This window comes from Winogradskyella sp. UBA3174, assembly GCF_002364335.1.
In the GTDB taxonomy this organism is placed as follows: Bacteria; Bacteroidota; Bacteroidia; order Flavobacteriales; family Flavobacteriaceae; genus Winogradskyella.
On record NZ_DEXW01000075.1, the window covers coordinates 1 to 57,671 of the forward strand.

General features: G+C 32.6%; 58 protein-coding genes and 1 pseudogene (1 of these 59 running past the window's edge). 26 read left to right on the forward strand and 33 right to left on the reverse strand.

What is annotated here, in order from left to right; all coding sequences use genetic code 11:
• Positions 1 to 237: hypothetical protein (locus B2U95_RS14090; protein WP_296317254.1), on the reverse strand; the 237-nt coding region annotated here is incomplete at its 3' end.
• Between the two features lie 129 nt (positions 238 to 366).
• Between B2U95_RS14090 and B2U95_RS14095 the strand changes: the two genes are divergently transcribed.
• Positions 367 to 540 carry a hypothetical protein gene (locus B2U95_RS14095; protein ID WP_296317256.1) on the forward strand — a complete coding sequence of 58 codons (174 nt, stop codon included), beginning with the start codon at positions 367 to 369 and terminating at the stop codon, positions 538 to 540.
• A gap of 350 nt (positions 541 to 890) precedes the next feature.
• Here the strand turns inward: B2U95_RS14095 and B2U95_RS14100 are convergent, their stop codons facing one another.
• The 4 genes from B2U95_RS14100 to B2U95_RS14115 all read right to left on the reverse strand — a co-directional run bounded on the left by B2U95_RS14100 (position 891) and on the right by B2U95_RS14115 (position 4,462).
• Positions 891 to 1,547 carry a hypothetical protein gene (locus B2U95_RS14100; protein ID WP_296317257.1) on the reverse strand — a complete coding sequence of 219 codons (657 nt, stop codon included), beginning with the start codon at positions 1,545 to 1,547 and terminating at the stop codon, positions 891 to 893.
• The gene (locus tag B2U95_RS14105) at positions 1,531 to 2,022 is read right to left on the reverse strand and encodes an RNA polymerase sigma factor (protein ID WP_296317259.1); all 492 of its coding nucleotides are present in this window, start codon (positions 2,020 to 2,022) and stop codon (positions 1,531 to 1,533) included. Before B2U95_RS14105 ends, B2U95_RS14100 begins: the two co-directional genes overlap by 17 nt.
• A gap of 239 nt (positions 2,023 to 2,261) precedes the next feature.
• Positions 2,262 to 3,179 carry a helix-turn-helix domain-containing protein gene (locus B2U95_RS14110; RefSeq protein ID WP_296317261.1) on the reverse strand — a complete coding sequence of 306 codons (918 nt, stop codon included), beginning with the start codon at positions 3,177 to 3,179 and terminating at the stop codon, positions 2,262 to 2,264.
• 161 nt (positions 3,180 to 3,340) lie between these two features.
• The gene (locus tag B2U95_RS14115; RefSeq protein ID WP_296317262.1) at positions 3,341 to 4,462 is read right to left on the reverse strand and encodes a type 1 glutamine amidotransferase domain-containing protein; all 1,122 of its coding nucleotides are present in this window, start codon (positions 4,460 to 4,462) and stop codon (positions 3,341 to 3,343) included.
• A 201-nt stretch (positions 4,463 to 4,663) separates the two neighbouring features.
• Here B2U95_RS14115 and B2U95_RS14120 point away from each other — a divergent pair, with 201 nt between their 5' ends.
• The 6 genes and pseudogenes from B2U95_RS14120 to B2U95_RS14145 all read left to right on the forward strand — a co-directional run bounded on the left by B2U95_RS14120 (position 4,664) and on the right by B2U95_RS14145 (position 11,582).
• A complete protein-coding gene (locus B2U95_RS14120) occupies positions 4,664 to 4,948 on the forward strand; it encodes a DDE-type integrase/transposase/recombinase (protein ID WP_296317263.1) in 285 nt (94 codons plus the stop codon).
• Positions 4,949 to 5,535: 587 nt separating this feature from the next.
• Positions 5,536 to 5,721: pseudogene (locus B2U95_RS14125) on the forward strand (TrmH family RNA methyltransferase); the annotation flags it as partial.
• A gap of 22 nt (positions 5,722 to 5,743) precedes the next feature.
• Entirely contained in the window at positions 5,744 to 6,625 is an 882-nt protein-coding gene (gene era, locus B2U95_RS14130; protein WP_296317265.1) for a GTPase Era, read from the forward strand.
• Positions 6,626 to 6,895: 270 nt separating this feature from the next.
• Positions 6,896 to 8,200: a ribosome biogenesis GTPase Der gene (gene der / locus B2U95_RS14135; protein WP_296317268.1), complete on the forward strand. Its 1,305-nt coding sequence runs from the start codon at positions 6,896 to 6,898 to the stop codon at positions 8,198 to 8,200.
• 351 nt (positions 8,201 to 8,551) lie between these two features.
• A complete protein-coding gene (locus B2U95_RS14140; protein WP_296317270.1) occupies positions 8,552 to 11,161 on the forward strand; it encodes a T9SS type B sorting domain-containing protein in 2,610 nt (869 codons plus the stop codon).
• Positions 11,162 to 11,324: 163 nt separating this feature from the next.
• Positions 11,325 to 11,582, forward strand: coding sequence for a hypothetical protein (locus tag B2U95_RS14145; protein ID WP_296317272.1), 258 nt, complete (start codon positions 11,325 to 11,327; stop codon positions 11,580 to 11,582).
• 306 nt (positions 11,583 to 11,888) lie between these two features.
• Here the strand turns inward: B2U95_RS14145 and B2U95_RS14150 are convergent, their stop codons facing one another.
• The 5 genes from B2U95_RS14150 to B2U95_RS14170 are packed head-to-tail and all read right to left on the reverse strand — an operon-like array spanning position 11,889 to position 15,080.
• Positions 11,889 to 12,719: a TPM domain-containing protein gene (locus B2U95_RS14150; protein ID WP_296317274.1), complete on the reverse strand. Its 831-nt coding sequence runs from the start codon at positions 12,717 to 12,719 to the stop codon at positions 11,889 to 11,891.
• Positions 12,719 to 13,156, reverse strand: coding sequence for a TPM domain-containing protein (locus tag B2U95_RS14155; RefSeq protein WP_296317276.1), 438 nt, complete (start codon positions 13,154 to 13,156; stop codon positions 12,719 to 12,721). The genes B2U95_RS14150 and B2U95_RS14155 overlap by 1 nt, the downstream gene beginning before the upstream one ends.
• Positions 13,157 to 13,165: 9 nt before the next feature.
• Positions 13,166 to 13,765, reverse strand: coding sequence for a LemA family protein (locus B2U95_RS14160; RefSeq protein WP_296317277.1), 600 nt, complete (start codon positions 13,763 to 13,765; stop codon positions 13,166 to 13,168).
• Between the two features lie 12 nt (positions 13,766 to 13,777).
• Positions 13,778 to 14,107, reverse strand: coding sequence for a MerR family transcriptional regulator (locus tag B2U95_RS14165; RefSeq protein ID WP_296317279.1), 330 nt, complete (start codon positions 14,105 to 14,107; stop codon positions 13,778 to 13,780).
• A gap of 1 nt (position 14,108) precedes the next feature.
• Complete coding sequence (locus tag B2U95_RS14170; protein WP_296317281.1) at positions 14,109 to 15,080, reverse strand: M23 family metallopeptidase; 972 nt, start codon at positions 15,078 to 15,080, stop codon at positions 14,109 to 14,111.
• Positions 15,081 to 15,206: 126 nt separating this feature from the next.
• On the opposite strand from B2U95_RS14170, the gene alaS reads away from it, so the two are divergent.
• Together alaS and B2U95_RS14180 are read left to right on the forward strand one after the other, a co-directional pair.
• Positions 15,207 to 17,822 (forward strand): alanine--tRNA ligase, encoded by a 2,616-nt coding sequence (gene alaS, locus B2U95_RS14175; RefSeq protein WP_296317282.1) that lies wholly within the window; start codon positions 15,207 to 15,209, stop codon positions 17,820 to 17,822.
• A gap of 5 nt (positions 17,823 to 17,827) precedes the next feature.
• A complete protein-coding gene (locus tag B2U95_RS14180; RefSeq protein WP_296317283.1) occupies positions 17,828 to 18,778 on the forward strand; it encodes a GSCFA domain-containing protein in 951 nt (316 codons plus the stop codon).
• 271 nt (positions 18,779 to 19,049) lie between these two features.
• Here B2U95_RS14180 and coaD read toward each other — a convergent pair whose 3' ends face one another.
• Positions 19,050 to 19,511, reverse strand: coding sequence for a pantetheine-phosphate adenylyltransferase (gene coaD, locus B2U95_RS14185; protein ID WP_296317285.1), 462 nt, complete (start codon positions 19,509 to 19,511; stop codon positions 19,050 to 19,052).
• A 98-nt stretch (positions 19,512 to 19,609) separates the two neighbouring features.
• The gene (locus tag B2U95_RS14190; protein ID WP_296317287.1) at positions 19,610 to 20,587 is read right to left on the reverse strand and encodes a D-alanine--D-alanine ligase; all 978 of its coding nucleotides are present in this window, start codon (positions 20,585 to 20,587) and stop codon (positions 19,610 to 19,612) included.
• Positions 20,588 to 20,759: 172 nt separating this feature from the next.
• Here B2U95_RS14190 and B2U95_RS14195 point away from each other — a divergent pair, with 172 nt between their 5' ends.
• From B2U95_RS14195 to B2U95_RS14210, 4 genes are all read left to right on the forward strand, one after another.
• Entirely contained in the window at positions 20,760 to 21,308 is a 549-nt protein-coding gene (locus B2U95_RS14195; RefSeq protein WP_296317289.1) for a PASTA domain-containing protein, read from the forward strand.
• A gap of 10 nt (positions 21,309 to 21,318) precedes the next feature.
• Positions 21,319 to 22,356 (forward strand): RluA family pseudouridine synthase, encoded by a 1,038-nt coding sequence (locus B2U95_RS14200; RefSeq protein ID WP_296317291.1) that lies wholly within the window; start codon positions 21,319 to 21,321, stop codon positions 22,354 to 22,356.
• Positions 22,357 to 22,435: 79 nt separating this feature from the next.
• Positions 22,436 to 23,194, forward strand: coding sequence for a peroxide stress protein YaaA (gene yaaA / locus B2U95_RS14205; protein WP_296317293.1), 759 nt, complete (start codon positions 22,436 to 22,438; stop codon positions 23,192 to 23,194).
• A 32-nt stretch (positions 23,195 to 23,226) separates the two neighbouring features.
• Positions 23,227 to 23,949, forward strand: a complete 723-nt coding sequence (locus B2U95_RS14210; RefSeq protein WP_296317295.1) for a hypothetical protein — start codon at positions 23,227 to 23,229, stop codon at positions 23,947 to 23,949.
• A gap of 183 nt (positions 23,950 to 24,132) precedes the next feature.
• Here the strand turns inward: B2U95_RS14210 and B2U95_RS14215 are convergent, their stop codons facing one another.
• The 3 genes from B2U95_RS14215 to B2U95_RS14225 all read right to left on the reverse strand — a co-directional run bounded on the left by B2U95_RS14215 (position 24,133) and on the right by B2U95_RS14225 (position 27,508).
• Positions 24,133 to 24,567 (reverse strand): hypothetical protein, encoded by a 435-nt coding sequence (locus tag B2U95_RS14215; protein WP_296317296.1) that lies wholly within the window; start codon positions 24,565 to 24,567, stop codon positions 24,133 to 24,135.
• 127 nt (positions 24,568 to 24,694) lie between these two features.
• Positions 24,695 to 26,146 (reverse strand): FAD-dependent oxidoreductase, encoded by a 1,452-nt coding sequence (locus B2U95_RS14220; RefSeq protein ID WP_296317297.1) that lies wholly within the window; start codon positions 26,144 to 26,146, stop codon positions 24,695 to 24,697.
• 789 nt (positions 26,147 to 26,935) lie between these two features.
• On the reverse strand, positions 26,936 to 27,508 hold the full coding sequence (locus B2U95_RS14225; RefSeq protein ID WP_296317299.1) for a GldL-related protein: 573 nt from the start codon (positions 27,506 to 27,508) through the stop codon (positions 26,936 to 26,938).
• A gap of 157 nt (positions 27,509 to 27,665) precedes the next feature.
• Here B2U95_RS14225 and B2U95_RS14230 point away from each other — a divergent pair, with 157 nt between their 5' ends.
• The 4 genes from B2U95_RS14230 to B2U95_RS14245 all read left to right on the forward strand — a co-directional run bounded on the left by B2U95_RS14230 (position 27,666) and on the right by B2U95_RS14245 (position 30,305).
• A complete protein-coding gene (locus B2U95_RS14230) occupies positions 27,666 to 28,472 on the forward strand; it encodes a tryptophan-rich sensory protein (protein WP_296317300.1) in 807 nt (268 codons plus the stop codon).
• Between the two features lie 101 nt (positions 28,473 to 28,573).
• Positions 28,574 to 29,857, forward strand: coding sequence for a DEAD/DEAH box helicase (locus tag B2U95_RS14235; RefSeq protein ID WP_296317301.1), 1,284 nt, complete (start codon positions 28,574 to 28,576; stop codon positions 29,855 to 29,857).
• A gap of 3 nt (positions 29,858 to 29,860) precedes the next feature.
• Positions 29,861 to 30,076: a DUF6500 family protein gene (locus B2U95_RS14240; RefSeq protein ID WP_296317302.1), complete on the forward strand. Its 216-nt coding sequence runs from the start codon at positions 29,861 to 29,863 to the stop codon at positions 30,074 to 30,076.
• Position 30,077: 1 nt separating this feature from the next.
• Entirely contained in the window at positions 30,078 to 30,305 is a 228-nt protein-coding gene (locus B2U95_RS14245) for a VF530 family protein (RefSeq protein WP_296317304.1), read from the forward strand.
• Between the two features lie 50 nt (positions 30,306 to 30,355).
• On the opposite strand, the gene B2U95_RS14250 is transcribed toward B2U95_RS14245, so the two are convergent.
• The 15 genes from B2U95_RS14250 to B2U95_RS14315 form a co-directional block, all read right to left on the reverse strand.
• A complete protein-coding gene (locus tag B2U95_RS14250) occupies positions 30,356 to 31,660 on the reverse strand; it encodes a serine hydrolase domain-containing protein (protein ID WP_296317306.1) in 1,305 nt (434 codons plus the stop codon).
• A gap of 143 nt (positions 31,661 to 31,803) precedes the next feature.
• The gene (locus tag B2U95_RS16230) at positions 31,804 to 32,022 is read right to left on the reverse strand and encodes a GNAT family protein (RefSeq protein WP_339614583.1); all 219 of its coding nucleotides are present in this window, start codon (positions 32,020 to 32,022) and stop codon (positions 31,804 to 31,806) included.
• Entirely contained in the window at positions 32,004 to 32,333 is a 330-nt protein-coding gene (locus B2U95_RS16235; RefSeq protein WP_339614584.1) for a GNAT family N-acetyltransferase, read from the reverse strand. The genes B2U95_RS16230 and B2U95_RS16235 overlap by 19 nt, the downstream gene beginning before the upstream one ends.
• Positions 32,334 to 32,429: 96 nt before the next feature.
• Complete coding sequence (locus tag B2U95_RS14260; RefSeq protein ID WP_296317350.1) at positions 32,430 to 32,603, reverse strand: hypothetical protein; 174 nt, start codon at positions 32,601 to 32,603, stop codon at positions 32,430 to 32,432.
• 127 nt (positions 32,604 to 32,730) lie between these two features.
• Positions 32,731 to 33,621, reverse strand: coding sequence for a YitT family protein (locus B2U95_RS14265; RefSeq protein WP_296317307.1), 891 nt, complete (start codon positions 33,619 to 33,621; stop codon positions 32,731 to 32,733).
• Between the two features lie 138 nt (positions 33,622 to 33,759).
• The gene (locus B2U95_RS14270; RefSeq protein ID WP_296317308.1) at positions 33,760 to 35,481 is read right to left on the reverse strand and encodes an amidohydrolase; all 1,722 of its coding nucleotides are present in this window, start codon (positions 35,479 to 35,481) and stop codon (positions 33,760 to 33,762) included.
• Positions 35,482 to 35,557: 76 nt separating this feature from the next.
• Positions 35,558 to 36,328 carry a tryptophan synthase subunit alpha gene (gene trpA / locus B2U95_RS14275; RefSeq protein ID WP_296317349.1) on the reverse strand — a complete coding sequence of 257 codons (771 nt, stop codon included), beginning with the start codon at positions 36,326 to 36,328 and terminating at the stop codon, positions 35,558 to 35,560.
• A complete protein-coding gene (locus B2U95_RS14280; protein ID WP_296317310.1) occupies positions 36,321 to 37,424 on the reverse strand; it encodes a family 10 glycosylhydrolase in 1,104 nt (367 codons plus the stop codon). The genes trpA and B2U95_RS14280 overlap by 8 nt, the downstream gene beginning before the upstream one ends.
• Positions 37,421 to 38,518, reverse strand: a complete 1,098-nt coding sequence (locus B2U95_RS14285; protein ID WP_296317312.1) for a carbohydrate-binding family 9-like protein — start codon at positions 38,516 to 38,518, stop codon at positions 37,421 to 37,423. The genes B2U95_RS14280 and B2U95_RS14285 overlap by 4 nt, the downstream gene beginning before the upstream one ends.
• On the reverse strand, positions 38,519 to 39,706 hold the full coding sequence (trpB, locus tag B2U95_RS14290) for a tryptophan synthase subunit beta (RefSeq protein ID WP_296317314.1): 1,188 nt from the start codon (positions 39,704 to 39,706) through the stop codon (positions 38,519 to 38,521).
• Between the two features lie 82 nt (positions 39,707 to 39,788).
• Entirely contained in the window at positions 39,789 to 40,412 is a 624-nt protein-coding gene (locus B2U95_RS14295) for a phosphoribosylanthranilate isomerase (RefSeq protein ID WP_296317317.1), read from the reverse strand.
• Positions 40,409 to 41,194: an indole-3-glycerol phosphate synthase TrpC gene (gene trpC, locus B2U95_RS14300; protein ID WP_296317319.1), complete on the reverse strand. Its 786-nt coding sequence runs from the start codon at positions 41,192 to 41,194 to the stop codon at positions 40,409 to 40,411. The genes B2U95_RS14295 and trpC overlap by 4 nt, the downstream gene beginning before the upstream one ends.
• Entirely contained in the window at positions 41,191 to 42,183 is a 993-nt protein-coding gene (trpD, locus tag B2U95_RS14305) for an anthranilate phosphoribosyltransferase (RefSeq protein ID WP_296317321.1), read from the reverse strand. Before trpD ends, trpC begins: the two co-directional genes overlap by 4 nt.
• Positions 42,184 to 42,185: 2 nt before the next feature.
• On the reverse strand, positions 42,186 to 42,752 hold the full coding sequence (locus B2U95_RS14310) for an anthranilate synthase component II (protein WP_296317323.1): 567 nt from the start codon (positions 42,750 to 42,752) through the stop codon (positions 42,186 to 42,188).
• A gap of 1 nt (position 42,753) precedes the next feature.
• Positions 42,754 to 44,154 (reverse strand): anthranilate synthase component I family protein, encoded by a 1,401-nt coding sequence (locus tag B2U95_RS14315; RefSeq protein ID WP_296317325.1) that lies wholly within the window; start codon positions 44,152 to 44,154, stop codon positions 42,754 to 42,756.
• Positions 44,155 to 44,408: 254 nt separating this feature from the next.
• Here B2U95_RS14315 and B2U95_RS14320 point away from each other — a divergent pair, with 254 nt between their 5' ends.
• The 5 genes from B2U95_RS14320 (at position 44,409) to B2U95_RS14340 (ending at position 49,025) form a co-directional block, all read left to right on the forward strand.
• Positions 44,409 to 44,960, forward strand: a complete 552-nt coding sequence (locus B2U95_RS14320) for a TlpA disulfide reductase family protein (protein WP_296317326.1) — start codon at positions 44,409 to 44,411, stop codon at positions 44,958 to 44,960.
• 24 nt (positions 44,961 to 44,984) lie between these two features.
• Positions 44,985 to 45,605 (forward strand): thioredoxin family protein, encoded by a 621-nt coding sequence (locus B2U95_RS14325; RefSeq protein ID WP_296317328.1) that lies wholly within the window; start codon positions 44,985 to 44,987, stop codon positions 45,603 to 45,605.
• A gap of 130 nt (positions 45,606 to 45,735) precedes the next feature.
• Positions 45,736 to 46,053 carry a rhodanese-like domain-containing protein gene (locus B2U95_RS14330; protein ID WP_296317329.1) on the forward strand — a complete coding sequence of 106 codons (318 nt, stop codon included), beginning with the start codon at positions 45,736 to 45,738 and terminating at the stop codon, positions 46,051 to 46,053.
• 7 nt (positions 46,054 to 46,060) lie between these two features.
• Positions 46,061 to 46,471, forward strand: coding sequence for a rhodanese-like domain-containing protein (locus B2U95_RS14335; protein ID WP_296317331.1), 411 nt, complete (start codon positions 46,061 to 46,063; stop codon positions 46,469 to 46,471).
• A gap of 142 nt (positions 46,472 to 46,613) precedes the next feature.
• A complete protein-coding gene (locus tag B2U95_RS14340; RefSeq protein WP_296317333.1) occupies positions 46,614 to 49,025 on the forward strand; it encodes a protein-disulfide reductase DsbD family protein in 2,412 nt (803 codons plus the stop codon).
• Between the two features lie 3 nt (positions 49,026 to 49,028).
• Here the strand turns inward: B2U95_RS14340 and B2U95_RS14345 are convergent, their stop codons facing one another.
• Genes B2U95_RS14345 through B2U95_RS14355 form a run of 3 tightly spaced genes read right to left on the reverse strand, consistent with a single transcriptional unit; the run spans position 49,029 to position 52,482 of the window.
• Positions 49,029 to 49,757 (reverse strand): nitroreductase family protein, encoded by a 729-nt coding sequence (locus B2U95_RS14345; RefSeq protein WP_296317334.1) that lies wholly within the window; start codon positions 49,755 to 49,757, stop codon positions 49,029 to 49,031.
• A 39-nt stretch (positions 49,758 to 49,796) separates the two neighbouring features.
• On the reverse strand, positions 49,797 to 51,140 hold the full coding sequence (locus B2U95_RS14350; RefSeq protein WP_296317337.1) for a sensor histidine kinase: 1,344 nt from the start codon (positions 51,138 to 51,140) through the stop codon (positions 49,797 to 49,799).
• Positions 51,130 to 52,482: a sigma-54-dependent transcriptional regulator gene (locus tag B2U95_RS14355; protein WP_296317338.1), complete on the reverse strand. Its 1,353-nt coding sequence runs from the start codon at positions 52,480 to 52,482 to the stop codon at positions 51,130 to 51,132. Before B2U95_RS14355 ends, B2U95_RS14350 begins: the two co-directional genes overlap by 11 nt.
• Positions 52,483 to 52,687: 205 nt before the next feature.
• Between B2U95_RS14355 and B2U95_RS14360 the strand changes: the two genes are divergently transcribed.
• The 4 genes from B2U95_RS14360 to B2U95_RS14375 all read left to right on the forward strand — a co-directional run.
• Positions 52,688 to 53,938, forward strand: coding sequence for an efflux RND transporter periplasmic adaptor subunit (locus tag B2U95_RS14360; RefSeq protein WP_296317339.1), 1,251 nt, complete (start codon positions 52,688 to 52,690; stop codon positions 53,936 to 53,938).
• Positions 53,939 to 53,970: 32 nt separating this feature from the next.
• A complete protein-coding gene (locus B2U95_RS14365) occupies positions 53,971 to 54,648 on the forward strand; it encodes an ABC transporter ATP-binding protein (RefSeq protein ID WP_296317340.1) in 678 nt (225 codons plus the stop codon).
• A 287-nt stretch (positions 54,649 to 54,935) separates the two neighbouring features.
• A complete protein-coding gene (locus tag B2U95_RS14370) occupies positions 54,936 to 57,335 on the forward strand; it encodes an ABC transporter permease (protein ID WP_296317342.1) in 2,400 nt (799 codons plus the stop codon).
• A 50-nt stretch (positions 57,336 to 57,385) separates the two neighbouring features.
• Positions 57,386 to 57,671, forward strand: the 5' portion of a protein-coding gene (locus tag B2U95_RS14375; protein WP_296317344.1) for an ABC transporter permease. 2,099 nt of this gene lie beyond the right edge of the window; 286 of the gene's 2,385 nt are visible here — the first part of the coding sequence; the start codon lies at positions 57,386 to 57,388; the stop codon falls past the right edge of the window.

A 57,671-nucleotide genomic window follows, 5' to 3' on the forward strand; every position in this document is an offset into this window, starting at 1 on the left:
AATTAACTTTCCGTCTTTTAAAGACGTTGTCTTTGGTTTAATACCGTCAACATTAAAGGTAGGGATAGCCATTGTTGAGGTGTAAGCATCTCCGTTTTTTTCAAAGAGAAAAACAAAGAGTATGTCTTTGTCATCTGGAGTTTTTGCATTCCCATGCCATACACCAGTAAGGTCTTGAGAGATTGCACTAGTAATTGCGAGTAGTATTAAAAGTATGGTAATTGTTATTGTTTTCATGTTCGTTAAATTTTGATTGATGATTTCTAAGCCAAATTTTATTTAGCTGTGTGGTATTGAAAAAAATAGAGTTAATAATTAAGTAATCGAAGGTGTTTGCTGAGGGATTAGTTAAATTGGTATTAAAGTATGTTTCCAGCAGCTTTAGCCTCAGCCTCTTTTTTACTTCCAATAATTGAACCCATTACCATTCCACTTATTAAACCAAGAGAAATACCTAACGAGCGTTCTAGATTAGATAAAATAGCAACGCCAAATAGTAAACCGAAAGATAATCCTAAACCACCATATAATTTCGTGTAATATCCTTTTGATGTTAGCGAAAAGGTATCTTTTAAGTACTTTTCTAATTCATTAAGTGCTTTCTTAATGTGTTTTTTATTGTTCTCTGGATTTGACTTTAATTGTAAACGATTAAGTTCCGTTTCTATCCATTGAATTTCATCTTTTGAAAACGTTCTATCTTTGAGTTTGGTTAGTATATTAAGGAATTTTTGTAAATCTTGATTTCAGATTTATTTGATGATTTAATAGATAAACTTTCTAAAAATGAATAAGCTTCTTGTAGTGTCATAATAATTAGTGTTTTCTTGTTTAGTGGCTGAAAACATATTTTATTACATGTCATCTTTACTTTTTTAATAAAAAGTCATCTAATCATTTAAACGCTCCATGTCAGCAAGCAATTCTTCTAGTTTTTTGAATACTCTTCCGTAAACAATATTCAAATCCCATTGGTAAATTCTACCTCCAAAAATGGCTAATAGAACAGAAATTATAAGCACAACAACAATTCCTAGTAATGGAATTCCATAGATGAGATAAACATCTGGAAAGCCTATTAGAATTTCATTTACAAGTCTTTTGCCTAAAAAAACACCTTCTGCATCTTTAAACCAAAAGCCTATTATGAAGGACATAAATATAATTGGGTATAAAAATGTTGATATTCTCTTATTAATAGATACCTGTTTTTTTATCCATAGGTTAAATGCTTTTAGATATTGATAACTAGTATCTCCTTTGTCTATTTTCTCTAAACCAGTTAATAACTTTTTGTTGATCATAACAAGGATATTCAGCGCTATAAAAAATAGGATTCCCATCCAGGGTATTCCTACAATAAATGATACAATTAGAAAGATAATCGAGAAGGCAACAATGGCTATCAAGTTTATTTTAAACATCCTTTTAAATTTATCAATAACATGAATCGACTTTTGATTATAAAGGTTATTAATTTTTGGCGCTAATAATGCATCACTTTTAAGAAATCCTTCTTTCCAAATATTCTCAATTGATTTTTCCATCTAATATTTTTTTTAGGCGTTCTTTTATTCTATTAATTCTTACACCAATATTATTGGTATTGGTTCCCATAATGTCTGCAATTTCTTTATATGATTTCTCTTCTAAATAAAGAAGAATTACTCCTCTATCTACTTCCGATAATTGCCGAATAGCTCGGTATAGTTCATTTAAGTTTTCATCAGAAAAAGCATAACTATCTTCAGTTAATTCAACATGGATTGTATCTGAAGCAAACTGCTGCCTTTTTTTTTTATTTTTCTTAAGTAAGGTTAAACAAACATTTAGTGAAATGCGATATACCCAAGTACTCCACTGCGATTCTTCCCGAAAATTATTTTTGCTTCTCCAAATCTGTAAACAGACTTCCTGATAATAATCCTCAAAATCTTCTTGCGAATTTGTATAAGCTCGGCATAGTTTTATGATTATGCCTGCATAAGGTAAAATAGATATGTTATAAAAATCGCTGCTCAATGAAGAGTTTTATAAGTTAGTGGCTAGTTTTAATAATTATTACACCCTCAGTAAAAATATTCCATTATATCAATATTTGATGCTGTAAAACAAGGTGTTATTGGCATTTTAAATATAAATAATAAGTATTGAATGTATAGGTTCTTTGAGTTTTACTTTAATATAAATTTTTTTTTCTGGTTTGGCTTTCTTAATTGTCATAGGCATTAACCATTAAAATTGTTTTCTCGCAAACTAATTTAGACACTACCAGTATTCCTGTAAGACGAAGGCGTAGTATTTTCAAATTTTTTAAAAGCACTATTAAATGAAGACAGACTACTAAAACCAATGTCAAATGCAATTGAAGAAATCGTAAAGTTAGTTGAATTCACATCCAGCAACAGCTTTTTAGCGTCTTGAATTCTATGATAGTTTATAAAATCGTTAAAATTTTGTTTGGCATATTGGTTGATGACCTCAGACGTCGTTTGCGTAGTTTTCCCTATTAATTTACTTACGCTAGAGAGCGAAAGATCAGTTTCAAGATATAATTTTTTATCGATAACTAATTTAGATATTTTATTAAAAAGTGCTGTTTTATCGTTCAATTTAAAGACGTCTCCGTCAATATCCGTGACTTTAAACTGAAACGCTTTATAGCTTAAAAAGTAAATCGCAATAGAATATACAATTGGTCCAGTAATATAAGGAACTGTATCGTCTATAATATTTAAAAAATAGGACACCCAAATTACTATAAAACCAATAATAACTGCGTTTAACCAAGCAATTATGGATATTTGAGATTTTGTTTGTACGCTGTTCTTATTTTTTTTCTTTAGGTTATATACTATTCTACCTGAACTAAAAATATAGAATGCAAGGTGTAAATAAATAAAAATTAGCACACTTCCAAAGAGAATAATAACTTGTTTATTATTTGTATCAAACCAGTTTTTGTTTATAAAAAAGCTCAGTATAAATATAAATACAAAGGGTACTAACTCTAAGTAATAACTCTTATGTAGCTTAAAATTAGGACGCGTCATTGCTAAAACATACCATCTTAATAAAGGCCCTATAACTAATAAAAAAGCCAAGCCAGCAAAAATAAACAGAGGTTCTAAATCACCACCAAAATTTAGCATCACCGATTTACCAATCCTAAAGGCCATAAAAACGAGAATTAACCCGAGTATATAATTGGCCACTACTTTTTTCTTTTTAAAAAAACATAAATAAAGCGCAAATACAATGCCGTGGAAAAGTCCGGTACTACTGACAATAATGAGAAGTATATCTAAAAAACTCAATGGACTATTTTTCTCAAATTTAGTTATAATTTTTTAGTATTGGATTCACAGGTTTTTGCAAAAGAAACCAAACGCACTAAACTAAAAAAGCGTCCTATATCTCCTTGCATTGCAGCTATTATACTATGTGACGCGATGAATTCTCTAGCCATTGGTTGGTGCTCTTGAGATGCCATTGTTGCAATTAATGTTTTAGCTTTATCTGACCCTTCATTTTCATAAACTTTCAAAACGTTTACAGCATTTTCTTCTGCTGTAATTTGTCTGTACTTTGGTGTATACCCTAATTGCGTAATCATGGTTTCTGCTAATAACCATGTAGACCAAGGGTTTTGTCCGGTGACCAAGTTATTCTCATGGCTAATTTTCTCTAAATACATGGCTCCTTCATTAAATTTAGCGCCTTTAGAAGCCAATTTATCTTGTAAAAGAAAAGGAAATATTGATTTTGCATCAGGGATTAAAAGCAATTCTTCTTTATTTGTAAATCCGCTTACTTTTTTGTTTTCAATTAGTGGGCGTCCATTATCTAAAGTTACATTTACCAATGCCGCTGGTCCATGGCAAACGGCTCCGATAACTTTACCTTCTTGGTAATAGTTACGCACTATAGATTGGATGGCTTTATTGTCAGGGAAATCGAACATAGCACCTTTACCTCCAACAAAAAATACAGCTTCATAATTTTCTGCAACCACATGATTCATAACCATCGTATGGCTTGTCTTATACTGTGCAATAGAATCATTTATAAATGCGTAATCAAATTCTCCCATGTCATCATCATCAATAACAACTGGTGGTTTACCTCCTAATGGACTTGCAATATCGACTTCAAAACCATTAGCTTTAAAAACATAATAAGCTCGTGATAACTCTGTTAATTCATAACCTGTGCTTTTATTACTTGTTCCCATAATATTAGTACTTGTAACTATGGCTAGTATTTTGCCGCGATTTGGTATAACATCCTCAGATAAATACGGAATATTATCAATTGAACTTGTTTCTAATGTTTTATACTTTTCTTTCATTTCATCTAAGGGAAGTAAATTTACAAACCATAGTCCAAAAGAAATAAGCACTACAAATAAACTCACTACTGAGATTAATGACCATTTAAGTTTAGGGTATTTTTTAAGCATAACATTTTAACTTTTAATATTTATAAAGCGAATTACAGCATAAAAGCCCATAATATCTGAAGAAATGATAATTCCGTCAGAGTAAAAATTATTCTGTGATTGAATACTTTGATAATTATTTAGAGTAAAATCGAATACAAGCGTTCTGTCGCATCTGTGTCCACTAGTTTATTGGAATTATATCTTTAAGTAAAAAAAATCATGTTCAAGGGTCATATATTTCCAAAGTCAATTATTATTCAAGCAGTATATTTTAAGTTTAGATTTGGACTATGTTATCGAGAGATAGAACAATTGATGTCTATTCTTGGTATTAATATTGGCCATGCTACTATACAACGTTCGGTTTTTAAGTTTACTCTATTGTTAGAAAAGGAGTTTAGGCAACGTAAGAAATGCGTTGGTAAACGATGGAGAATGAATGAGACTTACATAAAAGTAAAAGGACGGTGGAGATATTTATATAGAGCGGTAGATAAATATTGAAATATTGTCGACTTTTTATTCACCAAAAGAAGAAAATGAATGAGTGCTCAATCCTTTTTGATTAAAGCTGTTGAGAATAATGGCACGCCTGAGCTTATTAGTATAGACAAGAGTGGCTCTAATAAACATGTTATTAGAGTTTATAATAAGCGTTCTCTTTCAAAGATAGAGACCAGGTAATGCAAGTATTTAAATAATATAGTAAGTATCATCGATTTGTGAAAAAACGAATAACTAGAGGCTTATAATTAAGAATTAATAGGACTATTAGATAAAAGATTCTGTGATTTATATTTTATAAGTTCATATCGTTATAGAAAATGCTTGAATAAATTTAAGCGATGCTCAAACCTCCGTATTACGATTCTCTAGGAATATTAAAGCAGCCAAAAACTCTGTATTACTCAACATAATTCCATATCGATATACTACATTTAGGTACAAGTGGTACCATATTATTTTATGATAATTGAATGAAATTGTTGCAATTCTGCAACCAATAGGTTCGATATTTTTTCTGTACGCTCCACGAAGATAAGAGTAATCAGAAATAGTTACTCTCTTTTTATGTGTTGTGTTATTAAGTTTTAGAATCCTTTCGTCATCCAAGACGTTGAGTGTATTTATTAGGGTCAGAAGACAATGGTCTTACCAAAGAGGCTAATGATAAAAGTCATTTTTTAGTAAAATTTAAGTCGCAATTAATCCTTAATGTTGCTATTGCAGGTAGTATTGTGATGTATGATAGAGGAAAAAACAAACCAAGGTCGTAACTTTGTACCCTAAATATATAGTATGCATAAGGCAGGTTTTGTAAATATTATTGGTAATCCTAACGTTGGTAAATCAACATTAATGAATGCGTTTATAGGTGAAAAATTATCTATAATAACCTCTAAAGCGCAAACAACTAGACATCGTATTTTAGGAATTGTAAATGGTGAAGACTTTCAGGTAATCCTCAGTGATACTCCTGGTATTATAAAACCAGCATACGAGTTACAAGCTTCTATGATGGATTTTGTTAAGTCTGCTTTTGATGATGCAGATATCCTAATCTATATGGTAGAAATCGGTGAGAAAGAACTAAAAGATGAAGCTTTTTTTAATAAGATAACCAATTCGAAAATTCCTGTTTTGTTATTGTTGAATAAGATTGATAAATCTAACCAAGAACAATTAGAGGAGCAATCAGAATTATGGCAAAGTAAAGTGCCTAATGCTGAGTTTTTTCCTATTTCGGCAACTGAAGGGTTTAATATTCAAAATGTATTTAGTAGAATTATAGAGTTATTACCAGAATCGCCAGCTTTTTATCCTAAAGATCAGCTAACAGATAAGCCAGAACGCTTTTTTGTAAACGAAGCTATTAGAGAAAAAATCTTAATACACTACAAAAAGGAAATTCCTTATGCTGTAGAAGTAGATACCGAAGAGTTTTTTGAAGAAGAGACTATTATTAGAATGCGATCTGTAATTATGGTTGAGCGAGAAACTCAAAAAGGAATTATTATTGGACACAAAGGTTCTGCATTAAAGCGTGTTGGTATTGAAGCTAGAAAAGATTTAGAGAAATTTTTTGGTAAACAAGTTCACTTAGAATTGTATGTAAAAGTGAATAAAAATTGGAGAAGCAATCAAAAGCAATTGAGACGCTTTGGTTATAATCAGCGGTAAGCTCTAAGTGTATCTTTCATTAAATTATATAGCTTATACATATCTGGCTTCCCTTTAGTTTCACCCATTGTAGAGACAATAAAATCAGACTGTGTAGTTTTAGTTTTTTCAAAACCTTTTAATAGTTTTTCATAAGCGGGTTTCTACGTCAAATTTAAAACGTGGTCTTAAAACTATTTCTTTAGAAAGTGACATAAATATATTTTAACTCAATTCAATTTACATATTTTCTTTAAGATTTAATACTACCTTTGCAGCAATATTTAGAATATGGGAAATATAGTAGCAATTGTCGGAAGACCTAATGTAGGGAAATCGACCTTTTTTAATCGTTTAATTAAAAGACGAGAGGCAATCGTTGATGCTGTTAGTGGTGTAACAAGAGATCGTCATTACGGTAAATCTGATTGGAATGGGAAAGAGTTTTCCTTAATTGATACAGGAGGCTATGTTGTTGGTAGTGATGATATTTTTGAAGCAGAAATAGATAAACAAGTAGAGCTTGCTATTGATGAAGCAGATGCTATCATTTTTATGGTAGATGTAGAGTCTGGTATTACAGGGATGGATCAAGACGTTGCAAACTTACTTCGTAAAGTTGCAAAACCAGTTTTTCTTGTTGTAAATAAAGTAGATAATGGTAAACGAGCTGAGGATGCTGTTGAGTTTTACTCACTTGGTTTAGGTGATTATTTTACTATTGCAAGTATTAACGGAAGCGGAACAGGTGATTTATTAGATGCTGTTGTAGAAGCATTACCAGAAACAGAAGAAGTTGAAGAAGAAGAATTACCTCGTTTTGCTGTTGTCGGAAGACCAAATGCAGGTAAATCATCATTTATAAATACCTTAATAGGCGAGGACAGATATATTGTAACTGATATTGCAGGAACAACAAGAGATTCTATTGATACAAAGTATAATCGTTTTGGTTTTGAATTTAATTTAGTCGATACTGCAGGTATTCGTAGAAAAGCCAAAGTAAAAGAAGATTTAGAATTCTATTCGGTAATGCGAAGTGTTAGAGCTATAGAACACAGTGATGTGTGTTTATTGGTTGTAGATGCTACACGAGGTTTTGATGCACAAGTTCAAAATATTTTTTGGTTAGCAGAACGCAATAGAAAAGGTATTGTTATCTTAGTTAATAAATGGGACTTAGTAGAAAAAGAGACTAAAACAGCTAAAGAGTTTGAGAAGCATATTAGAGAGGAAATAGCTCCATTTACTGATGTGCCAATAGTATTTATTTCGGTATTGAATAAGCAACGTATTTTTAAAGCGATTGAAACTGCTGTTGAGGTTTATAAAAACAGAACTAAACGTATAAAAACAAGTGTGCTTAATGATACGTTTTTACCTATAGTAGAGCGTCGACCTCCACCAGCTAACAAAGGTAAGTTTGTGAAAATAAAATACATTATGCAGTTGCCAACACCACAACCACAATTTGCATTTTTCTGTAATTTACCACAATACGTAAAAGAACCTTATAAACGTTTTTTAGAAAATCAATTAAGAGAGCATTTTGATTTTAATGGTGTTCCAGTAAGTGTTTATATGCGTAAAAAATAGTATTTTTTACTATACTAAGACGATAATAACTCTTCATTTTTATGTCTTAGTATAGTAAAATAATTTTTTTCAATTTTCTGTAACCGATAAATATTTTATCGTTACAGAAAAATAACATATTCATCTCAGTCATAATAATTCTATTTAGGATGTTACATTTACCTTGTAAAGTTTATCTGAGTCAAATATTATTGCTAAATATTTAATAAAAATAAACCTTGTGAGTCATTTCAAACTTAAACGTTAAATAATCATAAGTTATTCAACTCTGGAATAATTATTGGCTGAATATGACTAACTTATATCACTAAAAATCTACCTATAAATGGATGTAAAATTTTAGTTAGGTCTATGAGGTTTTTTTATCTGTGTATCTGTTCTTTTATTCTGCCAGCTTTTTTGTTTTCTCAAAACGAAGCAAACATTTGGTATTTTGGTGCTAAGGCAGGTTTAGATTTTAATAATGGTGATCCTGTAGTACTTTTAGATGGTGATTTAGATACTGTAGAGGGATGTGCTATTATATCTACCGATTCAGGAGATTTATTGTTTTACACTGATGGTGTAACAGTTTATAACAGAAGCCATCAAGTTATGGTCAATGGAACAGGCCTCAACGGTGATTTTTCTAGTTCACAATCTGCGGTAATATTACCTAAACCAGGAACTTTAAATAGTTACTATATTTTTACCACAGATGCTGATGGTAATGAAAACGGTTTGCAATATTCTGAAGTAAATTTAGATTTAGACAATGGTTTAGGAGCTGTTACAGCCATTAAAAACATACAATTATTTACTCCAACTAGTGAGCAATTAATAGTAACAAAAAAATCTAATATTGACGAATATTGGGTGATCAGTCATAAATTTAATAGTGATGAATTTATTGTTTATGATGTTACTGCTATTGGTGTTAATCCAAACCCTATAATTTCTGCTATTGGAAATGAAGTTGCTATATCTAACAATATAGGACAAATGAAGATTTCCCTACAGCGAAATAGGTTAGCTACAGCTAGAACTTTTAGACTCGAGGTATTTGATTTTAATATTAATACAGGCACGTTGTCTAACGTACTAGAAATTCAAAATCCAACTAATTTTTATGGAGTAGAGTTTTCCCCTTCTGGTCAGTATCTTTACGCCTCTTATTTTACAAGTGGTTTTTTTCTAGATGGAGGAGTGGTACAGTATAATTTGTTTAATAATACTTTAGGAGAGATAGTTGGATCTAGAAAGGTGTTATTCGAGAATGCAAATGAGCTATTTGGCGCACTACAAATAGCTCCAGATGGTAATATATATATTGCAAAAGTTGATAGTCCGTATTTAGATGTTATAGAATCACCCAACGAACTTGGGCTATTATCAAATTATATAGTAGATGGAATAAATCTTGGTGGACGAAACTCAATCTTTGGCCTACCAACCTTTATACAGCCATTTTTTGAGGCTTCATTTTTAACAAATAACCTATGCTTAGGTAGCGATACAGAATTTACAGCAATTATAACTGGGGATTTTAATTCTGTTTTTTGGGATTTTGGAGATGGTACAACATCTAATGAAGTTAATCCAATCCACAATTATACCTCTTTAGGGAATTATACTGTGACTATGACTCTAGACACACCAATAAACACCTATACTGAATCTAAGATTGTCACTATTTACGAAAGTTTTATCGCAGATGATACCTCGATTTCGCAATGCAGTGACGGAGTTGAAGATGGAGTTGCGATATTTAGTCTACAATCCTATATTGATGATTTATATGTTACTGCCAACTTAACTAATGTAAATCTTAGACATGTTAAGTTTTATGAAGATGAGCTATTAACAATTCTTGTTGATGGTGCTTATTACGAAAATATTAGTAATCCACAGATCATTTATGCAGAGGTCTTCCACCCAGTATCAAAATGTGTGTCAATTGCAGAAATTACTTTAGAGGTTGTAAACTCAGAAGTAGAAGATGTTTTATTAGTAGCTTGCGATAATGATAATAATGAAGGATTTGCCATATTCGATTTATCAAGCATAAATCTTCAAATAGCCGAAGATTTACCTTTAAATGCATCATTGAGTTATTTTTTAACCTACAATGACGCTATTATTCAAGAGAACACGCTTTCAACTACATTTACTAATACCATACCAAATTTTCAGAATATTTATATGCGTATAGAAAGTGATGCTGTTTGTTATGGAATTAACGAAATTTCACTTTTGGTTAATGAATCTACCCAACTGTTAGATTCCGAAATCATTTATTACTGTAGTACAGATTTCCCTCAGAAAACCACTTTATATGCAGGTGTTCTAGGTTCTAGTGATAATACACTCTTGTACAATTGGTCTTCGGGAGAAACAAGCTCGCAAATTGAAGTAAATACTATAGGTGATTTTACGGTAAGTGTAACTAATGAACTTGGCTGTGTTTCTGAGCGAACAATAACTGTGCTACCCTCAGATTTACCAATTATCGATTCTGTTGCTATTTCAGATTTTTCTACCAGCAATACCATAACTGTAAATGTTATTGGTGACGGTAATTTTGAATATGCTTTAGATGATATTAATGGACCCTATCAAATTTTAAATGTTTTTGAGAATGTCTCACCTGGTGCACATAGTGTTTATGTTAAAGACCTGAATAAAGATTGTGGTATAGCTTCAGAGGAGGTTTTAATTTATGGTTTCCCTAAATTTTTCACACCAAATGCTGATTCTAAAAATGATACTTGGGAAATTAAAGGTTTTTCTACTCTAAACCCTTCAACTGCGGTCGTATCTATATATAACCGCTACGGTAAACTATTAGCGGTTCTTAATTCTAATAATCTACGTTGGGATGGTATATATAATGGTAAAGTACTTCCAACTGATGATTATTGGTTTGTTGCTAAATTATTAGATGGCAGGACTTTCAGTGGTCATTTTACATTAAAAAATTAAATAAATTTATAATTCTTTTAAGAATTTTCATACGAATTCTTGCTCACTTAAGTTAACTTTTACCAAGCACCAAGCACCAAGCACCAAGCACCAAGCACCAAGCACCAAGCACCAAGCACCAAGCACCAAGCACCAAGCATCAAGCATGAATCAATAATCAATTATGAAGAAGCTAATCTTAGTTTTTATATGCTTGTTTGCATTTAATGCCTTTGCCCAAAACAAATCTTTTGAAATTTCAGAAATACTTATAGCAGCAAATTCTAACATGCCCTTAGAATCTACAACGGTCTATTTAGAACGACCTAATGATATTACCTTTGTAACCTATACAATATCTAACATAGAGAGAAAGTTTGAATTAGAAAATACAACGCACCAAGATAACTTTGATCTGTCTACGTATTTTTTTGGTTATTAGGAGTATACTAAGATGATTACTATTAATTACCAATAGAATAGGAGAACTGAGTGAAACTGCAACAGATTATTTTTTATTCAATTCGTAGTCTTGATTAGGAAACGCAATCAGAGATAGAAAGAGACTATTTTTACAAATTCTCGGTTTTTTACAAATTCGAATTCAATAAATCTAAAGGATACACATGGATATTCTAAAAATCTCGATTTTGAAAAAGAATCCTATTCTAACTTACAATTAAATATTGAGACATCATTTTTGATTAATAACACTGATTAAAGGTTTACTAACTTACTAAAGACAGAACTACCAACCTCCAGAAGCTCCGCCACCACCAAAGCTTCCACCTCCGAAACCACCACCAAAGCCTCCTCCACCAGAACTAGAGCCTCCACCGAAGCCTCCAAAACCTCCTGAAGATGATCCACGAGAATAGCTTCCGCGACCAATATTACTGAGAATTATAGCTTCTAGTAGACTTTTGCTATTAGAGCGATTACCGCCATTACCTCCTCCTTTGCCACCACGACTTTTAGAAATAGCAATAATAAAAAGCACAACGATGATAAATAGAAAAATAAAAATTTCAATAGGGAAACCTGACGAATTACTTTGCTGAGTGCTTTTATATTCTCCACTCATTACCATAAAAATAGAATTGACTCCATTAGTTATGCCTCCGAAGTAATCGTTACGTTTAAAATAAGGAATAATATCTCTACTAATAATACGCTTGCTTAAAGCGTCTGTAAGTAAATGCTCAGTACCTTTTCCTGTGCTAATTCCAATTTTTCGGTCGTCTTTAGCTAATAAAATGAGGATACCATTGTCATTATCTGCTTGGCCAATTCCCCATTTTTCTCCCCATTGTGCACCTAAGTAGTTTATATATTCTCCCTCTGTAGAATTAATAATGGCAACTACGATTTGCGTCGATGTAGTATCTGCATAACGCTTAAGTTTCAAATTTAAAGTAGAGTTATCCTCTTTAGAGAGCAGATTAGTATAGTCATAGACAAACTTCTGATTAGAATCTTTTGGTTTGTCAGGAATTTTAAACTGCGCAAAGCACATAGTTGTGCTTACAAACGAAAAGATAAGAAGCAATCTAAAAGCTATATATTTTGTTCTGTACATTATCCTTTAGAAATAGTGTTATCTAATTCGTTCTTGTCTCCATGTTGCCAGGGGAAATGAGTGGTTAAAGCTTTACCAGCTTCTTTAATACCATTGATAAGTCCCTGTTTAAAATTACCAGACTTAAATTGTTGCTGAATTTGATCTCGTGTAGAATTCCAAAAATTAGAATCTATAACGTTATTTATACCTTGATCGCCAAAAATGACAAAGGTTTTACTATCTACAGAAACGTAAATAAGTACGCCATTTTGTTCTTTAGTATTATCCATTTTTAAAATATGAAACACATCTAAAGCACGTTCATAGACATCAATATCACAAGATTTTTCTATGTGTACTCGTATTTCACCAGAGGTATTACCTTCAGAAACCCTAATAGCTTCAACGATTTCCTCTTCATCTTTTGCGCTTAGGAAATCTTCAATATTTGGCATAATAGTATTTTATTTAAAATCGAAGTTAACATCAGGTGCATTTTCACTACCTGGATCGGCTTTGTAGCGTGGCATTTCTTCAAATCCAAAAGCACTAGCTAATAATTTATCAGGAAATTTTGTAGTGTGTTTGTCATAAATATTAACCTTTTCATTAAAACGATCTCTTGCTACATTAATACGATTTTCTGTTCCTTCTAATTGACTTTGTAATTCTAAAAAATTTTGATTGGCTTTTAATTCTGGATAACGTTCAACAGAAACTAATAGTTTAGATAATGCTCCACTTAATCCACTTTGCGCTTGTTGGAATTGAGCCATATTATCTGCTGTTAAATTACTTACATCAATTGTAGTTGAGGTTGCTTTTGCTCTAGCTTCTATGACTTCTCTTAGGGTTGTTCTTTCAAACTCAGCAGCTCCTTGAACCGTTTTTATAAGATTACCAATAAGATCATTTCTACGTTGGTAAGAACTTTCTACATTAGACCATGCGGTTTTAGCGTCAGCTTCATATTCTACAGCTGTATTGTTAAATCCCACTGCCCACTGATAGAAAGCAAAGGCAATGAGTGCAATAACGATTAAAGGAATTAGCCATTTTTTCATAATTGATGAGTTTTAAAGTTGATTTTTTATTTTAGTTAGTTTGTCTCTAATGTCTTCAAGTTTTTCGATGATTTCAAATTTTTCTAGTGCTTGTTTTTTTTCTTCTTTAAGATGTGTTTTTGCTCCATCTAAAGTAAAACCACGCTCTTTTACGAGATGGTAAATGAATTTTAGATTTTTAATATCCTCTGGTGTAAACTTACGATTGCCTTTGGCGTTTTTCTTTGGCTTAATGACATCGAACTCTTTTTCCCAAAAGCGAATTAAAGAGGCGTTTACCTTAAAGGCTTTGGCTACTTCACCAATGCCATAATATCTTTTCTCTGGTAAATCTATGTGCATATTAATCTAGAGATTGGTTTTCTAATGAGGCTTTCTTTAATAATTTATCAAATTCTAAAGCAGACAAGTTTCCATAGTAGAAATTTATAGGGTTGATTCTAGCATTATCCTTAAAAACTTCATAATGGAGATGCGGTGCTTCAGATCGTCCTGTACTACCCACAAAACCAATTAAATCACCACGTTTAACTTTTTGATTTACTCTAACATTATATTTAAATAAATGAGCATATAAAGACATGTAGCCGTAACCATGATCTATTCTAATATGGTTTCCATAACCTGTAGAACCGTTATCAGCACGTTTTACAACGCCATTTCCAGAGGCATAAACAGGTGTTCCTCTTGGTGCTGTAAAATCCATACCAAAATGAAATTTTCGGACTTTGGTAAATGGGTCTGTTCTATAACCATATCCTGAAGCCATTCGAGTTAAATTAAGGTTGCTTACAGGTTGTATAGCAGGTATAGATTCTAAGAATTTCTCTTTGTCTTCAGCAAGTTTTGCAATCTCGTCTAATGATTTAGATTGCACTACAATTGCTTTTTCTAAGATGTCTAAACGTTTATTGCTTTCAGAAATTAATTGCGAATTATCAAAACCTTCAAACTTTTCATATCTGTTTATACCACCAAATCCTGCGCGTCTTTGTTCTTCTGGTATTGGGTTAGCTTCAAAATAGAGTCTGTAAATTGCATTATCGCGTTCTTCAACATTTTCTAAAGCAGAAATGGCACCATCCATACGCTTATTAAGCAATTCGAATTGTAACTGAGCGTTTTGAAGCTCACGAGATAATTGACGTTCTTTTGGGGATTTTATATATTGGCTCGCAATAAAAAATGATAAAAAGCCAAATAGTGCTGCAGCTACAAAAAACACAGTAGCATACTTAAATGTTGTTCTCTTTTTGCGTGTTATCTTACGGTAAGATAACGTTTCTGAATCATAATAATATTTTACCTTAGCCATGTTTGAATTTATACTATTTTTGTATCAAATTAAGGACTAAACAACTTTTTATAAAATTGCATAACTTTCAAATATAAAAAAATTGTTTTGCAATTGAGGTAATTATAAGAAGCTATTATAACATATATGAAGTCTAAAGAAATCCGTAGTAAGTTTTTAAGCTTTTTTGAAGGAAAGGAACATCTTATTGTTCAATCTGCGCCAATGGTATTGAAAGATGATCCTACTTTAATGTTTGTAAACTCAGGAATGGCACCTTTTAAAGAATACTTTTTAGGTAATTCTGACCCTAAGAAGAATAGAATCGCTGATTCTCAAAAATGCCTCAGAGTTTCTGGTAAACATAATGATTTAGAGGAAGTGGGTTATGATACCTATCATCATACACTTTTCGAAATGCTAGGTAACTGGAGTTTCGGTGACTATTTTAAGAAAGAGGCGATTGCTTGGGCTTGGGAATTATTGACGGAGGTATATGGTATTGATAAAGATATCTTATACATTACAGTTTTTGAAGGTAGTGAGGATGCAGATAATTTAGACATGGATATGGATGCGTATAATCTTTGGAAAGAATTTATTTCTGAAGACCGCATACTCAAAGGTGATAAAAAAGACAACTTTTGGGAGATGGGAGAACAAGGACCATGTGGGCCTTGTAGTGAAATTCATGTAGATATCCGCTCTAAAGAAGAGAAGGCAAAAGTAGATGGAAAATCTTTAGTAAATATGGATCATCCGCAGGTCGTAGAAATCTGGAATTTGGTTTTTATGCAATACAATCGAAAAGCCAATGGGTCTTTAGAACCTTTACCAAACAAGCATATAGATACAGGAATGGGCTTTGAACGCTTGTGTATGGTGTTACAAGGAGTACAGTCTAATTACGATACAGATGTATTTATACCAATTATTAGAGAAATTGAAGCGATTACAAATAAAGATTATGGTAAAGATGAAAAAACAGATATCGCTATTCGTGTTATTTCAGACCATGTTAGAGCTGTAGCATTTTCTATAGCAGATGGTCAATTGCCTAGCAATACAGGTGCTGGTTATGTAATTCGCAGGATTTTGCGTAGAGCAATTAGATATGGATTTACGTTTTTAGATAAAAAAGAACCATTTATATATCGTTTGGTTGATGTTTTGAGCAAAAAAATGGGACGAGCATTCCCAGAACTAAAAGCGCAAAAGCAATTAATCGAAAACGTTATTAAGGAGGAAGAGGCTTCGTTTTTAAGAACATTAGATCAAGGTTTAGTCTTATTAAATCGTATTGTTGAAGAAACAAAAGGTGATACCGTATCTGGCGAAAAAGCTTTTGAACTTTATGACACTTATGGATTTCCAATAGATTTAACAGCGTTAATTCTATCTGAAAAGAATTTAAAATTAGATGAAAAAGGTTTTAATGCCCATTTAGAAAAACAAAAAAAACGGTCTAGAGCAGCTAGCGAGATGTCTACTGAAGATTGGACTATTTTAGTTGATGATGCTGTGCAAGAATTTGTAGGCTATGATTCGCTCGATGCCAATGTAAAAATCACAAGGTATAGAAAAGTAACCTCTAAGAAAGATGGCGAAATGTATCAACTTGTATTTAATCTGACACCGTTTTATGCAGAAGGAGGTGGGCAAGTTGGCGATAAAGGCTATTTACAAGATACAAATGGAGACGTTAATTATATCATAGATACTAAGAAAGAGAATAATGTTGTTATTCATTTTACTAAAAGCTTACCAGATCATTTAAATGAAACTTTTAAAGCTGTTGTAGATGAAAAGCAACGTCACAGAACAGAATGTAATCATACTGCAACGCACTTAATGCATCAAGCATTGCGCGAAGTGCTAGGTGAGCATGTCGAGCAAAAAGGATCTGCTGTACATTCAAAATATTTGCGTTTCGATTTTTCTCATTTTTCTAAACTCACAGTAGAAGAATTAAGAGATATCGAGAATTTTGTTAACGCACGTATTGAAGATAAACTAGCATTACAAGAATATAGAAGTGTGCCAATGGAAAAGGCAATTGCAGATGGTGCAATGGCTCTGTTTGGTGAGAAGTATGGAGATGCTGTAAGAACCATTCGTTTTGGTCAGTCTATTGAGTTGTGTGGTGGGACCCATGTAGCTAATACCAGCGATATTTGGCATTTTAAAATTATTTCAGAAAGTGCAGTTGCATCTGGTATTAGACGTATTGAAGCTATTACAAATGATGCAGTAAAAGATTTCTATTTTGAAAATAACAGAGCTTATTTTGAAATGAAAGACTTGCTCAATAATACTAAGCAACCGGTAAAAGCTTTACAAACACTACAAGCAGAAAACACAGATTTAAGAAAGCAAATTGAAGGCCTATTAAAAGATAAGGCGAAAAATATTAAAGTTGACCTTAAAAATGAACTTACCGAAATAAATGGTGTTCAATTTTTAGCTAAGAAATTAGACTTAGATGCAAACGGAATCAAAGATGTTTGTTTTGAAATAGGAAGCCAGTTTGATAATTTGTTTTTACTCTTTGGTGCTGATACTAACGGGAAAGCAGTCTTGTCGTGTTATATTTCTAAAGAATTGGTAGCAAGCAAAGGTTTAAATGCAGGTACAATTGTTAGAGAATTAGGAAAGCACATCCAAGGTGGAGGTGGAGGTCAGCCGTTCTTTGCTACTGCTGGAGGTAAGAATCCTGCAGGTATTGATGCTGCTTTAAATGCTGCTAAAAGCTATTTAGGATAACAGTTTTGAATTTACAAACCAAAATACAATTAAATAAGCAGCCGCATAATCAAATTGATTATAATACTGAGGTATTACTAATTGGGTCTTGTTTTTCAGAAAATATTGGAGACAAGTTTCATTATTTTAAGTTTCAATCTGCTGCAAACCCTTTCGGGATTTTATTTCATCCATTAGCAATTGAAAACCTTATAACAAGAGCTATAAATAAAGATTGTTATTCTGAAGAGGACTTGTATTTTCAAAATGAGCAATGGTGTTGTTTAGATGCACATTCAAAATTTAATACAACTTCTAAAAACAATTTAATTAAGGCTTTAAATGCTCAAATAGATGCTACTCATAGTAAACTTTACAGTGCTACACATATTATACTAACGTTAGGAACAAGTTGGGTTTATAGGCATTTATCTTCAGACACTATAGTTGCAAATTGTCATAAATTACCACAAAAACAGTTTGTAAAAGAATTACTTTCTGTATCACAAATTACCGAATCTATTGAATCTATTATTGCTCTAATAAGAGATGTGAATCCAAAAGTTAGTTTCTTATTTACGGTATCTCCTGTAAGGCACACAAAAGATGGATTTGTTGAGAATACAAGAAGTAAAGCGCATTTGTTAGCTGCAATCCATAATGTTGTGGATGTTAAAAACCAACTATATTACTTTCCTTCGTATGAAATTATGATGGATGAATTACGTGATTACCGTTTCTACAATTCAGATATGTTGCATCCTAGCCAGTTAGCAATAGATTATATCTGGAATCATTTTGATAAGGTTTGGCTATCGGAAGAGGCTCAAAAAACTTCAGAATTAGTAGCCACTATTCAAGCTAGAAAAATGCATCGCCCTTTTAATCCTTCTTCTCAAGCGCATCAAGATTTTCTCTCAAAGCTTCAGAGTGATATAGACCAGTTACAAAATAAACATCCTAATGTCTTCTTTTAGTGATTTTATAAATAATTGCAGAACAGTGTTTTAATTCAAATCAGGTAATTTTACGTAGGTCTATTCTTAATTTATTCTTAATGAATTACGTTTTAACTTTTTAATAGTCCATTAATCGAAAAAACACTCCTGATAACAAATGATAGTTATATATTGGTTAAGCTATTAATCAATTTCTGAAAGGCGTTAGTTACATCTTCTATTTTAAATGAAGATTTACTGATGCCTTTTTTATTTCTAGTTACATAAAAAAAAGTAAAGCGTTAGACTATTATTTAGCATCTACACGAACACTTTCAGGTACAAGCTTAGTGTAATTTCCATTATTTCGAATGACATCACGTACAATAGATGACGAAATGTAAGAGGTACTAGCAGCAGTTAGAAGGAATACTGTTTCAATAGGTGCTAGGTCTCTATTGGTATGTGCAATGGCTTTTTCGAACTCAAAATCAGCAGGATTTCTTAAACCTCTTAGTATGAATTCTACATTGTTTTTCTGACAAAAATCTACGGTGAGTCCTTTATAAGTCACCACCTTTACTCTAGGTTCATCTTTAAAAGAATCCTCAATAAATTTTTGGCGTTCGTCTAATGAAAACATATACTTTTTATCGGCATTAATGCCAATAGCAACAATAACTTCATCAAAAAGTGTTACGCTACGTTTTATAATATCGTAGTGGCCTAATGTTATTGGGTCAAATGATCCTGGAAATATTGCTCTTTTCATATGTGTTTTCTCCACGGACAGGAGTCTTTTTGTTGAATGCTTAGCAAATATAAGATTTATGATTTTAACTTACAGAGCGATTCAAAAATCAGACACTATTATTTATTTAACGCTTCTTTTATAGCATTGTCAAACAGCTCTTCCATACTAATGCCAGCTTTTGCAGCTTGTTGCGGTAAAATACTTTCATTTGTTAAACCAGGCACTGTATTAACTTCTAATAAGTAAGGTTCATCATTTTTAAAGATAAATTCACTTCGAGAAAAGCCTGATAGACCTAAGATATCATAGATTTTCTTTGCTTTAAGCCTAACTTTGTTTACATAGTCATCAGAAATACGAGCAGGCGTAATCTCTTGAGATTTACCTTCGTATTTTGCTTGGTAGTCAAAGAAATCATTTTCAGAAACAATTTCTGTAATTGGTAAAACGGTTGTTTCTCCTTTATATGAAATAACACCAACAGATACTTCAACTCCGTTTAGAAATTCCTCTATAATGATTTCGTTGTCTTCTTTAAAAGAATTATCGATTGCAGCTTGTAAATCTTCTTTTTTATAAACTTTAGAAATTCCAAAACTACTCCCAGCTTTATTGGCTTTTACAAAACAAGGTAGACCTACTTTACTAACTATAGTATCTTCGTTAATGGTATCACCAAGATTTAAACAATAGCTTTCAGCAGTTTTAATACCATACGGCTTTAATGTTGCTAATAAATCTCTTTTATTAAAAGTAAGTGCGGCTTGGTACATGCTGCAACTTGTTTGGGATAAGTTTAATAATTTAAAATAGGCTTGCATGTAACCATCCTCACCAGGTGAACCATGTATGGCGTTAAAAACACAATCAAATGTGATTTTAGTTTCGTTAACCAAAACTGAAAAATCATTCTTATCTATTGGGAATTCTTCATTAAAGTCATTCACAAAAACCCATTTATCCTTAAAGATATGAATGCGATAGGTATTATAAATATCTTTATTTAAGGAGTTATAAACAACGTTGCCGCTTTTTAGTGAAATTTGATATTCACTAGAATAACCTCCCATTATAATTGCAATATTTTTTTTCATTATCTAGTTTAAAAAAAGCTATAATGTAAAAGTATCATTTATTTTAATTTGAACAACTCGTTATCAATGTAAAGTGTAATTATGAACTAAATATCTACTTCTTACGTATTTTAATTATGCAGCGTTATTATAACGTTATATTTTATTAGTTTTGCCTACAATTATTTAGCTTATGAGTTTTGTTAAGTTTATTACCAGCAAAGTGTTTTTTAAACAATTGGCGCTTGCTATTGTCGCTACGATAGTTTTGTGTTTTATAATGTTAAAGTGGTTAAATGTAACAACCAATCATAATGAATTTGTCGTTGTTCCTGATTTAAAAGGCAAATCGCTAGAGACTGTTAAGATTGAATTAAGAGATAGTGATTTGGAATTTAAACTTCAAGATTCTGCAAATTTCAATCCTAATTACCCAAGATATTCTGTTATTGAACAAAGTCCAAAAGCTGGTGAAAAGGTTAAGGAAAATAGAAAAATATATCTCATAACAAATCCATCTGGTTATCGTAAAGTTTCAGTTCCTAATATACTAAAAAGTACCTTTAGACAGGCAAAACCTCAATTAGAAGCATTAGAATTTAAAATTGGTAAGATTACCTTTAAAGATGCTATTGGTGAAGGTGTAATGTCTATGTCTCACAATGGAAAACCCCTTAAACCTGGAGACTTATTACCATTAACAACTGAAATTGATTTAGTTGTTGGAAACGGTAAATTATAGTCCAAATATAATGACTAATACATCAGACAATTCAAAAGTAGAAGACGAGCGTTACGAACACTTCTCATTTAAAGTAGACAAAGGACAAAGTCCATTGCGTATAGATAAATTCTTAATGAATTGCGTTGAGAATATTACACGAAGCAAAATTCAGAATGCTGCCAAAGAAGGTGGTGTTTTGGTTAACGATGCTCCTGTGAAATCTAACTATAAAGTAAGACCTCACGATGTTATATCGGTAACCTTTGAGCATCCTGCTTACGAGCAGCTTTTGGTTGCAGAAGACATGCCTCTAGATATTGTTTACGAAGATGATGACTTATTAGTCGTAAACAAACCAGCAGGAATAGTTGTACATCCTGGACATGGTAACTATTCTGGGACTTTAATAAATGGTCTTATTTTTCATTTTAATAATCTACCAAACAACTCTAGTGACAGACCTGGTTTAGTACACCGTATAGATAAAGATACGACAGGCTTATTAGTTGTGGCTAAGACAGAACTTGCTATGACGCATCTCTCTAAACAATTTGCTGATAAAACAAGCGAACGCGAATATGTAGCTTTAGTTTGGGGAAATATAGAAGAAGATGAAGGCACTATAGAAGGACACATAGGTCGTCATCCTAAAAATAGATTACAGAATACTGTTTACCAAGGCCAAGATGAGCATTATGGTAGACCAGCAGTGACGCATTTTAAAGTCTTAGAGCGCTTAGGCTACGTTACTTTGGTAAGTTGTAAACTTGAAACAGGTCGTACACATCAAATACGCGTGCATATGAAGCATATTGGGCACACATTATTTAATGACGAGCGTTATGGTGGTGAACGTATTTTAAAAGGCACAACGTTTACTAAATACAAGCAATTTGTAGATAACTGTTTTAAAATTTTACCAAGACAAGCACTACATGCTAAAACATTAGGATTTGTACATCCAACTACCGGAGAATTTTTACGATTTACAGCAGAGGTACCTCAAGACATGATGCAATGTATAGAGAAGTGGAAAATCTATTCGAAGCATCAAGAGAATGAATAGTGCTATTGGTATTAATTGTTAAATGTCATTTTTAGTTTTAGTTCTAGTTTGTAACTTTGAATTAAAATAAAATCAAGTTATGAAACTCGTATTATCACCTGCTAAATCCTTAGATTTTGAAACGAAACTCCCAACGACTAAAACTACAGAGGGTTATTTTTTAGCTGAAGCTGAACATTTAAATAAATTATTAAAGAAGAAATCGGCTAGAGGTTTATCTACGCTTATGCATATTTCTGATAATTTAGGGCAGTTAAATTACGAGCGTAACCAAGACTGGCAATTACCTTTTACACCAGATAATGCAAGACAAGCTATTTATGCTTTTAGTGGTGACGTTTATAGAGGCTTAGATGCGTATACTATTGATATCAAAAAGTTAGACAAAGTAGAAAAAACGGTGAGAATCATATCTGGACTTTATGGTATTTTAAAACCTCTAGATTTAGTACAACCTTACCGATTAGAAATGGGTACTAAAATGCCAGTAGGTAAAAACAAGAATTTATATGAATTCTGGCAGAAGAAAGTGACACTAGCACTAAATGATGAGCTAGACGATGATGAGTTATTTTTGAACCTAGCTAGTAACGAGTATTTTAAAGCGATAGACACCAAGGCTTTAAAAGTCCCAGTGATTAATATTGCTTTTAAAGAATTTAAAGGTGATAAATATAAGATTGTAGCCATCTACGCTAAACTAGCAAGAGGGTTAATGACACGTTATGTTATAGATACTGATGCTAAAACCATAGATGATATTAAAGCATTTAACTATGATAATTACGGTTTTAGTGAAGAACTATCCTCAAAAACTGACTTGGTTTTTACGAGATAAAACGTATAATTAATAAGAATTAACTTTTTCCAATGTACTATTACATAATTGTTGCTCTTCAGGCTTATTGTATATATCACGCCTACAAAAATCAAAAACCGTATTACTGGTATTTTCTTATATTCTTTATTCCTGTATTTGGTTCACTTATTTATGTAATCACTCAGGTTTATAATAAAAATGATGCAGATAAAATTCAGGGAGAAATCACTTCAATTATCAATCCTACAAAGAAAATTAGCGACTTAGAAAATAAAATTGAATTTTCTGATACATACACCAATAGAATAGAGTTGGCAGATGCTTATGTTCAAAATAACGATATGCCAAATGCTATAGTTCAATATAAAAAGACTTTAGAAGATATAGATCAGAATGATTTATATGCACGTCAGCGTTTGGTGTTGTGTTATTTTCAGATGAAAGATTACAATGGTGTTGTAGAACATGCAAATAAGATAAAACACAAGTCAGAGTTTAAAGGGTCTAAACAACAATTCTGTTATGGTTTGGCATTAAAAGAACTTGGTAAATTAGAAGAGGCTGAAGTACAACTAAAAGAAGTAGACAGACCTTATTCTAATTATGATGAGCGTTTAGAATTGGCTAAATTTTATTTGGAAAGCAATAGAACTACTGAAGGTAAAGCATTATTACAAGAAATAGCTTCAGAATCAGAGAATATGACCAAGCCAAATAGAAGAATTTATAGAGCTACAATTATTGAAGTAGAACGCTTATTGAAGACACTTTGATGTTTGCTCACTGATAACCTTATCTGTTTTTTATTAAAAACGTTACTTCATTAAAATGAGTAACTCAAATTTAACTATCGCAGTTCTCATTATAAAAGTCAATAATTATCTCAATATGCTTAGTGCGCTTAAATTCTTTTTTTTAATTTTTTTGATAAGAATTGGACAATCCTCAAAGAATTTTTAGTTGTTTTTTTTTAAATGTTGGCTTCCAAAAATCTGTTCGCTCTTACCTAGTTTAGTGACTGTATCTCCAGAGTCTTTATTAACGTAATATTCTCTAAAATCATCTGTAAGTAAAAGAGATATTGGGGCTAGGTCATCTCCATAAGTTTTAGAATATTCTGCTGCATATAGATTTATAATACCTTCATATTCTTTAATAACCATTAATAAAAGAGGTCTCTTGCCCACAATAATTTTGTATTTATATATAAAAGTTTCACCGCCCCTTTTAATCTTTATTTCTTTAACCTTTATGTAGTTATATTCTGTTTTTTTCTTCTTTTTGTTTTCCTTAAACTTAATATTCCTTTGATCTAATATTTTTACTTCACCCTCAACGACCTCTCCATCTCTAAAAGTTAATGTTACAGGTTCGTAGCCTTTGGCATTCAAAGAAATTACTGAGATGAGTAATAGTAATATAACTATTGTTTTTTTATGTATTAGTTTTTAATTTGTGTTTTACAAATTATGAAGCTTCCGTTATTTGGTTTTTTTTGAGATGCAAATTTAACCATTATCATAAATCTTTACGTTTCAGAAAACCTCCTCTAGGTGAATTACTTTCGTGAAGTACAATTTCGGAATGAAGAAACTGTGCAGCCTTAGCTGAATCTTTCACTTTGGAAGCCGTACGTTCTAACATGTCTGATTCAAAATCAGTTAACACACTTTTCCGTATTCCAGCTTCTCTCCACCGAGATAAAGGTCTACATCCTTTTGTGATTCCGCGAGCTAAAGCTAGAGCATCTAACAATGCTTGATTCGCTCCCTGTCCTTTAAACGGACTCATAGGGTGAGCCGCATCTCCGATTAGTGTGATTTGGCCTTGGTTCTCCAATAATTCTGGCTCAAGTAATTCTCGGTCATAAACAGGATAGCCAGAAACCTGAGCTTCTAGTGTTGCTGCTAAAATCTGAGGAATAGGATCGTGCCATTGTGTTCTACGACAAGCTTCTTCTTTTAGTGCTTTAGTTCCTTTTACACTTAATGCTTTAGCTTCTTTTTCGGCCATTGGAAAGCTAAGTTGCCACATTATTGAATCTGATGTATAAGGCATCATGTATATCCGTTCATTACCATTAGCGGTTTGAAACACCGTAGCAGAATCTAACAAAGCACTATCAAGACCTTTAAGATTGCTTAAAGGACAAATGCCTAATATTACAATACAACCTAGATATTGTAAAGGAGTCATAGCCTCACCAATCAGTAAATTCCGCACAGAACTTCGTAAACCGTCGGCTCCAACAACCAAATCTGCTTTGGCGCGTTTTAGCTTTCCATCTATTTTAAAACTCAAATCAATACGATCACCTTCATCTTTTTTGAAATCTACTAACTGGTATCCCCATTTTACAGCATCATAACTACCGAGTTGCTTAAGTAATGCTAATCGCAAAGACTGTCTTGCAATATGGACATTTGTGCGCTTCTGAGATTTTGTTTTAGTGTCTGAATCCATCCACTTCCGCATTCCCCATTCCCCAATCACTTTTCCGTCTGTAGTATGAACCACATGCCTTGTTGAAATGACTCCGTCTTCTAAAGATAAAACACCAAACCCTTTCATTGCTTTACTGGCTTGTTGCAGCGTTAGCCCATAGCCTTGAGATCGCTCATCGAAGCTACTATCGCGTTCATAAAGTGTGAATGGAATTTGGCGATGTAAACAAGCTACAGCGAGAGCGACACCTCCTATACCACCGCCAATAATAGCAATATGTGGGTAGTTTTCTTTATCTGCTGTTGGATGGTTGGTAGAATGAACCAACCCAGATCCTCTGCAGTTTATACAAGAGTATTGCTCACCTTTAGGACGAATTGGAGTAGTGCCTTCATCCTTGTTTTTTTCAAATTCATCTAATTTTATTTGGTATTGAAGTCGTACTTTTTTATTGATTTTCCGAGTCTTTCTCCCTAGTCCTTTACATTTTTCGCAAATAGTCCAGCTAGCCTCTTCATTTTCCATCTGTTTTACTTTTTCTTTATTTAGCTTGGATTTGATTCTTTTCTGTATTAAATTATTATAAGCTATTAGTTTTTTAAGCACCTAAATTTAGTAAACAAATCACAGATAGAAAATTCTAGCGGACATGAGCGCAGCGAACTGGTGTAGCAATTTTTGTAAGTTGGGTAGGGTTAGCATAAATTCTATTATCTATACTGGTAAAAACAGCCTTTTAATTTCATGTCAAAGTTAAATATTTATCTCATATTAATTTTTATGAATATACCAAGCGAAGCTAACGAGATAATTATTGCAGTTATTTTAATTTCTGTAGTGTGGGCTTTAGTCATTTATTTAACGAAAAATAGTAATTACAGAAGCAGCAGAAATAAAAGGGCTAGGAAGCAGTTTTAATCTGCTGAATTTGCTTTTCTATCAGTTAGGTGTTTGGTACAGGTTCCTATTCCGTAAGCTTCATAATCCTAACGTTTTAGTTTTCAAATTCTGTTAAGTAACTAGTCCTTTTAAGTTCCTTATTTTTACTTCGCAACATTTGTAATATCTTTTCCTTTGCCCAGATTTTCAATTCCGATTTAAATACTGTACTCAGAAAGTAACACAATCTACTTAATTTTGATGATTGTAGAACGCTATTTTTTTCCATTAATGCCAACTTGATTTGTATGGTTAGTTGCGCGGTTAAGCAACTAAATTAGTAAACAAATACGGACTAGAGAAAATTACGAAGGAATTTTCCAGATAAGCACTAGCCAAAGCAATTAATTACACATCGTGTTGGCTAACGTACTTTTATTCCGACTCATACATTTTTTTTCGTTCTTCGTTTGCTATTCGTTCTAATTCTTTATTCCTAGGGTCTTGCATTAGTTTTTTTTCAGCCTCAACATATTCTGGGAAATCTCGACATTGCAATTCCAAAAGGGTTTCATTTTTGGTAAATAGCATTAAAGTTCCAAATACTCCAATAATCAATATTCTAAACAGCAAATTTTTATAAAATTCAGCTTTTGTTTTTGAAAACTTAAAGATTGAGATTATCAAAATCGGAATTAATCCTAAAAGTCCAACCATTAAATTCCAACTTCCGTAAGGCCACCTTTGATATTTGAATAAAATTCCAATAACTACTAACGATAAAGTAATTCCAGTAAGAATTATTCCAGTTTTTCTTAGAGAGCTTTTTTTCTCTGTTAAGTCTTTCGTGATACTGTTCAAAAGTTTGAAACTAAAAAAGAAATAAATCAATGATAATATGAATGCAGAAAGTGTAATTAAAAGAGCAGAATAAGGATAGTTCGTTATAAGTCCTAAGACCATAAGGAATATTGTTCCAAAACCCAGTATTTTTTCAATTTTGTTCATTTATGTATGTCGTTAGGGTGTGTTTGCCAACAATGGGATTTAGACTATATCCACATTATATGTGTCTTTAAACGAAGTTAGTTGAAAATTTTTGGAATCTAAAGTTAGAGAATACTTAACCTTCAGGATTTTAATTGGTTTTTCTTAACTTGTAAGCATGAAAAAAATACTACAAATAGCAAACGGTTTAGCATTAGGGTCTACCATTTTCATCAACTATTTATCTAATACTGGTCTTATGAATAACACCACAATTGGCGAAATTTCGGACGATTATAGATCGCTGTTTACTCCATCAGGTTACACCTTTGCTATTTGGGGAATTATCTATTTATTATTGTTTGGTTTTGCAATTTACCAAGGTCGTAGTCTTTTTGTGAAGGTAAAAAATGATGATTTTATATTTAAAATAGGTTGGTGGTTTGTAGCATCTTGTGTCTTTAATTGCCTTTGGATATTTGCTTGGATTTATGAATATACAGGTTGGTCTTGCTTATTTATTTTCTTGTTATTGGCATCGCTGCTTAAAATTGTAACTAATAATCGCATGGAATTAGACGATGAGCCATTTCCTATTATCGCTTTTGTATGGTGGCCATTTGTAGTGTATGCTGGTTGGGTGACTGTAGCAAGTATTGCTAATGTTTCAACATACTTAATTAAAATTGGTTGGAATGGTTTTGGGCTTTCTGAGGTTACTTGGACTATTATTCTAATAACAATTGCCATAGTTATAAATCAATACATACTTTGGAAACGAAATATGCGCGAATTTGCTGTTGTTGGAGCTTGGGCTTTAATTGGTATCGGTAATGCAAATAAAGGTACTAACGCATCTATACTTTATTTTGCTTTCGCTGGTGCAGCCATTTTATTAATTTGTTGTGCAATCCATACCTATCAAAATAGAGCGACGAATCCGTTTATAAAATTAAAAGAGGCGATGAATTCTTCAAAGGCATAATAAACATGCTTTTCATATTAGCCTCGCGATAAATAAATGTAACTTCGCGCCAAATTAAAGGAGTGACCTAATTTATAGAGTTTGCTTCATAAACTTTATATATGTCATTTAAATCATTAGGCCTTTCTGAGCCGTTACTAAGAGCAATTAGTAAAAAAGGATACGAAATACCTTCACCTATACAAGCTAAAGCCATTCCTCCAGTATTAGAGGGTAAAGATGTCTTAGCATCAGCACAAACTGGTACTGGTAAAACAGCAGGTTTTACATTACCATTATTACATTTATTATCCGAAAACCCTAAAGATAAATATAGACCTATTAGAGCCTTAATTTTAACTCCAACGCGTGAGTTAGCAGCTCAGGTGTATGCCAATGTTAAGGAATATAGTGAGTTTTTAAACATAAAGAGTGCTGTTGTTTTTGGCGGAGTAAATCAAAAACCACAAGTTGCTACGATTAGACAAGGTATTGACGTTTTGGTTGCAACACCAGGTCGTTTATTAGATTTAGAAGGTCAAGGTGCATTGTCTTTAAAACGTGTCGAAATTTTCGTTTTAGATGAAGCAGATCGCATGTTAGACATGGGTTTTTTACGCGATATAGAACGCGTTATGAAATTAATGCCAGACAAACGTCAAAACTTAATGTTCTCGGCAACCTTTTCTAAAGAAATAAAAAAGTTAGCCTATACTATTTTAAACAATCCAGTACAAGTAGAAGCGACACCAGAAAATACAGCTGTTGAGGTTATAGAACAAAAAGTACATCGTGTTGCTAAAGGCAAAAAGACAGGTTTAATTATTAAGCTAATTTCTGAAGGTAACTGGAAACAAGTATTAGTATTTACCAGAACAAAACATGGTGCTAATAATCTTTGTAAAAAGATGATTGGAGCAGGTATTACAGCAGCAGCTATACATGGTAATAAAAGCCAAGGAGCACGAACTAAAGCTTTAGCCGGATTTAAAACTGGATCTGTTAGAGTATTAGTAGCCACTGATATTGCAGCACGTGGTTTAGATATTCCTTTATTACCGCATGTTGTTAATTTTGAATTGCCTAATATTTCTGAAGATTACGTGCACCGAATTGGTAGAACAGGTAGAGCAGGAGCAAGTGGTGAGGCCATATCTTTAGTAAGTGCAGATGAGACAAGTTACTTACGTAGTATTGAAAAGCTTATTGACATGAGAATTGATGTCGAAATTATTGAAGGTTTTGAGCCAGATCCTAATGCATCAACTGAGCCTATTAAACAAGGTCAGAATAGAAGCCAAGGACGTGGTCGTAACTCTAGTTCTAATTCGAGAAGCTCAGGAAATACAAGAACAACTAACCGAAATAAGAGCGGTAATAGACGTCGTAGCGATAACCGAAGTTAAGAAGTGACTAAAGCATTAAAAGATAAAATCATTGAAGTTTGTGAGCAAAAAATCGTTAAGAAAGGCACCAATGTAGGTATGTCATTTTATGCGTTTTTCAAGAATAAAAATGATAATTCAGAGTTGTTGATGGAAGCTGCTACTTGGTGGATTGAAACACATAAGTTAGATCATTTTGAAAAGGCCATAAAAATTAAAGAACTCGTTAAAGACTTATAGTTTGTCAACACAACCCAACAACCCATTACACGGCATAAAATTAGAGCAAATTGTTACTAACCTAGAAGCACATTACGGTTGGGAGTATATGGGTTACGAGATTAATATTCGTTGTTTTACGCAAGATCCTTCCGTGAAATCTAGTCTTAAATTTTTACGACGCACTCCTTGGGCACGTACTAAGGTTGAAGACATGTATTTAAATATGTTGAAAAATAAAAAAGACTAGTTTTTTATTCGTCATTATTAAAATATAAGAACGATTAAAGCACTTTGTAATTACTTACTCTTACTAAGCGCACTGTAAACGATTTTCTCTAATTCAGTATTAATCTCATTGTTGTATTGCGATTGAAGTACTTGTCGTAACTGAATAACAATTAACTCATTAGTAGGGTCTATCCAAAAAGTAGTGCTAAAAGCTCCACCCCAACTGTAAGTGCCGTCTGGTCTTCTAGGGTGGCTATTTGCAACGTCAAAACCAAAACCAAATTTAGCTTTTCCCCAAGGATAGGTAATGGTGTCAATTTGATTTTTATGCATAGACTGAGCGGTTTCAGCTTTTAAAATTCGCCTACCTCCAAGAGTTCCATCATTTAGCATAGCTTGGCAAAATAAGAAATAATCGCGTGCTGTACCTGTCATACCACTACCACCAGAAAAATAGGTTTTTGCTCCTTGAGTTGGGTAATTAGCATTATACATTGTACCCATATCATCAGGTGTTTGCGTAATTTTACCATCTAAGGTCGATACAAATATTTTGGTTAGATCTTTAGTTAAAGAATCATTAAAATAGAAATCAAGTTTATCTATCTCTAAAGGTTTCGTAATATTCTCTCGGATATAATCATTTAATTTTTGTCCTGACGCAACTTCAACAACACGGCCTAAAACATCTGTATTAAGCCCATACATCCACTTTTCTCCTGGTTGATGCATCAATGGTAAATTACCCAATTTACTACACGTTTGCTCAATAGTCATTGGTAAATATGTGCTTAGATCTGGAATATTATTTTTAGCGAGTATTGCACCATTTACTCTAGGATTCATAAATCCATAAGGTACACCTGCAGTATGCGTTAACAAATGTCTTATGGTTGGTATTGTTTTAGAAGGTGAGCTTGTCCAAGTCGTATCTTTAAAATTAAAGTTGGTGATGACATTTGTCTCATTAAACGACGGAATGTATTTCCCAATAGGATCATCCAAATTAATTTCACCAGTTTCAATTAATTGCATAGCAGCAACTGAAACTAGAGGTTTTGTCATTGATGCCATTCTAAATAAATGATCTTTTCTGTACGGTTCTGTTCTTGCAGAATCGGACCAGCCTATTTCAGATTCATAAATAATTTTACCATTTTTTGCAATTAGTGTAACAGCACCAGGAAATTTTTTAGCATCTATAAAATCCATTACCATTTTTTCGATTTTGGCTAAAGTATCCTTTGCTACACCAACTTCACTCGGTTTTGCAAACTTAAATTTTTCTACTAGGGTAACGTCTTTGATTTCGCTTTTACAAGCGCATAGTAGAAGTAAAGTGATAAGCGTAATACTAATGTTAGAATATTTCATTTTGAGTTGGTTATTTTATTTATTGTGTATGGTTAATTGTTGTCTTCTAAGTGTCTAATAATTATTTTTCTTTTGTCAATTGATCTTTTTGTTTATTTTCCATTTTCTAAAATTATTGCTAACGTTTATAGATGGTGTCATCTTTAATCCAATTTTGAATAAATATCCAAACTAATAAATTTCCCATTTTTAATTTCACAATCTTTCATAGTGCCTTCTAACTTAAATTGAAGTTTTGCAAGAGCCTTTTTACAATTATTATTTTCAGTTTCTACAAAACCTTCAATTCTATGTATTCCCATATTATTGAAAGCGTGATTAAAGATAAGTGGCATTGTTTCTGTCATAAGTCCTTTTCCCAATTTTCTGTTAACAACCAAAAACCAATTTCTGCTTTTTTATTTTCTTTACTCAAATCGTTTAATCCTCCTGCTCCAAGAAACCGTCCATCATCTTTTGAACAAACAGCCCACCAAATTCCGTTTTTATTTTTTTCAAGATTAGCAAACCAAATCATTTGTTCTTTTGTTGCTTCCATACTATCGAAACTGATTCCATAATACTTTATAATATCTGGGTGAGAAAGGCCTTTAAAAACATGTTCTAAATCCGAATCAACAAATTGTCTCAAGATTACTCTTTTAGATTCTAGAATTGGAAATTTGCTTTTCATTTTATTTTTGATTTTTAATGATATATAGCATTTGGTATAGCAATTTTAGTTAGTTAGGACTAGCAATAAATTATATACGGTGTGGTGCTTTAGTTATTAATCAACTTCTAAATTTATTAATATTTTTATTTTTTTGAGATTATTTATCTGTAGAGCTATCAAAATCCCAATAAACATTAGCACAATTTCACCAATGGCATATTTTAAATATTTTCCAGTTTTATTTTTCCCCATAAGGTCATATCGAATTTTTCTAAAGAATTTTATCATTGGTTAGCGGTTTGTGGTAATGAAACACAATAATGGGGATATAAACAATAGTCTATATCCCCATTATATAAACAGTGACGAAGTTAAAATAATAATAGCTCAATTATATACGTAACTTTACTTGTATTTATAGTTTTGGTAACTTTTTATTCTTCTTTTTATCTAAGTAATGTCTGAGAATACCACCTTTAACTGAGTTCACATCAAATTCTACGATAAAGGCATTTTCATCAATATCTTCAATAATACGATGCATCTTTTTTATATCAATACGGTTAATGATGGTATGTATAATATCAAAATCTTCTTGGTGACCTTGGCTGCCATAACCTCGTGAGCCTTTGTAAGATGTTAAGCCAGTTCCTAACTCTTTTATTATGGCTAATTTTATGGTTTTATATTCTTTAGATACAATGGTAACACCAATAAAATCTTCAAAACCTTCAATAATTAAATCTGTGACTTTAGCTGTAACGATATAGGTTAAGATAGAGTATAGGGCAACTTCTACAGAAATTACATAAGCGGTAATACTAAATAATATAATATTTAAGACGAGTATAACTTGCCCAATGCTAAAGCCAAATCTATCGTTAAGATAAATGCCCAAAATTTCTGAGCCGTCTAAAACCGAGCCATTACGTATAGCAATACCAATACCTGCACCTAAAAATAAACCGCCAAAAATGGCAATTAGTAATTTGTCGTTGGTTACCGTCCCAAAATTTTCAAAATGAATAAATAAAGCTAAACCTGCAATACTGATAATAGATTTTATAACAATGCGCTTAGATACGGTATAATAGCCTAATATTAAAAAAGGAATACTAAACATAAGCAGTAAGATAGATAAACTAATATCTACCTGAGTACGCACTAAAAGCGCCATGCCAGTAACACCACCATCTAAAAATCCGTTGGGTAAAAGAAAGGCTTTTAAGCCAATACTTGCTAGTATAATTCCGAATGCAATTTGAACATATTCTGAAATGAGTCGGTAAGTTTTTGAATGCTTCAATAGTTTAGTTTTACATATTGAAAGTTACGAAACCTAAACTAATTTAATAATTTTTGAAGCATAAAAAAAAGCCCACTCAAATTAAAGAATAAGCTTTGTTTAGATCACCAATTAGAGTGCTTATTTAGTATAATTTTTTTATTGATTTAGCTTGAATAAAGATTTGCCTTCTTTAATAGTTTCTAAAACAATAATATTCTTAATATCATCTGGTTTTACCTTCAACGGGTTTTTATTTAGAATCACTAAGTCTGCTAATTTTCCGACTTCTAAGGTCCCTTTTAAATCTTCTTCAAAATGTTGAAAAGCAGACCAAATCGTTATGGCTTTTAAGGCTTCGTAGGCTGATAATCTTTCGTTTGGTCCAATCACTTTTCCAGATCGCGATGTTCTATTCACAGCAGTCCAAACTACGCGCATTAAATTTGGTAACGCCACTGGAGCATCTGTATGTATTGTAATATTTAAACCTTTATTTAAGGCTGTTTTTACAGGGCTAATTTTATTTCCTAAGGAGTCTCCAATGATTTCTTTATGCCAATCTCCCCAATAAAAGGTATGTAAAGGGAACAAAGAGTTGATCACGTTTAGCTCTTTATAGGCATCTAATTGATCTTCTCTGATATATTGTCCATGTATTAAAACATTTCTTCGGTCGTTATTGCCATACTTATCAGCAATCGGTTTCATGGTTCGTAGCATTTGATCCATAGCGGCATCACCATTGGCATGGGTTAAAATTTGCCAATTATTTTTGAATGCTTTTTCATAAATGGCTGTAACGTCTTCATCTTTTGGAAGTGCAGGGTAGCCTAAATAATCCTTATCAGCTCCATCAGGTGGTAAAAGATAGGGTTCTGTGCGCCACGCTGTTCTTCCTTGTGGAGAACCATCTAAGGTTAGCTTTAATCCTCCAATGCGATAATGATTATTATAGGTTTTACTATTCCATTTAGAATCCATATGTTGCGAAAAAGCATAATCTATATAAGATATCACATCTATTTTCCAAAAGTCTTTTTCCGCAAATGCAGCAAGTAAATCATGCTGTTCCATCGCACGACCTTCTTGTGCTGTGGTGTAGCCATAAGATAATGCCATATCCTGACCAGCTGTCATTAACTTTAGAAGGGCTTCCTCTGAGGCTGGTGTTAGTGCCTTAGAATAATTTGGAATAGCAGCAAGTTCTTCTAAAACACCATTAGGTTCTTGGCTGTTTGGAAGTCTTCTTATAATGCCACCTTCTGGATCCTTTGTTTCGGAAGTTATTGCTAACATTTCGAGTCCTTTTGAATTTAATGATGCAAAATGACCAGAGATATGAATAACCATAATCGGATATTCGGTAGATACTTTATCTAAATCTTCTTTAGTTGGAAATCGTTTCTCTTCCAAAACAGAATCATCAAATCCGCTACCGAAAATCCATCCTGTAAGCGCTCTGTTTTCTTCAGTGTTCCATTCCTTTAAGATAGCAATAAGCGCAGGAATATTATTTGCCCCAGCATCTGGTGGCGGCAATATTTGAGCACCAATGGCTTGAATACCAAAATTAGCAAAGTGAGCATGCCCATCTATAAGACCTGGTAAAAGTGTTTTTCCTTTGAGATCTATCATTTGGTGTCCTATGCCAGCGACTTCCATTGCTTTTTTGCTATCACCAACAAAGATTATTTTCCCGTCTTTTTCAACTAAAGCGTCTTTATACGATGGGCTATTGCCAACCATGTCTAGAATGTCACCATTATAATAGACTATAGGAGTTTTAGATGAATTTGAAGTCTTGTTTAGAAGTTTAACATCGTCTTTACATCCTAAAAACAATAGACCGACTAGAAATAAATAAAGTGAATTTTTCATTGAATATTGATGGATTTTTTTAATTAAAAATGAATAACTAAAATAATGATTTTCAATCAAATAAACTACAAATAATTTAATCTGACTGTTTTATTTTATCTGTGAAATTTGAGATGCTACTAATACTGTAGTTGGTTATATGTTTTATAAAAGCACTTCCTATAATAGCACCTTTTGCGTATTTGGTAGCTTGGGTGAAGGTTTCGTTATCTGAAATACCAAATCCAATAATTTGTGGATTTTTAAGATTCATACTAGCGATACGTTCAAAATAATCGGTTTGTTCATTTCCAAATCCAGAACTGCTCCCTGTTACACTTGCACTACTTACCATATATATAAACCCGTCTGAAACAGAATCTATAAAACGAATACGATCATCTGAAGTTTGTGGTGTAATTAAAAGGACATTTATTAAGCCATACTTTTCAAAGATGTCTTTGTATTGATCATTATAAACATCTACTGGTAAATCTGGTATAATGAGGCCATCAATCCCTACCTCTTGGCAACGATTACAAAATGCTTCAACACCAAATTGGAACATTGGGTTAAAGTAACCCATAATAATTAGTGGAATAGATACCGATTTACGAATGTCCTTGAGTTGTTCAAACAATAGTTCGCTAGTCATTCCATTATGTAATGCTTTGGTAGAACTGGCTTGTATTGTTGGACCATCAGCTAAAGGATCACTGAATGGTAATCCTATTTCTATCATGTCTACACCATTTTTCTCCAGATTTTGAATGACTGTTGTTGTGTCATTAATATCTGGGTAGCCTGCTGTGAAATATATAGATAACAGCTTTTTGTCTTCTTTTAATTTTTGATTTATTCTATTCATTATTAAATTCTTCATTCAATTTTATAACTATTCTTTTTTGATCGTCACTGAGGTTATCTGCCATAAATATTGAAAACCCTTTGGCGCCTTTTTGTTTAACTAACCGAATTGCTTTTTCTAAATCTTTAGGGTTTTTTAACGCAGGACTGTATAAGCCCGAATAAATAGGAAAGTCGACATCATTAACTCCTTGTTCTGTAGCGAAACCAATCCAATTGATATTCTCTTGGTAAAAATTATTGTAGATCATTGGGTAAGCCGCATCGAGATTCCAGTCATTCCAGGCTTGCCTCACCATTTGTCGCGACATTTCGGGAAATGGAAAAACAGCAGCAGTCATTTTATTATTGCTATTATGTGCAATTTCTACGAGTTCATTTACGAGCGAGGTTACTGCATTAAGTCTGTATTGTCTCCATTCTGTGCTAAGTTCCGGATGCTCAAAATCTATTGGGTCTTTATCGAATATAGCTTTAAACCCTTCTCTTGCGATAGGGTGATAACCGTAATCGTAGTCTGGCATTTCGGTAGCCTGAACTAAATTATATTTAGGTTGCAAATCCTTACCAAGAATTACATCTACATAGCGTACATAATCTAAATGAATGGAAGCAAGGCCATTTACTTTTGTAAGTTTACTGACGTTGTTTTTAATATGTTCTCTGGCTTCAGGATGAAATGGGCTTAGCCATTGATAATAATCTACATAGGCTCTATATTCTAAAGAGTTTTTTCCGGCACGATTAACGGCATACCATTCTGGGTGCTGTTGTGCAATTGTATCTCCAGGTCTATTGAGTGTCCACATCCAAGCATGAATTTTGATTTCTTTTTCAGTAGCCAATGGTACTAATTGTTTTAGAAATTCGGGATTACCTCCAACAAGCACTTCAGATATACCCAAAGAATCGTAATAAGCTAATTTTTGTTCCCACTTGGCTTTGTTAAAAGCTCCACCAGAATGAGCCCAAGTTGCAAATACAAATTTGTCTTGAGTGATGCCAGTAATTGTTTCGGACGTTTTGTTTGTGTTTTTCTTTGATTCTTTACATGCGATTAGGCTCAAAAAAACAATAAAAATTAATACTTTTCTCATAGTGTTTTTAGTATTCCTTGTTCGTTAATACTATAGGTAGTATTACTAATTTGACTTTCAATTACATACTCAAAACCGAAGTTAGTTTTATGAAAAACAGCCGATAATGTATCAGATTTAGTGTAGGCTACACGAAGCGATTTTGAAGTGCCAACGTCTTGTTTTAAGTAAAACTTTAATGATTTAAATTTCGTTTCTCTATATAGTGCATAAGCGACTTGCTTTAGTAATAAATCGGGATCCTCGTTATAAATTATACCCTCTGTTGAGGTTTGCTCTGTAAATTGAAGAATTCCCCATTTCTCAGGCTCGTGCATATTAATTACTTTTTGGTTGCTCCATACCCAGTTATATTCTGGTAAGAATTTACCATCCTCTTTTTTACGCTGATATTTTCCGTCAACAATATTAAAATCCCATTGTACACGAGAAAAGTTGAGTTTCCATTGCTCACCTTCTATTGGACTTGTTTTTGATCTATTTTTTAGGTTTAGAAACGGTTTTAGTGGAATTGCCATTTCAACAGCCCAAAAATTATCTAATTTATTAGGGTTATTAATAGAACCATCAACATATACAGCTGATTTAAGTGCGTTTAAATTCCAGTGAAAATTAGCTTTACCACCTGACCTATATGGTTTGTCGAGGTACAAATCCCAAACCGTATTTAAAGCATTTATTTCAATTTCACCATAGCCATAACCTGTTTGAGACGGATCTATAAATACTTCAAAATCATTATTTAAATAAATAATAGCATCTCTTTTTGTGATATCACCCCAGATGTGTGGCTCTTCCATTTTGGCATAAACATATAAATAACGGTCATCCCAAAGCATCTTCACTTTAGTTTCATACCTCGGAGTTTTAACGCCTTCAATATCAATAAATTTCGATGTGAATTTAGAGTTAGCCCAAGCCGTTTCATTCGCAATACCATCTATTACTAATTTAGTGTCGGTTTTTGTAATAATATAATGTTTTGGATTAATGATAGCATCAGCTAAATTAATAGTTTCAATACTAGCCTCTATAGACCGATCATTACAAGAAAGGACTACGATTAGTATTACTAAAATTGAAATCTGTTTCATCTAGAGCTTAAAGTAATCAATATAATTCTGTAAATCTTTGTCGCCGCGACCAGATAGGTTAAGTACAATAATATCGTTGGGTTTAAATGTTTTATGCTCAAAAATAGCTAAAGCATGTGATGTTTCAATCGCAGGGATAATACCTTCTAATTGCGATAGCTCTAAACCTGCAGTCATAGCCTCATCATCTGTAATAGCAATAAATTCTGCGCGTCCTGTTTTATAAAGGTTGGCATGCATTGGCCCAACACCAGGATAATCTAAACCTGCAGAAATAGAGTAAGGTTCGGTAATTTGTCCATCCTTAGTTTGCATTAAAAGTGTTTTACTACCATGTATAATACCTTCTTTTCCTAAAACTGATGTTGCTGCACTTTCACCAGAATCTATTCCTAGTCCAGCAGCTTCAACAGCTATAATTTTTACAGTTTCATTATCTAAATAATGGTAATAGGTACCAGCCGCATTGCTGCCTCCTCCAACACAAGCAATAAGATAATCTGGGTTTTCTGTACCTTCTTTTTCTAATAGTTGACTTTTAATTTCTTCTGAGACAATGGCTTGAAAACGTGCAACCATATCTGGGAAAGGGTGCGGTCCTACAACACTACCCACAATATAATGGGTATTTACAGGGTTGTTAATCCAGTCGCGCATAGCTTCATTTGTAGCATCTTTTAGTGTACGACTGCCTGACAATGCAGGTACAACTTTAGCTCCTAACATTTTCATACGTGCAACATTTGGTGCTTGTCTTGCAATGTCTTTTTCACCCATATAAACGACGCACTCAATTCCCATTAGTGCGCAAACTGTAGCAGTAGCCACACCATGTTGGCCAGCTCCTGTTTCGGCAATAATCCGGGTTTTTCCTAAGCGTTGTGCCATAAGAATTTGACCTACGGTATTATTGATTTTATGTGCACCTGTGTGGTTAAGATCCTCGCGCTTTAGATAAATTTTGGTATTGTATTTTTCTGATAGGCGTTGTGCAAAATAGAGTGGAGAAGGACGGCCAACATAATCTTTTAGTAACGCATGAAATTCTTTTTGAAAAGAAGGTTCTGCCATTATTTTTAAATAATTTTGACGTAATTCTTCGACATTTGGATAGAGCATTTCTGGAATATATGCTCCGCCGAATTCTCCGTAGTATCCTTTTTCGTTAATGTTGTATGTTTCTTTCATAATAATAGTTTGTCAGGTCGAGTGAATTTTTTTTGAATTTTGTATTGATACCCAATGCTACTCGACACAATTTTTTCATACTTCAAAAATCACTCGAAGTCAGGTGTTTTTTTAACTTTTCTAATTCTTCTATATTCTTCATTCCAGGTTCAATCTCAAATTTACTATTCACATCAATAGCATAGCAATATTTTGAAGCCTCACTTTTTTTGAAATCTCTAATTTTTTCTGTATTGTTTAGTCCAATACCACCGCTTAAAAAATAAGGTTTGGTAGAGGGGTAATTATTTAAAACATCCCAATTAAATGTGTAACCATTTCCTCCAGGTAATTTGCCTTTAGTATCAAACAAGAAATAGTCGCAAACGTTCTCATAAGGTTGAAGTGCATCAAAATTAAATTCGTCTTTAATACTGAATACTTTAATAACTTTAATGTCTTTTATTGTAGCACAATATTCTGGTGATTCGCTGCCGTGAAGTTGAACAGCCTGTAAGTTAAATTCATTTATTTTTTTGAGAACTGTTTCTAAGTTTTCATTTACAAAAACACCAACTTTTTTAATCGTATTTGGTAATTCTGGGATACTAGTATTAAAATGTCTCGTAGATTTTTTATAAAATATAAAGCCCAAATAGTCTGGTTGCAAATTTGCAACAGCTTTGATATTGTCTTTATATTTCATACCACAGACTTTTAGTTTCATCCTTCTAAAGTTTTAATAAATTCGGTAGCACTGCGTCCTGGGTTATCTGTTTTCATAAAGTTTTCGCCAATTAAAAAACCTTTATATCCATAAGGTTGTAATTCTTTGATGGCTTCAATAGAACTGATTCCGCTTTCTGACACCTTTACAAAGTCATCTGGTATAAGCTTACTTAATGTTTTTGAGGTTTCTAAATTAACTTCGAACGTTTTAAGATTTCTATTATTAACACCTAACATGTCTAGAGAAGGCATAATTGACTTGTGTAATTCTTCCTCGTTATGCACTTCTAACAATACATCGAGATTGATATGTTTTGCAAATTCTGAAAATTCTTTTATTTCAGCTCTAGTTAAAATAGCAGCAATTAATAAAACAACATCTGCTCCATAAGCTTTAGCCTCAAGTATTTGATAAGTATCAATAATAAATTCTTTTCTTAATAGTGGTATTGAGCAGCTTGCACGAGCTAATAATAAATCGTCTAGCGCACCGCCAAAATACTTTGTGTCTGTTAATACAGACATACCACAAACACCTGCGTTTTCATAACCACTCGCAATATCCTGAACATTTAAATTTTGATTAATCACCGATTTTGATGGAGATCGTCTTTTATGTTCTGCAATAATACCAGAGTTGCTATCTCTTAAGTTTTTGGCAAGCGAATACGTTGGCCTGTCAAATAAAACAGAGTGTTCTAATTGCCGAATTGGAATTATACCTTTACGTAAATGAACTTCTTTACGTTTATCGATTACTATTTTATCTAATATGTTCATTTACTTAGTTGAATAAGTTTGTCTAAGCTCGCTTTCGCTTTTCCGCTCATTAGAGATTCTTTAGCCAATTCAAAACCTTCCTTATGTGAAATTTGTTCTACTGTTGCAATAGCTAAGCCTGCATTAGCAAAAACCACATTATTATGAGCCTTAGTCCCTTTGCCATTTATTATTTTTGTGAATAATTTAGCAGCTTGTCGTACCGTATTTCCGCCAAAAATTGCGGATTGATTAATTTGCTCAACACCTAAGTCTTTGGGTTCGAATAAAGTTTCTGAATCATTTGAAATTACTTTTGTTTTACCAGTCAATGAAATTTCATCATAGCCATCTAAGGCATGCACTATGGCATAATTCTTATCAGTTTCTTGATATAAGTAACTATATAATCGCAATAATTCTAAATTAAAAACTCCGACCATTTGGTTTTTAGGAAACGCAGGATTTACCATAGGTCCTAACATATTAAAAAACGTTTTTACTCCTAATGCTTTTCGTATAGGTGCAACATTTTTCATTGCAGGATGAAATAATGGTGCATGTAATACGCAAATATTTGCCTCATCTATACTGCGTTTTAAAAAATCCTTATTATCTGTGAATTTGATACCTAGTTCTTCCATAACGTTAGAGGATCCACATGCAGATGAAACACCATAATTTCCATGTTTAGTGACATGTATACCTGCACCTGCTGTTACAAATGAAGAAAGGGTAGAGATATTAAATGTGTCTTTACCATCACCACCTGTACCACATAAATCAATGGTGTTATAATTGTCTAAATCTACAGGTATACATAGTTCTAAAAGGGCATCTCTAAATCCACGAAGCTCTTCAAGCGTAATGCTACGCATCATATATACGGTTAGAAATGATGCAATTTGGCTTTGATTATAGTCTCCTTTAGAGATATTAAACAAAACATTTTTTGCTTCTTTACTGGTAATACTTTCTTGATTTATAAGTCTGTTAAGTAGTTGTTTCATAATTAAGAATTGACCCAGTTTTTAAGAATAGTTTTCCCATTAGGTGTTAAAACAGATTCGGGATGATATTGTACGCCTTTAACGTCATAAACTTTGTGTCGTAATGACATAATTTGTCCATTTGAATCAAAAGAAGTAGCTTCTAAGCTATCTGGTAGTATAGTACTAACAACCCAAGAATGGTAGCGACCTACTTCAAAGGTTTTATCTAGTCCTTCAAATAAACTTTCGTCATCTACAGCTAATGTTATATCTGTGGCTACACCATGGTAAACAGCATCTAAGTTTTCTAAACTGCCACCAAATACTTCGGCTATAGCTTGTTGTCCTAAACATACTCCCAATATACTTTTTGTAGGTGCATAAACTTTGATAATTTCTTTTAATAAACCAGCTTCATCTGGAATGCCAGGTCCAGGTGATAAAACAATTTTGTTAAATACATCTACGTCTTCAATGCTTAGTTTGTCATTTCTTATTACACTTACCTCACAATTAAGTTCTTCTAAATAATGAACTAAATTATAAGTGAAGCTATCGTAATTATCTATTACTAGTACCTTTTTCATATTAAATATCTTTCGCTTGTTCAATGGCGTTAGTTAACGCACTTAGCTTATTATATACTTCTTGTAATTCACTTTCTGGATCTGATTTTGCGACTAATCCTGCACCTGCTTGCCAGAATAATTTATGGTCCTTACTAAGAAATGTCCTAATCATTATAGCATGATTAAAGTTGCCTTCAAAGTCCATAAAGCCAATAGCGCCACCATAATAACCTCTGCTTGTTTTTTCATATTTTTCTATGAGTTTCATAGCCATGTGTTTTGGGGCACCACTTAAGGTTCCTGCTGGAAATGTATCTGCAACAACTTGCATCGTATCCGTCTTTTTGTGAATGGTACCCGTGACTTTACTTACCAAATGAATAACATGAGAAAAGAATTGTACGTCTCTGTAATTTTCTACAGTAACGTTACTTCCGTTTCTGCTTAAATCATTTCTAGCAAGGTCTACTAACATTACATGTTCGCTATTTTCTTTATCATCGTTAATTAGTTGCTCGGCAAGTTCTGCGTCTTTTAGATCATTGCCAGACCGTTTAAAAGTCCCAGCAATTGGATGAATTTCTGCTTTACCGTCACTTACAACTAATTGGGCTTCGGGAGAACTTCCAAATATTTTAAAATTGCCATAGTCAAAATAGAAAAGGTATGGTGACGGATTTATACTTCGTAATGCTCTATAAACATTAAACTCATCACCACTAAATTTCTGTGAAAATTGTTTAGATAATACGAGCTGAAATACATCGCCTCTTGCGCAATGCTTCTTGGCTAACTCTACGTGTTCTTTATAGTCTTCATCAGTAAGATTAGATTCAATATCTCCTTTTGTATTAAAGTCATAGGATGCATATTGTCTTGTTTGAATGAGTTGAAGAATATCATCGATATTATTATCAGTATCAAAACAGTGGGCAAAAATATAAGCTTCATTTTTAAAGTGATTTATAGCTATAATATTTTGGTAAACCGCGTAGTATATTTCAGGAATATCAATTGAATTATCTTTCTTTGATATTTCAATATCTTCAAAGTACTTTACGGCATCATAGCTAGTGTATCCAAAAATACCATTATTAATAAATTTAAATTTATCGGCTGCATCTACTTTAAAGCGCTTGGTGAATTTGTGTATTTCATCCGTAACACTAACACTTTTAATGTGATTTACTTTTGTACTTCCATCGGGATAAGTTTGGTAAATAGAGCCACCTTCTACTTTTATAGAGGCTATTGGATTGCAACATATATATGAGAAACTATTTTCGTTTGCATGATAATCGCTACTTTCTAATAAAATACTATTAGGAAATTTATCTCTTATTTTAAGATAGATGCTAACTGGTGTAATGGTATCTGCTAGAATCTTTTTGTAATGTGTGTATAGACTAAATGTTTTCATTTATGCTGAATTTATTTCAGTATTGTTTAAAATAAAAAAGGCTTGTCGTGAATGACAAGCCTTTTTTATAATAATTTACATACAAGGGTTAGTTCACGAACATGAGTTTGAGAAATTCCACCACCAAGTATGATTTGTATTTATTTTCATTTGAACTTCAAAGATAGAAATCAAAACTTTTAATTAACAAAATATTTCAATTAATATTTTGTTAATTATTAATTACCCTAAAAATTGATTAATAACTTTAACCCATGAAGAAAATACTCTTACTATTATGTGTTTTCATTTTATCATGTAATAACGATAAGACAAATGCTGAAAAAGCAGATGCAAGAGATGAACTTGAAATGCCAAAAGAAGTCGCCTCCAATGATTATGATTTAGAGGTTTATAATTATGATGGTTTAGAACCTTTAATTAATATTAAAGATGATAAATTACATGTCGTAAATTTTTGGGCAACATGGTGTGCACCTTGTGTTAAAGAATTACCTTATTTTGAAGCGGTAAACGAGTATTATAAAAATGATGGAGTAGAGGTCTTATTAGTGAGTTTAGATTTTCCAAAAGATTATGAGTCTAAATTAAAAACGTTTCTAAACAAACGTGGTATAAAATCTAAAGTGGTAGCTTTAGACGATACAGATCAAAATCGGTGGATCCCAGCTATTAACGAAAGTTGGTCTGGTGCTTTGCCGGCAACAATAATATATAAAGGTGATAAACGAAAGTTCTATGAACAATCGTTTACAAAAGAAGAATTAGAAACCGAAATCAAAGGGTTTCTTCAGCAAAGAAAATAATTTTTAAAATAAATAGATTGAATTATGAAAACTTTCAAATTATGTGCAGTTATAGTTTTTGCATTAGCGTTAACCGCTTTTGCCGTAAAAACAGATAAAAGTACTGGATACACTATTGGTGATATTGCTACAGATTTTAGTTTAGAAAATATTGATGGTAACAAGGTGTCTTTGTCAGACTATAAAGATGCTAGAGGTTTTATTGTAATTTTTACATGTAATACATGTCCTTACTCTGTAGCTTATGAAGATAGAATAGTGGCCTTAGATAAAAAATATGCTTCAAAAGGATATCCTGTCATAGCAATTATGCCTAATGATACAGATGTGAAACCTGGAGATAATATGGCAGCAATGAAAGCTAGAGCTAAAGCAAAAGGGTTTACATTTCCTTACGTAATGGATGAAGGTCAAGATATCTATCCGCAATACGGTGCTACCAAAACACCACATGTGTATGTTTTACAGAAAACTAAAAAAGGTAATGAAGTAAAATATATCGGAGCTATAGATGATAATTATAAAGATGTTTCAGCAGTTACAGAAAGCTATACTGAAGATGCTGTAGATGCATTGCTAAAGGGTAAAGAAATTAAGAATACAAAAACCAGAGCTATTGGTTGTTCTATTAAGGTTAAAAGTTAACTAGAGAAAATAATTCTCAAAAATTAGATTTGAGAATACGTTAAAGTTTAATCCGAAGTGTAACACTTCGGATTTTTTTTCGTCTATATCATAAAGAAATATTAATTTTGTTTAATACTAAAACGTTTTAATGGCAGATTTATCCCAAAAAGATTGGACAAAACAACTTGAAGAAGACAATAATTCAGTTGTTTTAGATGTTAGAACTCAAGAAGAAGTAGACTTAGGCATTATTCCTAATGCACTTCATATAGATATTTACAAAGGTCAAGGTTTTATTGAAGAGGTAGAAAAACTAGATAAGAATAAAAATTATTTCATTTACTGTAAAGCAGGTGGACGTAGCGCACAAGCTTGTGCGGTTATGAATCAATTAGGTTTTGAGCAGACTTTCAACTTAGTTGGAGGCTTTAGCGAATGGCAAGGAAACATTGCATTAAACGAATAGTAAGATTATGAAAAAAATAGGAATTATCTGTTGTCTTTTTGTAGCAATAAGCTTCAGTACAAGTTGTTTAGACTCTAAAGAGGCAATGACAGAAGTAAGATTAGTAACTGCTGAAGAGATGCAAGCGATTATAGAATTAGAAGATGTACAATTAGTAGATGTACGCTCGGCTAAAGAATATGATGAGTTACATGTTTTTAATGCACAAAATATAGATTTTAATTCGCCGACATTTGATGAAGATATTTCCAAATTAGATAAAGCTAAGCCAGTTATATTATATTGTAAAGGAGGAGGCAGAAGTGCTAAGTGTGCTGAAAAATTAAAAGACGCAGGCTTTACTAAAATTTACGATCTCGAAGGTGGGATCTCTAAATGGCAACATTCTAAAAAGCTAAAAATTGAGAGAAAATCTTAAAAAAATATAAGCCAAACGTTAAGTTTGGCTTTTTTTATACCCAATAACTATACTCAAAATTATTAAGGTTTTTATATATTAGACGACTGTTAACTAATAATAAAAGCACATCAGTTAAATTTGTGTTTTTAATGTTTTACTTATGACACTTAATAACGTACTTCTATATTGCTTTACAGCATTTTGTTTTTCATTTAATTTAGATGCTCAAGTTTTTGAACCTGTAAAATGGGAAACTCGAACTGAGAAAATTTCTGGCACAGAATATGACCTTATATCAACAGCAACTATAGATAGTGGTTGGCACTTGTATTCTCAGGTTGTGCCAGAAGGAGGACCCGTTGCGACAAGCTTTGCCTACAAAATTAATTCTAGTTACAAGTTAGTATCTAAAACTACAGAAGACGATGGGGAAATTGTTGACGACCCTGTTTTTGAAATGAAAATTAAATTTTTCGAAAATAAGGCTGAGTTCAGACAGCGTATTAAAGTATTAAATTCAGAATTATCGGTAGTTGAAGGTGAAGTTGAATTTATGGTATGTGATGACGAGAAATGTTTACCACCAACATATATAGATCTCAAATTCAATTTAAATGATGCTAAAATCAGTAAAAACAATACAGGTAGTTTATCAATAGATTTAAACGATGCTATTAATGCAAGTTCTATTGCGTCATCAAAAATTCTTGAGCCAGTAAAATGGACAACTTCAGTTGAGAAAATTAATAAATCTGTATATGTCTTAGTTTCATCAGCTACTATTGATGAAACGTGGAAGTTGTATTCACAAAAAGTTTCAGAAGGCCCAATTCCAACAAGTTTTGATTATAAAGTTGAAGAAGGTTTTGTTTTAGTTGGTAAAACTAAAGAAGAAAAGAGTAAAGAAGTGATGGATAAGGTCTTTGAGATGAAGATAAAATTCTTCAAAAACAAAGCTCAGTTTAGACAAAAAATCAAAATTTCAAATAAAGATATTTCTTCAATAAAAGCTGAGGTTATGTTTATGGCATGTGATGATACACAATGCTTAGCACCAACATATATAGATCTAGAATACGATTTAACGCAAAGTGTAAAAGGTACAGATATTGTTGATTCTTCAGAAGAAAATAAAGGCGATAGCAAAGGGTTGTGGTCCATTTTTATTGTTGCATTCCTATCTGGTTTTGTTGCTCTATTAACTCCATGTGTATTCCCTATGATACCAATGACGGTTAGCTTCTTTATAAAACAAAGCCAGTCTAAAGCGAAAGGTATTCGTAATGCTATTATTTATGGCTTATCAATTATTGTTATTTATGTACTTCTTGGTACAATAATTACAGCAATTTTTGGAGCAGATACTTTAAATGCTTTAGCAACTAACGTCTGGTTTAATGTCATATTTTTTATACTTCTTGTTGTATTTGCTATATCATTTTTAGGTGCTTTTGAAATTGTACTACCTAATTCTTGGGCTAATAAAGCAGATAGTCAATCAGATCGTGGCGGTTTTGTCGGTATCTTTTTTATGGCATTAGCTTTAGCTATTGTCTCTTTTTCTTGTACAGGCCCAATAGTTGGAACTATTTTGGTTGAAGCTGCTTCTAAAGGAGGCATCGCTCCTGTGATAGGTATGTTAGGATTTTCTTCTGCTATAGCATTGCCATTTGCATTGTTTGCAGCATTTCCCGGTTGGTTAAATTCATTACCAAAATCTGGCGGATGGTTAAATACAGTTAAGGTTGTTTTAGGTTTTTTAGAATTAGCCTTAGCTTTTAAATTTTTGTCGCAAGCCGATTTAGTATTACAATTGCATTTCTTAGAACGTGAAGTATTCTTAGCCATTTGGATAGCAATATTTGGCGCTTTGTCTTTATACCTTTTAGGTAAAATTCAATTGCCTCACGATTCTCCATTAAAACATATTTCAGTCGGACGGTTGTTATTAGGTCTAGTGACTTTGTCTTTTACTATTTATATGATTCCGGGTCTTTGGGGCGCACCATTAAATCTGATTAGTGCGTTTCCACCACCATTAGATTATAGTGAGTCTCCTTACGGTGTAGGCAACTCAAAAGGAGGCGGTTCTGCAAGTCATATTGATTTGCCAGAAGGCGCTCATTTATTAGCACCTCATGATATTGTAGCCTTTAATGATTATGACAAAGGCTTAGCATATGCCAAAGAAGTTGGTAAGCCAGTAATGTTAGATTTTACAGGTTGGGCATGTGTTAATTGCCGTAAAATGGAACAGCAAGTTTGGGTTAAACCAAATATATTATCAAAACTAAAGAATGATGTTGTTCTTATTTCCTTGTATGTAGATGAGCAAATTGATTTTCCTGAAGGTGAAGCACCAGATTCTAAACTAAGACCTGGAAAAAAATTAAGAAATGTTGGTCAGAAATGGAGCGAATTGCAAACCATTAGATATAAAACGAATACACAACCTTATTACGTGTTAATGGATCATGAAGAGAATAATTTAATAGATCCTGTTGCCTATACACCAGATCCTGTTGCCTACAATAATTGGTTGACTGAAGGTATTGGTAATTTTGAAAAGTAAATATTAGACTTCAAAGTAAACGCTTTCAAAAGGAACTCTAAAACGCGGCCCATAAATGCCTTTATCATCTCTAATTCCACAACTTATAATCATATTAATTTCTGAGACTCTAGGTAAGTCTAGAATTTGCTTTACTCTTAGTGTATCACTACCTTCCATAGGGCAAGTATCGTAACCAATAGCTGCCATGCTTGTCATAAAGTTTTGTGCAGCTAATCCAGCACTTTTATGAGCTACTATTCGCATATCACTTAGTCTTGTTTGTCTGTAAATTGGTTTGAAGATACCAACAACTTGAAAAACTAGAAATTTGATATAGCCTAGTATGCCTAAAAAATCAGTATAAATAGTTGGGATTAGTTTATTATAATAATTAGTCGCCATTTTTTTACGCTTTAAATCGCGTTCACTCAAATCAGGTTTATCGTAAACTTTATTAAGAAACTCAATATTTGCTTTAGCACGTTGTCGCCATAAATCTTTACGAGCTACTATAACAACCAATTGCTTTGCAGTTTTAGCTGCACTCTGATTAAAGCAAGCCTCTGCGAGTTTCTTCAAAGTTTCTCTATCTGTAATATGATAAAACTCCCATAATTGAAGGTTACTACTCGTAGGGGCTAAAGACGCATTTACCAAACATTGTTTTACTTTTTCCGAATCGATTGGTTCATCTTTAAAAACCCGTGTTGAACGTCTGTAAGCTATAGCTTTTGAAACTGTTTTTTCCATTAATTAAATTATTAGTTATATAAATACAGCATGGCTTATTTAAAAGACCAAACTAAATACAGAGCCTTCTCCATCAATACTTTTAACAATTATTCTACCTTTATGAAGTAGCATAATCTGTTTACATAGGCTTAATCCAATTCCGCTTCCTGTAGTTTTACTAGTAAAGAATGGAATAAAGATATTTTCTAAAATATCTTCAGGAATACCAGAGCCATTGTCAAATACTTTAAGTACAATATCTCGGTTTTTGTTCTGAGAGGCGGAAATTTTTATTTGTGCATTATTAGCATTTTTACAAGCGTCTACAGCATTTAGTATGAGATTGATTAATACTTGTTCTATAAGATGTGTATCGATATCTAGTTCTAGTTTTGAGCTAGAAATTTCAAACTTAATATCAATATTTTTTGCTTTAATTGAAGGTTCCATTAGTAACTGAATATTATTAAATAATTCAGAAACTCTAGTTCTTTGTAAATTAAGATTTGTCACTTTACTTAAACTGCGATAGGTTTTGGCAAATTTTAAAAGCCCTTCACTTCGATTTTTAATAGTTTTAATTCCAGCGTTGAGGTCTTCTAATTCTAGATGAGATTCTTCTGGTTGCTCAATGGCTATTTGTAAATTGCGTTGTAGTGTATCAGCTAATGATGAAATTGGTGCGATAGAATTCATAATTTCATGAGTCATTACACTCAATAATTTCTTCCAAGATTCCGATTCATTTTTATTTAAAGTTTCATCAATATTCTGAATAACGATGAGTTTAAAAGCATCCTCATCTACCTGAAAAACTGTATCAGAAATAAGTATTTTAATACTATCGTTTTGTAAAGCTATTGAAAGCGAATCTGGTTCTCTGTGGTAGGTTTCAAAAATAGTATTGAATAATTCTGGTTTTCTGTTTTCAACAAATCTTATATTTTTAAAAGAAGGTACATCTAAGATTTCTCCAAAAGAATCGTTACTCCAAAGTACGTCTCCAGACTCAATATTGTAAGCTATTATACCAATATCTACCATTTCTAAAATCTTCTGGAGATAAACGTATTGCGCCTGATTCTGAGAGTTTATTTCTTTAATGGTTCTATTGATTTCATTAAAACCAGTATATAAAAACCGAATGTCTTTTGGGCCTCTGTCTTCTGGAAACCATCTAGAAAAATCACGATATTTAACAGCTTCAAAAAAATCATCCATAGCTGCAAAACGACGTTTTATAAACGTGTAAGTATTAATGAGTAAGTAAATTAATCCGATACTTATTACGACAATGTAAACCGTTTTGTCATTGTAAATAGTATAGACTAAAGCAAGTGTTGTAGTAACAATGAGTAGAATTCTTAAAAAAAGTTTAAAGATATAAGCTCTATAGTTCATACTTCTGTAGTCGTCTGTACAATGCTGCTCTTGTGATTCCTAATTCCTTAGCAGATTTAGAAACATTGCCTTTGTGTTTATCTAATACGGTTAGAATTGCATTTTTTTCTAAATCATCTAGGTTGAGACTTTTTGTTTCTAAACTCGTCGATGTAGAAGTACGTTCTATTGAAGAAAACACCAAGTCGTCTGGATTTAAAGTAGTGCCATCAGTCATAATTACAGCACGTTCTAAAACGTATTGAAGTTCTCTTACATTACCAGGAAAGTCATGTTTTTTTAATTTTGAAATAAATCCAGAATCAAAAGAAAAGGCATTCTTATTATACTTCTCAGCATATAGCGATACAAAATGATGCGATAATTCTGTGATATCTGTACCACGGTCTCTTAATGGAGGTGCAATTATATCTACGGTGTTAATTCTATAAATTAAATCTTTTCTGAATTTGTTTTCATCTGCTAAGACTTGTGGATTAATATTAGTAGCACAAATCAATCTAATATCAACAGGGATTGCTTCATTGGAACCTAAAGGTGTTACTTGTCTATTCTGTAGAACTGTCAATAACCTTACTTGCTGGCTTAAACTAATATTTCCAATCTCATCTAAAAATAGTGTTCCACCATTAGCAGCTTCAAACCGTCCCTTTCTATCTTCTTTGGCGTCAGTAAATGCTCCTTTTTTATAACCAAATAATTCACTTTCAAAAAGGGAAGCGGTTAAGGCACCAACATCTACTTTAACAAACGGTTTGTCGCGTCTGTTAGAATGATCGTGAAGTGCTCTAGCAATTAGGTCTTTTCCAGTTCCGTTTTCGCCAAGCACTAAAACATTGGCGTCGGTTGGTGCCACTTTTTTTAACTTCACAAAAACATCATTCATAACATCACTGTCGCCAATAATAGCAACACTGTTTGAATTAAGGTTGTCTTTTTGAGCAGTTTTAGATTTTTTGTTATTGAGGATAGTCGTTATAGTTTCAATAATTTTTTCATTCTTCCAAGGTTTCATTAAAAAGTCAGAAGCACCTTCTTTAAGACCTCTTATTGCCAAATCAATATCAGCATAAGCTGTCATTAGAATTACTGAAGTTTCTGGTTTTTGCTTTTGGATCTTATTTAACCAAAAAATACCTTCATTACCAGTATTGACAAGGCCATTAAAGTTCATGTCTAATATGATAATTTCATAATTAGCCTTCTCTATTTGAGATAGAATATTACTAGGGTTTTTTTCGGTAACCACTTCTTTTACGAGTGGCTTAAGAAGTAATCGTAATGCCGTAAGGACATCAGCATCATCATCTATGACTAATATTTTAGCATTTTTTAAAACCATCAATACAATAATACAACATTATATCAAGCTATTTAAAATTCAAAAACTAAAAATTTAAAGCTATTTGAAAGTGTACATTTTCGAACATGAAGTGTATCAAAAGCGGACACTTTTATTTTTAGACAAAATCATAGTTAATTGATTTTCAGGTAATTAATTCTTTGGCATTATCTTCACTATATAAATAGTAAATCAAACAATAATAATGGACGTTCCAATACAGAAGAAAAAATTTTCAAATAAAAACATCGGACTTATTCTAGGTGTCTTGGCAATAATTACTTTAATAGTTTACGTGATTGCGCAAACCTCTGGTGGTTCTAAATTAAACGTTGAGAAAGAACGTATTTCTATTAATACGGTAAGTAAGAATGTGTTTCAAGAAAACATTCCTGTAAATGGTATTGTATTGCCAATCACAACAATTTATTTAGATGCTTTAGAAGGTGGTCGTGTAGAAGAGAAGTTTGTAGAAGATGGCACTATATTAAAGAAAGGAGAGTCAATATTAAGATTATCTAATACAGATTTAGAGTTAAGCTTAGTCAATCAAGAAACATCAGTTTATAACTTGTTAACGCAAATGCAGATTTCTCAGAATGCTGCACGCCAAAACACTATTAATAGACAAAATCAATTCACAGATGTTGAGAATAATTTAATTGAAGCTGAACGGGTATATACATTGAACAAACGTCTCTATGATAAAGGTGCTATTGGGAGAATGGATTACGAATCGTCTCAAAATAATTTTGAATATCAGAAAGAGCGCATGAAACTAGCCAAGCGTGTATTATCTGAGGACACTATCTCTACTAAACTAGAAGTCAACCAAGCCAAAAACTCTTATGCGAGAACACAAAGTGCTTTAGAATTAATGCGTAAAAAAGTAGGTGACTTAATTGTTCGTGCACCGATTGATGGACAGTTAACATCTTTAGATGCAGAAATTGGACAATCCATTACCAAAGGAATGCGATTAGGACAAGTAGACGTGACTACTGGTTATAAAGTACGTGTAGATATGGACGAGTTTTATATTTCTAGGATTTATAACGGTCAAACCGGAAGATTTACTCTTAATAATAAAACATACACTTTAATTATAAAGAAAGTGTTTACGCAAGTTAAAAATGGACGCTTTCAAGTAGATATGAAATTTGAAGGTGACGTGCCAGAAGGCATTAGAAGAGGTCAGAACTTACAAATCCGAGTGGCTTTGAGTGCAGAGAAAGAGGCTTTGTTAGTTTCTAAAGGAGGGTTTTTTCAAAAAACAGGAGGCAACTGGATTTTTAAAGTAAGCGAAGATGGCAATACCGCTTACAAGGTAAATATTAGATTAGGAAGTCAAAACACTGAATACTACGAAGTACTTGAGGGGTTAAATCCCGGAGATAAAGTCGTTACATCGAGTTATGATTCTTTTGGCGATACTGAAGAACTTATTTTAAAATAGAATTAGATACAATCAATTAAAAAACGAATACAATGATACACATTAAGGACTTAGAGAAATTTTATAAAACTGAGGAAGTGCAAACTATTGCTTTAAATAAGTTGTCTTTTGGAGTTAAAGAAGGTGAGTTTGTTGCGATAATGGGACCTTCAGGTTGTGGTAAATCGACCTTATTAAACATCTTAGGTTTACTAGATGATCTGGATGGAGGCAGTTTTATGTTCAACGGAACTGAAGTAGCTGGCTATAATGAGCGTAAACGTTCAGAATTACGCAAGCATAATATAGGTTTCGTTTTTCAGAGTTTTAATCTTATAGATGAGCTTACCGTTTTTGAAAACGTAGAATTACCATTAATCTACACAGGTGTAAAACCAGTAGAACGTAAAAAACAAGTCGAAGCGGTTTTAGAAAAAATGGGAATTATGCACCGTCGCAATCACTTTCCTCAGCAATTATCTGGTGGTCAACAACAGCGTGTGGCAGTTGCAAGAGCTGTAGTAAATAAGCCTAAATTAATTCTTGCAGATGAACCAACAGGTAATTTAGATAGCACCAACGGTAATGAAGTAATGGATTTACTAATTGATCTTAACGAAGCAGGAACCACTATTATTATGGTAACACACAGTGAGCACGATGCTAAATACAGTCATAGAATCATAAGAATGTTAGACGGACAAAAGGTTACCGAAAATATTTTGGCATAAATCGACTTTCATCAATCAATCGATCATAAGAATGTTAGACGGACAAAAAGAAACAGAGACTATTTTGGCTCAGTTAACCAAATTTGTCATTTCGACAGAGTGAAGGATGAACGACGAGAAATCTCATTTTGTAAATAATTATTATGAGATATCTCACATGCGTTCGATATGACAAACAAGAATCATCAATCAGGTGGAAAATGCTTCAGTATAAAATCAATTAATCAACCTATACTGAAGCGTTGAAGCCAAATTAATCGAAAAGCGAACAGTAATTTATAGAAACTATGTTTAAGAATTATTTCAAAATAGCGTTTAGAAATCTTATTAAGAATAAAGTGTATTCTTTTATAAATATTTCTGGTTTAGCGATTGGAATGGCTGCTACAATCTTAATAGGTTTGTGGATTGCTGACGAATTAAATTATAATAATCACTTTAAAAATAAAGCGACAATTGCACAAGTGTTTCAACATCAAACAATGAATGATGCTGTTAATACAGGACCTGCAATTCCGAGACCTTTAGAGTTTGCATTACGACAAGATCATAACGATAATTTTAAGCATATTGTCATGGCGTCTTGGGAGCAGCCTAGATACCTCAAATTTGGTGAAACAAATATTTATATATTAGGAAATGCCATGCAAGAAGGCGCAGCTAATCTGTTGGATTTAACAATTATTGAAGGTGAAAAAAATGGGCTGAAAGAAAAGAATTCAATAATGCTTTCTCAATCTACTGCAAAAACGTTGTTTGGTTCTAATTCTGCTATTGGTGAAATAATAAAATTGAATAATGAAGATGACTTAATTGTTAAAGGAGTTTATAAAGATATCCAAGTTAATAATACGTTTAGTGGTATGGAATATCTAATACCATGGAAATATTATGTAACGACTCAAGATTGGTTAGAGTCTGCTAAAGAATCTTGGGGAAATAACTCCTTTCAAATGTTTGTCCAAATTAATGAGAATACGAGTATAGATGCTGTAAACTCTAAAATAATAGATGTTAAGAAAAATGCATCAGCAGATACGGCAGAGTTTAATCCTCAACTCTTTCTGTTTCCTATGACTGATTGGTATTTGAGGAATGATTTTGAAAATGGTGTCCAAGCAGGTGGTCGTATAGAAAATGTATGGTTGTTTGGTGTTATAGGATTATTTATTTTGTTATTGGCTTGTATCAATTTTGTGAATTTGAGTACAGCGCGTAGTGAAAAACGAGCAACTGAAGTTGGTATTAGAAAAGCCATCGGCTCGAAACGTGGACAACTTATATTTCAATTTTTAAGCGAATCGTTTTTAATTGTATTTCTGTCATTTGTTTTTGCTCTTGGGATTGTATTATTATTTTTAAATGGATTTAATAATTTAGCGAGTAAGGCAATTGTTTTTCCTTGGGCTAATATTCAGTTTTGGTTAATATCATTAATATTTGTAATTGTTACCGCATTTTTAGCAGGTAGTTATCCAGCATTATATTTATCATCATTTAATCCTGTTGCGGTTTTAAAAGGCACCTTTAAGTCTGGTCGTTTTGCATCACTACCTCGAAAAATTTTAGTGGTGACGCAGTTCACGGTTTCAATTGCTTTAATTATTGGAACGCTTGTGGTGATGAATCAAATTCAGTTTAGTAAAGACAGACCTATTGGTTATGATAATGAAGGCTTAATTCAAATTCCTGTAATGAGTAATGAATTTATTGGAAAAAGAGATTTAATGCGCGAGCAGTTTATGGCTTCAGGAGGTGCGATAGAAATGGCTGGTACTAGTGCGCCAATGACAAATGTGTGGTCTAATAGATCTGGTTATACTTGGGATGGTAAACCTGCTGGTTTTCAGGAAGATTTAGCGTATACGACAGTGTCTTACGAGTTTGTAGAAACTTTAGGTTTAAAAATAATTGCAGGTCGTGGGTTTTCGAGAGAATTTGCAACAGATTCTAACGCGGTTATTCTTAATCAAACAGCAGTAAAATATATGGCACTTATAGATCCTATCGGAAAATATATTAGAGATTCTGATATAGAAGATATTGAGCCACCATTAAAAATTGTTGGAATAGTAGAAGATATGATTATACAGTCTCCTTATAGTCCTGTAAAACAAGCGATGTACGTTTTTGAGAGGAATAGCAATACAGCATTTTATAATGTGAGACTTAATCCTAAAAAAAGTACAAGCGAAAACTTAGCACTCGTTGAAAATGTTTTTAAAAGAAATTTCTCAAATACGCCTTTCGATTACCAATTTGTAGATGAAGAGTATGGGGCAAAATTTAGTTCAGAAGAACGCATTGCAAGTTTAGCGAGAGTATTTACGGCATTAGCTATTTTTATTAGCTGTTTAGGTTTATTTGGATTGGCATCCTTTGTTGCGGAGCAACGTACTAAAGAAATCGGTGTTCGTAAAGTATTAGGAGGATCTATCAGTCAATTATGGTTGCTGCTTTCAAAAGATTTCATCACACTTGTAGTTATTGCTTTATTGATTGCTTGCCCATTAGCTTATTATATCATGGGGCAATGGTTACAGAAGTTTAGTTATAGAACATCTGTAAGTTGGGATGTGTTTGCTATTGCTTGTTTTGGTGCTTTAATAATTACATTGATTACCGTGAGTTTTCAGGCTATTAAAGCTGCAACTGCAAATCCGGTAGATGCATTGCGAACTGAGTAATTAAGTCAATCAAAATGCAATCAAAAAACGAATAGTAATCATTAAACGTTATGCTTAAGAATCATATTAAAATATCTTTTCGAAATCTGTGGAAAAACAAATTGCTTTCTGCGCTAAACCTGTTAGGGTTGAGTATTGGAATTGGTAGCGTATTGACTCTGATTTTTTCGGTATATGCTTATTATAGTGCAGATTCTAATATTGAGAATCAAGAGCATATTTTTTATTTAAAAACCATTACTAGTGGCGGCGATACATACACCGAAACTCCCTACCCACTTCTAAAAGAAATTATAAAAACATCACCAGAAGTTGTTGCGGCTTCTCATTTACAGG

What these genes read in the sequence shown, in the direction of transcription:
- B2U95_RS14195 (WP_296317289.1), top strand. Translation starts at nt 20,760, where the DNA reads ATGAGTTTTGTTAAGTTTATTACCAGCAAAGTGTTTTTTAAACAATTG.
- B2U95_RS14270 (WP_296317308.1), bottom strand. Translation starts at nt 35,481, where the DNA reads ATGAAAAATTCACTTTATTTATTTCTAGTCGGTCTATTGTTTTTAGGA.
- B2U95_RS14335 (WP_296317331.1), top strand. Translation starts at nt 46,061, where the DNA reads ATGAAAAAAATAGGAATTATCTGTTGTCTTTTTGTAGCAATAAGCTTC.
- B2U95_RS14365 (WP_296317340.1), top strand. Translation starts at nt 53,971, where the DNA reads ATGATACACATTAAGGACTTAGAGAAATTTTATAAAACTGAGGAAGTG.
- alaS (WP_296317282.1), top strand. Translation starts at nt 15,207, where the DNA reads ATGAAGTCTAAAGAAATCCGTAGTAAGTTTTTAAGCTTTTTTGAAGGA.
- B2U95_RS14190 (WP_296317287.1), bottom strand. Translation starts at nt 20,587, where the DNA reads ATGAAAAAAAATATTGCAATTATAATGGGAGGTTATTCTAGTGAATAT.
- B2U95_RS14340 (WP_296317333.1), top strand. Translation starts at nt 46,614, where the DNA reads ATGACACTTAATAACGTACTTCTATATTGCTTTACAGCATTTTGTTTT.
- B2U95_RS14170 (WP_296317281.1), bottom strand. Translation starts at nt 15,080, where the DNA reads ATGGCTAAGGTAAAATATTATTATGATTCAGAAACGTTATCTTACCGT.
- B2U95_RS14295 (WP_296317317.1), bottom strand. Translation starts at nt 40,412, where the DNA reads ATGAAACTAAAAGTCTGTGGTATGAAATATAAAGACAATATCAAAGCT.
- B2U95_RS14210 (WP_296317295.1), top strand. Translation starts at nt 23,227, where the DNA reads ATGTACTATTACATAATTGTTGCTCTTCAGGCTTATTGTATATATCAC.
- B2U95_RS14230 (WP_296317300.1), top strand. Translation starts at nt 27,666, where the DNA reads ATGAAAAAAATACTACAAATAGCAAACGGTTTAGCATTAGGGTCTACC.
- B2U95_RS14355 (WP_296317338.1), bottom strand. Translation starts at nt 52,482, where the DNA reads ATGGTTTTAAAAAATGCTAAAATATTAGTCATAGATGATGATGCTGAT.
- B2U95_RS14150 (WP_296317274.1), bottom strand. Translation starts at nt 12,719, where the DNA reads ATGTACAGAACAAAATATATAGCTTTTAGATTGCTTCTTATCTTTTCG.
- B2U95_RS14285 (WP_296317312.1), bottom strand. Translation starts at nt 38,518, where the DNA reads ATGAAACAGATTTCAATTTTAGTAATACTAATCGTAGTCCTTTCTTGT.
- der (WP_296317268.1), top strand. Translation starts at nt 6,896, where the DNA reads ATGGGAAATATAGTAGCAATTGTCGGAAGACCTAATGTAGGGAAATCG.
- coaD (WP_296317285.1), bottom strand. Translation starts at nt 19,511, where the DNA reads ATGAAAAGAGCAATATTTCCAGGATCATTTGACCCAATAACATTAGGC.
- B2U95_RS14100 (WP_296317257.1), bottom strand. Translation starts at nt 1,547, where the DNA reads ATGGAAAAATCAATTGAGAATATTTGGAAAGAAGGATTTCTTAAAAGT.
- B2U95_RS14350 (WP_296317337.1), bottom strand. Translation starts at nt 51,140, where the DNA reads ATGAACTATAGAGCTTATATCTTTAAACTTTTTTTAAGAATTCTACTC.
- B2U95_RS14115 (WP_296317262.1), bottom strand. Translation starts at nt 4,462, where the DNA reads ATGCTTAAAAAATACCCTAAACTTAAATGGTCATTAATCTCAGTAGTG.
- B2U95_RS14370 (WP_296317342.1), top strand. Translation starts at nt 54,936, where the DNA reads ATGTTTAAGAATTATTTCAAAATAGCGTTTAGAAATCTTATTAAGAAT.
- B2U95_RS14220 (WP_296317297.1), bottom strand. Translation starts at nt 26,146, where the DNA reads ATGGAAAATGAAGAGGCTAGCTGGACTATTTGCGAAAAATGTAAAGGA.
- B2U95_RS14280 (WP_296317310.1), bottom strand. Translation starts at nt 37,424, where the DNA reads ATGAGAAAAGTATTAATTTTTATTGTTTTTTTGAGCCTAATCGCATGT.
- B2U95_RS14260 (WP_296317350.1), bottom strand. Translation starts at nt 32,603, where the DNA reads ATGATAAAATTCTTTAGAAAAATTCGATATGACCTTATGGGGAAAAAT.
- B2U95_RS14095 (WP_296317256.1), top strand. Translation starts at nt 367, where the DNA reads ATGTTTCCAGCAGCTTTAGCCTCAGCCTCTTTTTTACTTCCAATAATT.
- B2U95_RS14250 (WP_296317306.1), bottom strand. Translation starts at nt 31,660, where the DNA reads ATGAAATATTCTAACATTAGTATTACGCTTATCACTTTACTTCTACTA.
- trpA (WP_296317349.1), bottom strand. Translation starts at nt 36,328, where the DNA reads ATGAATAGAATAAATCAAAAATTAAAAGAAGACAAAAAGCTGTTATCT.
- yaaA (WP_296317293.1), top strand. Translation starts at nt 22,436, where the DNA reads ATGAAACTCGTATTATCACCTGCTAAATCCTTAGATTTTGAAACGAAA.
- B2U95_RS14155 (WP_296317276.1), bottom strand. Translation starts at nt 13,156, where the DNA reads ATGCCAAATATTGAAGATTTCCTAAGCGCAAAAGATGAAGAGGAAATC.
- B2U95_RS14325 (WP_296317328.1), top strand. Translation starts at nt 44,985, where the DNA reads ATGAAAACTTTCAAATTATGTGCAGTTATAGTTTTTGCATTAGCGTTA.
- B2U95_RS14200 (WP_296317291.1), top strand. Translation starts at nt 21,319, where the DNA reads ATGACTAATACATCAGACAATTCAAAAGTAGAAGACGAGCGTTACGAA.
- B2U95_RS14145 (WP_296317272.1), top strand. Translation starts at nt 11,325, where the DNA reads ATGAAGAAGCTAATCTTAGTTTTTATATGCTTGTTTGCATTTAATGCC.
- B2U95_RS14165 (WP_296317279.1), bottom strand. Translation starts at nt 14,107, where the DNA reads ATGCACATAGATTTACCAGAGAAAAGATATTATGGCATTGGTGAAGTA.
- B2U95_RS14345 (WP_296317334.1), bottom strand. Translation starts at nt 49,757, where the DNA reads ATGGAAAAAACAGTTTCAAAAGCTATAGCTTACAGACGTTCAACACGG.
- B2U95_RS14360 (WP_296317339.1), top strand. Translation starts at nt 52,688, where the DNA reads ATGGACGTTCCAATACAGAAGAAAAAATTTTCAAATAAAAACATCGGA.
- B2U95_RS14235 (WP_296317301.1), top strand. Translation starts at nt 28,574, where the DNA reads ATGTCATTTAAATCATTAGGCCTTTCTGAGCCGTTACTAAGAGCAATT.
- B2U95_RS14225 (WP_296317299.1), bottom strand. Translation starts at nt 27,508, where the DNA reads ATGAACAAAATTGAAAAAATACTGGGTTTTGGAACAATATTCCTTATG.
- B2U95_RS14160 (WP_296317277.1), bottom strand. Translation starts at nt 13,765, where the DNA reads ATGAAAAAATGGCTAATTCCTTTAATCGTTATTGCACTCATTGCCTTT.
- B2U95_RS14110 (WP_296317261.1), bottom strand. Translation starts at nt 3,179, where the DNA reads ATGGCCTTTAGGATTGGTAAATCGGTGATGCTAAATTTTGGTGGTGAT.
- B2U95_RS14315 (WP_296317325.1), bottom strand. Translation starts at nt 44,154, where the DNA reads ATGAAAACATTTAGTCTATACACACATTACAAAAAGATTCTAGCAGAT.
- B2U95_RS14320 (WP_296317326.1), top strand. Translation starts at nt 44,409, where the DNA reads ATGAAGAAAATACTCTTACTATTATGTGTTTTCATTTTATCATGTAAT.
- B2U95_RS14140 (WP_296317270.1), top strand. Translation starts at nt 8,552, where the DNA reads ATGAGGTTTTTTTATCTGTGTATCTGTTCTTTTATTCTGCCAGCTTTT.
- trpB (WP_296317314.1), bottom strand. Translation starts at nt 39,706, where the DNA reads ATGAAAGAAACATACAACATTAACGAAAAAGGATACTACGGAGAATTC.
- trpC (WP_296317319.1), bottom strand. Translation starts at nt 41,194, where the DNA reads ATGAACATATTAGATAAAATAGTAATCGATAAACGTAAAGAAGTTCAT.
- B2U95_RS14310 (WP_296317323.1), bottom strand. Translation starts at nt 42,752, where the DNA reads ATGAAAAAGGTACTAGTAATAGATAATTACGATAGCTTCACTTATAAT.
- B2U95_RS14120 (WP_296317263.1), top strand. Translation starts at nt 4,664, where the DNA reads ATGTTCAAGGGTCATATATTTCCAAAGTCAATTATTATTCAAGCAGTA.
- B2U95_RS14330 (WP_296317329.1), top strand. Translation starts at nt 45,736, where the DNA reads ATGGCAGATTTATCCCAAAAAGATTGGACAAAACAACTTGAAGAAGAC.
- era (WP_296317265.1), top strand. Translation starts at nt 5,744, where the DNA reads ATGCATAAGGCAGGTTTTGTAAATATTATTGGTAATCCTAACGTTGGT.
- B2U95_RS16235 (WP_339614584.1), bottom strand. Translation starts at nt 32,333, where the DNA reads ATGAAAAGCAAATTTCCAATTCTAGAATCTAAAAGAGTAATCTTGAGA.
- trpD (WP_296317321.1), bottom strand. Translation starts at nt 42,183, where the DNA reads ATGAAACAACTACTTAACAGACTTATAAATCAAGAAAGTATTACCAGT.